Source organism: Aminobacter sp. P4_D5, from assembly GCF_056401815.1.
Map to the genome: position 1 here is coordinate 1 of NZ_JBFUIP010000026.1, position 45,463 is coordinate 45,463.

The 45,463-nt window shown below is 60.6% G+C and carries 46 protein-coding genes, 1 tRNA gene and 1 pseudogene; 33 read left to right on the forward strand and 15 right to left on the reverse strand.

The annotated features are described in order from the left end of the window. From AC1DWF_RS08360 to AC1DWF_RS08385, 6 genes and pseudogenes are all read left to right on the forward strand, one after another. A pseudogene (locus AC1DWF_RS08360) lies at positions 1–160 on the forward strand (tRNA (adenosine(37)-N6)-dimethylallyltransferase MiaA); the annotation flags it as partial. Positions 161–234: 74 nt separating this feature from the next. Further along, complete coding sequence (locus tag AC1DWF_RS08365; protein WP_476782019.1) at positions 235–1,026, forward strand: GGDEF domain-containing protein; 792 nt, start codon at positions 235–237, stop codon at positions 1,024–1,026. Positions 1,027–1,465: 439 nt separating this feature from the next. Beyond that, positions 1,466–2,173, forward strand: a complete 708-nt coding sequence (minC, locus tag AC1DWF_RS08370) for a septum site-determining protein MinC (protein ID WP_476788555.1) — start codon at positions 1,466–1,468, stop codon at positions 2,171–2,173. A gap of 19 nt (positions 2,174–2,192) precedes the next feature. Continuing rightward, entirely contained in the window at positions 2,193–3,008 is an 816-nt protein-coding gene (minD, locus tag AC1DWF_RS08375; protein WP_476788554.1) for a septum site-determining protein MinD, read from the forward strand. Further along, positions 3,005–3,268, forward strand: coding sequence for a cell division topological specificity factor MinE (gene minE, locus AC1DWF_RS08380; RefSeq protein WP_476785664.1), 264 nt, complete (start codon positions 3,005–3,007; stop codon positions 3,266–3,268). The genes minD and minE overlap by 4 nt, the downstream gene beginning before the upstream one ends. A 141-nt stretch (positions 3,269–3,409) precedes the next feature. Beyond that, a complete protein-coding gene (locus tag AC1DWF_RS08385) occupies positions 3,410–3,721 on the forward strand; it encodes a hypothetical protein (RefSeq protein WP_476785663.1) in 312 nt (103 codons plus the stop codon). Between the two features lie 64 nt (positions 3,722–3,785). Here AC1DWF_RS08385 and AC1DWF_RS08390 read toward each other — a convergent pair whose 3' ends face one another. Beyond that, the gene (locus AC1DWF_RS08390) at positions 3,786–5,612 is read right to left on the reverse strand and encodes an ATP-binding protein (RefSeq protein ID WP_476785662.1); all 1,827 of its coding nucleotides are present in this window, start codon (positions 5,610–5,612) and stop codon (positions 3,786–3,788) included. A gap of 365 nt (positions 5,613–5,977) precedes the next feature. Between AC1DWF_RS08390 and AC1DWF_RS08395 the strand changes: the two genes are divergently transcribed. Continuing rightward, positions 5,978–7,762, forward strand: a complete 1,785-nt coding sequence (locus AC1DWF_RS08395; RefSeq protein ID WP_476841594.1) for an acetolactate synthase 3 large subunit — start codon at positions 5,978–5,980, stop codon at positions 7,760–7,762. Between the two features lie 76 nt (positions 7,763–7,838). Then, complete coding sequence (ilvN, locus tag AC1DWF_RS08400) at positions 7,839–8,411, forward strand: acetolactate synthase small subunit (RefSeq protein ID WP_476788552.1); 573 nt, start codon at positions 7,839–7,841, stop codon at positions 8,409–8,411. A 43-nt stretch (positions 8,412–8,454) separates the two neighbouring features. Here ilvN and AC1DWF_RS08405 read toward each other — a convergent pair whose 3' ends face one another. Then, positions 8,455–9,213 carry a hypothetical protein gene (locus AC1DWF_RS08405; protein WP_476788551.1) on the reverse strand — a complete coding sequence of 253 codons (759 nt, stop codon included), beginning with the start codon at positions 9,211–9,213 and terminating at the stop codon, positions 8,455–8,457. Between the two features lie 190 nt (positions 9,214–9,403). Here AC1DWF_RS08405 and AC1DWF_RS08410 point away from each other — a divergent pair, with 190 nt between their 5' ends. Genes AC1DWF_RS08410 through AC1DWF_RS08430 form a run of 5 tightly spaced genes read left to right on the forward strand, consistent with a single transcriptional unit; the run spans position 9,404 to position 12,345 of the window. Beyond that, a complete protein-coding gene (locus AC1DWF_RS08410) occupies positions 9,404–10,000 on the forward strand; it encodes a LysE family translocator (protein WP_476841595.1) in 597 nt (198 codons plus the stop codon). Positions 10,001–10,047: 47 nt separating this feature from the next. Then, a complete protein-coding gene (nthA, locus tag AC1DWF_RS08415; protein WP_476786847.1) occupies positions 10,048–10,665 on the forward strand; it encodes a nitrile hydratase subunit alpha in 618 nt (205 codons plus the stop codon). Beyond that, positions 10,662–11,321, forward strand: a complete 660-nt coding sequence (gene nthB, locus AC1DWF_RS08420; RefSeq protein WP_476788550.1) for a nitrile hydratase subunit beta — start codon at positions 10,662–10,664, stop codon at positions 11,319–11,321. Before nthA ends, nthB begins: the two co-directional genes overlap by 4 nt. Beyond that, positions 11,290–11,655 (forward strand): nitrile hydratase accessory protein, encoded by a 366-nt coding sequence (locus AC1DWF_RS08425; protein ID WP_476783274.1) that lies wholly within the window; start codon positions 11,290–11,292, stop codon positions 11,653–11,655. Before nthB ends, AC1DWF_RS08425 begins: the two co-directional genes overlap by 32 nt. 51 nt (positions 11,656–11,706) lie before the next feature. Next, positions 11,707–12,345 (forward strand): glutathione S-transferase family protein, encoded by a 639-nt coding sequence (locus tag AC1DWF_RS08430; protein WP_476783273.1) that lies wholly within the window; start codon positions 11,707–11,709, stop codon positions 12,343–12,345. A gap of 40 nt (positions 12,346–12,385) precedes the next feature. Here the strand turns inward: AC1DWF_RS08430 and AC1DWF_RS08435 are convergent, their stop codons facing one another. Next, positions 12,386–12,901, reverse strand: a complete 516-nt coding sequence (locus AC1DWF_RS08435) for a GNAT family N-acetyltransferase (RefSeq protein ID WP_476841596.1) — start codon at positions 12,899–12,901, stop codon at positions 12,386–12,388. A 149-nt stretch (positions 12,902–13,050) separates the two neighbouring features. Between AC1DWF_RS08435 and AC1DWF_RS08440 the strand changes: the two genes are divergently transcribed. Next, positions 13,051–14,178 carry an ATP-dependent DNA helicase gene (locus AC1DWF_RS08440; RefSeq protein ID WP_476783271.1) on the forward strand — a complete coding sequence of 376 codons (1,128 nt, stop codon included), beginning with the start codon at positions 13,051–13,053 and terminating at the stop codon, positions 14,176–14,178. A gap of 142 nt (positions 14,179–14,320) precedes the next feature. Here AC1DWF_RS08440 and AC1DWF_RS08445 read toward each other — a convergent pair whose 3' ends face one another. Then, the gene (locus AC1DWF_RS08445; RefSeq protein ID WP_476783270.1) at positions 14,321–15,193 is read right to left on the reverse strand and encodes a hypothetical protein; all 873 of its coding nucleotides are present in this window, start codon (positions 15,191–15,193) and stop codon (positions 14,321–14,323) included. Between the two features lie 47 nt (positions 15,194–15,240). After that, positions 15,241–15,630 carry a SpoIIAA family protein gene (locus AC1DWF_RS08450; RefSeq protein ID WP_476783269.1) on the reverse strand — a complete coding sequence of 130 codons (390 nt, stop codon included), beginning with the start codon at positions 15,628–15,630 and terminating at the stop codon, positions 15,241–15,243. 131 nt (positions 15,631–15,761) lie between these two features. Here AC1DWF_RS08450 and AC1DWF_RS08455 point away from each other — a divergent pair, with 131 nt between their 5' ends. From AC1DWF_RS08455 to ilvC, 4 genes are all read left to right on the forward strand, one after another. Further along, on the forward strand, positions 15,762–16,502 hold the full coding sequence (locus AC1DWF_RS08455) for a pyridoxine 5'-phosphate synthase (RefSeq protein WP_476783268.1): 741 nt from the start codon (positions 15,762–15,764) through the stop codon (positions 16,500–16,502). 186 nt (positions 16,503–16,688) lie between these two features. Further along, positions 16,689–18,533, forward strand: coding sequence for a potassium transporter Kup (locus tag AC1DWF_RS08460; RefSeq protein WP_476783267.1), 1,845 nt, complete (start codon positions 16,689–16,691; stop codon positions 18,531–18,533). 292 nt (positions 18,534–18,825) lie between these two features. After that, complete coding sequence (locus AC1DWF_RS08465; protein WP_476783266.1) at positions 18,826–19,458, forward strand: TetR/AcrR family transcriptional regulator; 633 nt, start codon at positions 18,826–18,828, stop codon at positions 19,456–19,458. 23 nt (positions 19,459–19,481) lie between these two features. Continuing rightward, complete coding sequence (gene ilvC / locus AC1DWF_RS08470; protein WP_476841597.1) at positions 19,482–20,501, forward strand: ketol-acid reductoisomerase; 1,020 nt, start codon at positions 19,482–19,484, stop codon at positions 20,499–20,501. 139 nt (positions 20,502–20,640) lie between these two features. Here the strand turns inward: ilvC and AC1DWF_RS08475 are convergent, their stop codons facing one another. From AC1DWF_RS08475 to AC1DWF_RS08485, 3 genes are all read right to left on the reverse strand, one after another. Further along, the gene (locus AC1DWF_RS08475) at positions 20,641–20,934 is read right to left on the reverse strand and encodes a PilZ domain-containing protein (protein WP_476783264.1); all 294 of its coding nucleotides are present in this window, start codon (positions 20,932–20,934) and stop codon (positions 20,641–20,643) included. A 111-nt stretch (positions 20,935–21,045) separates the two neighbouring features. After that, complete coding sequence (locus AC1DWF_RS08480) at positions 21,046–21,681, reverse strand: BA14K family protein (protein WP_476783263.1); 636 nt, start codon at positions 21,679–21,681, stop codon at positions 21,046–21,048. A gap of 135 nt (positions 21,682–21,816) precedes the next feature. Then, positions 21,817–22,323: a BA14K family protein gene (locus AC1DWF_RS08485; protein ID WP_476783262.1), complete on the reverse strand. Its 507-nt coding sequence runs from the start codon at positions 22,321–22,323 to the stop codon at positions 21,817–21,819. A gap of 156 nt (positions 22,324–22,479) precedes the next feature. Between AC1DWF_RS08485 and AC1DWF_RS08490 the strand changes: the two genes are divergently transcribed. The 3 genes from AC1DWF_RS08490 to AC1DWF_RS08500 all read left to right on the forward strand — a co-directional run bounded on the left by AC1DWF_RS08490 (position 22,480) and on the right by AC1DWF_RS08500 (position 24,880). Continuing rightward, positions 22,480–23,592, forward strand: a complete 1,113-nt coding sequence (locus tag AC1DWF_RS08490; RefSeq protein WP_476841600.1) for an endonuclease/exonuclease/phosphatase family protein — start codon at positions 22,480–22,482, stop codon at positions 23,590–23,592. Positions 23,593–23,602: 10 nt separating this feature from the next. Further along, positions 23,603–24,316 carry a hypothetical protein gene (locus tag AC1DWF_RS08495; protein ID WP_476783261.1) on the forward strand — a complete coding sequence of 238 codons (714 nt, stop codon included), beginning with the start codon at positions 23,603–23,605 and terminating at the stop codon, positions 24,314–24,316. Between the two features lie 153 nt (positions 24,317–24,469). Then, complete coding sequence (locus AC1DWF_RS08500; RefSeq protein WP_476787297.1) at positions 24,470–24,880, forward strand: cupin domain-containing protein; 411 nt, start codon at positions 24,470–24,472, stop codon at positions 24,878–24,880. A gap of 9 nt (positions 24,881–24,889) precedes the next feature. Here the strand turns inward: AC1DWF_RS08500 and AC1DWF_RS08505 are convergent, their stop codons facing one another. The 3 genes from AC1DWF_RS08505 to AC1DWF_RS08515 are packed head-to-tail and all read right to left on the reverse strand — an operon-like array spanning position 24,890 to position 28,115. Further along, positions 24,890–26,101, reverse strand: coding sequence for an ABC transporter permease (locus AC1DWF_RS08505; RefSeq protein WP_476841598.1), 1,212 nt, complete (start codon positions 26,099–26,101; stop codon positions 24,890–24,892). A 2-nt stretch (positions 26,102–26,103) separates the two neighbouring features. Further along, positions 26,104–26,808 carry an ABC transporter ATP-binding protein gene (locus AC1DWF_RS08510; protein ID WP_476786647.1) on the reverse strand — a complete coding sequence of 235 codons (705 nt, stop codon included), beginning with the start codon at positions 26,806–26,808 and terminating at the stop codon, positions 26,104–26,106. Positions 26,809–26,816: 8 nt separating this feature from the next. Continuing rightward, positions 26,817–28,115 (reverse strand): efflux RND transporter periplasmic adaptor subunit, encoded by a 1,299-nt coding sequence (locus AC1DWF_RS08515; RefSeq protein WP_476786646.1) that lies wholly within the window; start codon positions 28,113–28,115, stop codon positions 26,817–26,819. A 186-nt stretch (positions 28,116–28,301) separates the two neighbouring features. Here AC1DWF_RS08515 and AC1DWF_RS08520 point away from each other — a divergent pair, with 186 nt between their 5' ends. Continuing rightward, positions 28,302–29,216, forward strand: a complete 915-nt coding sequence (locus AC1DWF_RS08520; RefSeq protein WP_476788547.1) for a PhzF family phenazine biosynthesis protein — start codon at positions 28,302–28,304, stop codon at positions 29,214–29,216. 101 nt (positions 29,217–29,317) lie between these two features. Then, positions 29,318–29,393, forward strand: a tRNA-Lys gene (locus tag AC1DWF_RS08525). 752 nt (positions 29,394–30,145) lie between these two features. Here the strand turns inward: AC1DWF_RS08525 and AC1DWF_RS08530 are convergent. The 4 genes from AC1DWF_RS08530 to AC1DWF_RS08545 all read right to left on the reverse strand — a co-directional run bounded on the left by AC1DWF_RS08530 (position 30,146) and on the right by AC1DWF_RS08545 (position 34,162). After that, the gene (locus tag AC1DWF_RS08530) at positions 30,146–31,261 is read right to left on the reverse strand and encodes a Fic family protein (RefSeq protein ID WP_476788546.1); all 1,116 of its coding nucleotides are present in this window, start codon (positions 31,259–31,261) and stop codon (positions 30,146–30,148) included. Positions 31,262–31,505: 244 nt separating this feature from the next. Beyond that, positions 31,506–31,838 (reverse strand): hypothetical protein, encoded by a 333-nt coding sequence (locus AC1DWF_RS08535; RefSeq protein WP_476786440.1) that lies wholly within the window; start codon positions 31,836–31,838, stop codon positions 31,506–31,508. A 564-nt stretch (positions 31,839–32,402) separates the two neighbouring features. After that, the gene (locus tag AC1DWF_RS08540) at positions 32,403–33,104 is read right to left on the reverse strand and encodes an LssY C-terminal domain-containing protein (RefSeq protein ID WP_476788544.1); all 702 of its coding nucleotides are present in this window, start codon (positions 33,102–33,104) and stop codon (positions 32,403–32,405) included. A 503-nt stretch (positions 33,105–33,607) separates the two neighbouring features. Then, complete coding sequence (locus AC1DWF_RS08545) at positions 33,608–34,162, reverse strand: hypothetical protein (protein WP_476788543.1); 555 nt, start codon at positions 34,160–34,162, stop codon at positions 33,608–33,610. Positions 34,163–34,610: 448 nt separating this feature from the next. Between AC1DWF_RS08545 and AC1DWF_RS08550 the strand changes: the two genes are divergently transcribed. The 10 genes from AC1DWF_RS08550 (at position 34,611) to AC1DWF_RS08595 (ending at position 45,044) form a co-directional block, all read left to right on the forward strand. Further along, on the forward strand, positions 34,611–34,811 hold the full coding sequence (locus AC1DWF_RS08550; protein WP_476783979.1) for a hypothetical protein: 201 nt from the start codon (positions 34,611–34,613) through the stop codon (positions 34,809–34,811). Between the two features lie 214 nt (positions 34,812–35,025). After that, complete coding sequence (locus AC1DWF_RS08555; protein ID WP_476783980.1) at positions 35,026–36,732, forward strand: hypothetical protein; 1,707 nt, start codon at positions 35,026–35,028, stop codon at positions 36,730–36,732. 137 nt (positions 36,733–36,869) lie between these two features. Beyond that, on the forward strand, positions 36,870–37,391 hold the full coding sequence (locus tag AC1DWF_RS08560) for a hypothetical protein (RefSeq protein ID WP_476783981.1): 522 nt from the start codon (positions 36,870–36,872) through the stop codon (positions 37,389–37,391). A gap of 56 nt (positions 37,392–37,447) precedes the next feature. Then, positions 37,448–38,881, forward strand: a complete 1,434-nt coding sequence (locus AC1DWF_RS08565) for a DUF1254 domain-containing protein (RefSeq protein ID WP_476783982.1) — start codon at positions 37,448–37,450, stop codon at positions 38,879–38,881. A gap of 189 nt (positions 38,882–39,070) precedes the next feature. Continuing rightward, positions 39,071–40,507 (forward strand): DUF1254 domain-containing protein, encoded by a 1,437-nt coding sequence (locus AC1DWF_RS08570; protein ID WP_476783983.1) that lies wholly within the window; start codon positions 39,071–39,073, stop codon positions 40,505–40,507. A gap of 26 nt (positions 40,508–40,533) precedes the next feature. Further along, positions 40,534–42,048 (forward strand): DUF1254 domain-containing protein, encoded by a 1,515-nt coding sequence (locus tag AC1DWF_RS08575; protein WP_476783984.1) that lies wholly within the window; start codon positions 40,534–40,536, stop codon positions 42,046–42,048. A 205-nt stretch (positions 42,049–42,253) separates the two neighbouring features. After that, complete coding sequence (locus AC1DWF_RS08580; RefSeq protein ID WP_476804471.1) at positions 42,254–43,027, forward strand: transporter; 774 nt, start codon at positions 42,254–42,256, stop codon at positions 43,025–43,027. A 64-nt stretch (positions 43,028–43,091) separates the two neighbouring features. Then, positions 43,092–43,901 carry a hypothetical protein gene (locus AC1DWF_RS08585; RefSeq protein ID WP_476786867.1) on the forward strand — a complete coding sequence of 270 codons (810 nt, stop codon included), beginning with the start codon at positions 43,092–43,094 and terminating at the stop codon, positions 43,899–43,901. After that, complete coding sequence (locus AC1DWF_RS08590; RefSeq protein ID WP_476841599.1) at positions 43,831–44,724, forward strand: DUF2092 domain-containing protein; 894 nt, start codon at positions 43,831–43,833, stop codon at positions 44,722–44,724. The genes AC1DWF_RS08585 and AC1DWF_RS08590 overlap by 71 nt, the downstream gene beginning before the upstream one ends. Before the next feature lie 47 nt (positions 44,725–44,771). Continuing rightward, positions 44,772–45,044, forward strand: a complete 273-nt coding sequence (locus AC1DWF_RS08595; RefSeq protein WP_476841601.1) for a hypothetical protein — start codon at positions 44,772–44,774, stop codon at positions 45,042–45,044. The last annotated feature ends 419 nt before the right edge of the window (positions 45,045–45,463 follow it).

Sequence of the window (45,463 nt, forward strand, 5' to 3'; positions counted from 1 at the left end):
GGCCGGCGAGATGAGCTTCGACGAGGCGATCGAGCGTGCAAAGATCGCGACGCGCCAATATTCCAAGCGGCAGTCGACGTGGTTCCGCAACCAGTTCGGGCCGGAATGGCGTCGCATCGGCGGCGAGGCTGGAGGAGCCTCCGGCGCGGCCGATGCATAGGAAGCGCTGGTAATGATTAACCCTCCGTAAGGCGCGGCATGGCATAAAGCTCACTGGGGTTCATCAGGGGTGCCATGCGCTTTCACCGGGCTGAAACCGCGTTCTTCGTGTTCATCGCGCTGATTTTGACCGCAGCGCTGGCGATTTTCTATGCCTGGACGTTGGTCGAAAGTCCGGCCGACGCGCTGTATATGCCGGGGCGCGTGGAGAGTATCGAAACCCTTCAGACACTGCTGCTGACAATCGCGCTGCTTTTGACCGGCACGATGTTGTACGGGCTGTTTTTCATCTTTCCGCAAATACGCACGCAGGTGAAGGAAGGCGGCGAGCTGCGCGAAATGACGGCCTCGCTGAGCGCGCGTTCGCGCAATCTCGAACAGGCAGCACTTACCGACGGGCTGACCGGCATGCAGAACCGGCGCTATTTCGACGACGCGCTGAAGGAATATCTGCACGAATTTCGCCGTATCGACAGGCCAGTCGGGCTGATGATCCTCGACCTCGACCATTTCAAGCTGGTCAACGACACCTATGGCCACGATGCCGGCGATGAGGTGCTGCGGTCTGTCGCCAAATGCCTGAAGAGCATGACCAGATATCACGACGTGGTGGCGCGGCTGGGTGGCGAAGAATTCGCTGTCGTCGCGCCCAACATGGATATCGAGCTGCTGCAGCGTGTTGCCGATAGGATGCGCAAGGCGATTGCCGCGCTGTCCATCGAGACGAGCGGTGTCCAGCTTAACGTAACCTCGAGCGTCGGCCTGGCCTTATGGGACAAGGAAGAGACCGCCGAAGAGTTCTATCGCCGCGCCGACAAGCAGCTCTACGAAGCCAAGCGACAGGGCCGCAACCGCGTCTGCGCCTGAATTCCCGTCGCTAAATTCGTGATGCCGGCCAACTGACGCGGCTTTCTGCGCTTCCGGTGCTCATGGACTTGGTGTCAGCTCCGCTCCGGTTTCGAAATCCACGCCATTCGGCTCGGCCTGACGAATTCCGCGACGGGAATACCTGGATTTGGCCGCAAGGGCCTCGGTGCAAAATCTACGCACCTGTTCGAAAAACGAGCTCTCGCTCGGCTCAGTCGCTGGACGTCCCATATCTTTTCCACAGCTAAAAGTCGTCCCGCGACCTGAGGCTCGCCCGGCGTGTGTCCGAGCCTTTGGGTGCTGAAACTTCGGCCGTTGCGGTCGGGCAACAAGGGATGAAAACCTGCCGAGGCGAGGCGCTGCGCGTGCACGAAATGCGATTTACGTTTCGTTCACCATGGCCTACACCCGCGATTCACCTCGCAAGGACCTTCCCCCCGTGAACAGCGACGCCGTCGACCAAAAGAAGTCCATACGCTTTCGCGCACGCTCATTCGTCGCCTTCGCGCTGGTGCCGGAGGCCCCTTTGGGGGAGTGGCTGCAAAGCCTGGATGGCTGGATCGAGAACTCTCCGGGGTTCTTCGCAGGCCGCCCCGTCGTGCTTGACCTGAACTTGCTCAAGCCGGAGCTGGGCGACATTGCAGATCTTGTGTCGCAACTCACCGAGCGCGGCATACGGATCTACGCAATCGAAAACAAAAGCATCGATGCCCTGGGTTCCGATCTGCCGCCATTGCTCATCGGTGCCAGGGAGGCGGTCATCGAGGAAACGCCTGCTGAGCCTGCCTTGCCCGCCAAGCCTGAAGAGCCGCCGGCATCCACCACGCTGATCGTCGAAGCGCCGATCCGCTCGGGCCAGTCGATCTTTCATCCTGATGGCGATGTGATCGTGCTTGGCTCGGCTGGCTCCGGTTCCGAAATCATGGCGGGCGGGTCAATTCACGTCTACGGCGCCTTGCGCGGTCGCGCCTTCGCCGGTGCTTGGGGAAACCGCAAGGCACGCATCTTCTGCCGGAAGAACGAGGCGGAGCTTTTGGCGGTGGATGGCTGGTACCGCACGGCGGAAGACATGGAAACATCCTCGCGCGGCATGCCGATACAGGCCTTCCTGGAAGACGGCGGCGTTGTGGTCGCGGCTCTCAACTGACAAAATTGGAGATCTAAACATGGCCAAGGTAGTGGTCGTCACATCCGGCAAGGGAGGCGTTGGGAAAACAACCTCGACTGCCGCCCTAGGAGCAGCTCTGGCCCAGACCGGCAAGAGGGTGGCCCTCATCGACTTTGACGTTGGCTTGCGCAATCTCGATCTGGTCATGGGCGCCGAACGGCGTGTTGTGTTCGATCTCGTCAATGTGACGCAAGGGGTGGCCAAGCTTTCGCAGGCTTTGATCCGCGATAAGCGCCTGGACACGCTTTTCTTGCTGCCCGCGTCGCAAACGCGCGACAAGGACGCCTTGACCGAGGAGGGCGTGGCCCAGGTGATCGGAAAGCTGCGTGAAAAATTCGACTACGTGCTGTGCGACAGCCCGGCCGGCATCGAGCGCGGCGCGCAACTTGCCATGCGCTTTGCCGATGAGGCGGTCATCGTCACCAATCCTGAGGTGAGTTCGGTCCGCGATGCCGATCGCATCATCGGCTTGCTCGACTCCAAGACATTGAAGGCCGAGCAGGGCGAGAGCGTCATCAAGCACATTCTCGTCACCCGCTTCGACGCGGCACGCGCCGCGCGCGGCGAAATGCTCAGCATCGATGACGTTCTGGAGATCTTGTCGACGCCGCTGCTGGGTATCATTCCGGAGAACCAGGGGGTTCTGCGCGCATCCAATGTCGGTTCGCCGGTGACGCTCAACGAGCCCACCAACGCAGCTGCGCGCGCCTATATCGACGCGGCAAGAAGACTGCAGGGCGAAGACTTGCCGGTGGTCCTGCCGGTCGAGAAAAGAGGCCTGCTCAATCGGCTTCTGGGAAGGAGGGTGGCATGAACCTGTTCGACTTTTTCAAACGTCGCGGCAGTGCACCCGTGGCGCGCGAGCGCTTGCAGCTTCTGCTGGCCTACGAGCGCAACAATCGCAATCAGCCCGATCTTGTGGCCGTGTTGCGCGAGGAGATCATGGCCGTGATCGCCAAGCACATTCAGATCAATCAGGATGACGTGCGCATCACCATGGATCGCGGCGCAACGACATCGACACTGGAGATCGACATCCACATTCCCAATGCAGGTGCCTCGGCCGGGTTGTGACGAGGCCGCAGCTGCGGCGCGCAAGACCAAAGTAAGCCTGTCGGCGAACTTGCCGCTGGACGTATTTCTCCAACGCAGCAACACTGGCGACGGGCGCCGCAATTTTGTGCGGCGGCCGGCTGACGTGCGGAGGAAGAAGCGATGGACGAGCCTGACCGGTGGCGCCAGATGGCGAGCGCACCAAAGGATGGCAGCAGGATCCTTGTGACGGTGCGCCCGTCCGAGCAGGGCCCGGCCGAAGTCGACGTGGCCTATTGGGCCAGGCACGACGCGTTCGGCATCGAAGGCTGGCGCGCTGCCGACTCCTATCCAGGTTGCGTGATTGGCTATGCCGACCCGGAACTGAAGTGCTGGATGCCGCTGCCAAAGGCCAATCTGAGCAAGAATTCAGCCTCGATGCCGACTCCTTGGGAAGGCGAGGACGAAGAACAGCTGGACGGTTCCGGCATCTGAGATGCAGGTGATGCCGGACTGAACTCAATCTCAAACCGCCATAACTGTACGGTTTTCGCAGGCCTCAGTCGATGGCTGACCTGCCGCCGAAGGTCGAGGGGCGCAGGCCGAAGCGTGTGTCGAAATCATCGTCGGGCAGCGGTTTGGCCGGCGGCTTGCGGTAGTCGGTGTCGCCTGCCTGGCGCTGGGCGTCGACCACCTCGGCAAAGCCAAGTGCCGCAGCCTGGGGCCTGGGCACATTGCGCAGCCGCTCGACCACCGCGACCAGATCGACGTCGTCGCCATTGCCCAGCGGCGCATCGGTGGCCCGCTTGCCCGTGCCGGGGATGAGTTCGCTCGATAGTTTCTCGAATTTCAGCCGCATGGTGGTAGCGACACCTTCGCCAAAGGCGATGGCCTCGCGCTGGCCCATCGACGACAGGAAAGACAAGGTCGAGGCGGAGGAGTCGGCGATGGCCGAGCGGATGATCGCCTGGTCCTGCTCGTTGGCAAGCCGCATGGCGAAAACCGTTGAGCATTGCGACAGGATGGTGGGGTCGAGTTCGCCCGGGCGCTGGGTGACTACGCCGAGATAGCAGCCATATTTGCGGCCTTCCTTGGCGATGCGCGACAGCGCATGCCGGGTCGGCGCGAAACCGAGCCGATGATCGGCGGGCATGTAGCGGTGCGCTTCCTCGCAAAGCAGAAGCAGCTTGAGACGACCTTCGCTCCACAAAGCGAGATCGAAGGCGAGACGGGCGAGCACCGAGCAGACCGAATTGACGACTTCCGAGGGCATGCCAGCCATCTCGAAGCAGGTGACCGGGCGACCATGGGTCGGCACGCGGAAGATGTTGCCGATGGTTTCGTGGATGGTGTCTTCGATGAGCCTGGAATGGAACATGAAGCGGTAGCGCGGGTCAGCAAGTGCGGATTCGATGCGGGTGCGCAGCGATTTCAGGATCGGTCGCTCGTTCTTGGATTCGAGCATGCCCATGCGGTCGTCGATCTGCTTGATGAGATCGGCCATACGGTAGGGCACCGGCGTGTCGGCGGTGAGCGCATCGACGCCACGGCGCAGGAAGGCGCCGCCTTGCGGGCTGCGGTAGAGGTTTTTGGCGACCGGGATGAGGTCGCGCAGCACATCGATCTCCTCGGCGTCGGTCTCGCGGCCGCGAAACAGCACTTCGGCGAATTCTTCGAGGCGGAACAGCCAGAACGGCAGGTCGAGCGAGTTGGAATCGACCTTGACGCAATATTCTGGCAGTGAGGCCGCGAACTCGTTGTGCGGATCCATGATCAGCACGCGCAGATCGGGCCGCGCAGCGATCGCCTTGCGCAGTAACAGCGAGACGGCCGTCGACTTGCCAACGCCGGTGGTGCCGACAACGGCGAAGTGGCGGGCCAGCGTCTCATCGATGGCGATGCAGGCGTCGATGCTATCGTCCTGTGACAATTGCCCGATAGTGACGGTGCGACGGCCGGCAAGGTCGTAGACCGCCTGAAGGTCGCGGGTGCGGATGCGGTGGGCGACCGCGCCAATATGGGGATAGACGGTGATGCCGCGGTCGAAGGTCGGGCGCTTGTCGCGGCCAGCGTCGCGGACCTCGCCGATCAACTCGACATTGACCTCGATCGGGTTGTCGCCCTGGCTGCTCCAGGAGCGGTCCGACTTGGCAATGGAATAGACAAGTCCGATGGTGCGCGTTTCGCCGAGATTGATGCAGATCATGCGCCCGACGGTCCACAGACCGTTGGTGTCTGGGCCGCCGACCTCGGCATAGGCGCTGATGACCGCGCGGGCGCCGTCGCACTGCACGACATTGCCAAGGATGCGGGCATCGTCCTGCTTGGGATCGCGCCGCTCCTGCGGGGTGGTCTCGCCACCAGCGGCCTGACGTTCCATGTACATCGGCTTCATCCCCCAATCCCCTTGGCTAAATCTAGCGCAGGGCGGTTAAAGTGGGGTGATGGCGGATGGTATAGGCGCGGTTAAGAGGATCCTTCCAATTTGATCTATCAACCAGCAGAGTGACGTTGCGGAAAATTTGTTCAGCTCCGGTTGACAGGGCGCCTTCTTGCGCATTAACGTCCGCGCCATGAATAAGATACTCATTCTCGTAGTAGGATTGCGCGTGGGCAAGGCGGTGTAACCGCCGGGCGAAATCCCCCCATGCGCAAATGTGAAGGCTCCCTCGGGGGCCTTTTTTATTGCCCGAAACAGGACTAAACGAGCAGCAACCGCCGAGAACGGCGAAGGAAAGACGGGACGGACCGATGAGCGGACATAGTGACAGCGGACGACGCGAAATGACCGGCGCCGAGATGGTGGTGCAGGCGCTGAAGGACAATGGCGTCAAGCACCTCTTCGGCTACCCCGGTGGCGCCGTCCTTCCGATCTATGACGAGCTGTTCCAGCAGGACGACGTCCAGCACATACTGGTGCGCCATGAGCAGGGCGCGGGCCATGCTGCCGAAGGTTATGCACGCTCGACCGGCAAGCCCGGCGTGATGCTGGTGACCTCTGGCCCCGGTGCCACCAATGCGGTGACGCCGCTGCAGGACGCGCTGATGGATTCGATCCCGCTGGTCTGCATCACCGGTCAGGTGCCGACGTCGCTGATCGGCTCGGACGCCTTCCAGGAATGTGACACCATCGGCATCACCCGGCCGTGCACCAAGCACAACTGGCTGGTGAAGGACGTCAACGATCTGGCTCGTATCCTGCATGAGGCGTTCCATGTCGCCACCACTGGCCGTCCCGGTCCCGTGGTTGTCGACATCCCCAAGGACGTGCAGTTCGCCAAGGGCATCTACACGCCGCCGCAGACCGCGCCGCGCACCTCCTACCAGCCCAAGGTCCAGGGCGATCTGGAGAAGATCAAGGAAGCGGTGGCGCTGATGGCGACCGCCAAGCGCCCGGTCATCTATTCCGGAGGTGGCGTGGTCAATTCGGGTCCCGAGGCAAGCCAGTTGCTGCGCGAACTCGTCGACCTGACCGGCTTTCCGATCACCTCGACGCTGATGGGACTGGGGGCCTATCCGAAATCGGGCAAGAACTGGCTCGGCATGCTGGGCATGCACGGCAGCTATGAAGCCAACATGGTGATGCATGACTGCGACGTCATGGTCTGCATCGGCGCGCGTTTCGACGACCGTATCACTGGCCGCCTGAACGCGTTCTCGCCGAATTCCAAGAAGATCCACATCGACATCGATCCGTCGTCGATCAACAAGAACGTGCGCGCCGACGTGCCGATCCTGGGCGATGTCGGCCGGGTGCTCGAAGACATGGTGCGGCTGTGGCGGGCGACCGCCAAAGCCGACAAGAAGGCGCTCTACCCGTGGTGGGAGCAGATCGCCAAGTGGCGGGCCCGCGATTCCTTTGCCTACAAGCACAATCACGATGTGATCATGCCGCAATACGCCATCCAGCGGCTCTATGAACTGACCAAGCATCTCGACACTTACATCACGACAGAGGTCGGCCAGCACCAGATGTGGGCGGCACAGCACTATGGCTTCGAAAAGCCCAACCGTTGGATGACCTCGGGYGGSCTCGGCACSATGGGCTATGGCCTGCCGGCGGCRMTGGGCGTGCAGATCGCGCACCCGGAATCGCTGGTTATCGACATTGCCGGCGACGCCTCGGTGCAGATGTGCATCCAGGAGATGAGCACGGCGATCCAGTATGGCGCGCCGATCAAGATCTTCATCCTGAACAACCAATACATGGGCATGGTGCGCCAGTGGCAGCAGCTGCTGCATGGCAACCGGCTGTCGCACTCCTACACCGAGGCGATGCCTGATTTCGTCAAGCTCGCCGAAGCCTATGGCGGTCACGGCATTCGCTGCGACAAGCCCGACGAACTCGATGACGCGATCAAGGAAATGATTTCGGTGAAGAAGCCGGTGATCTTCGATTGCCGCGTGGCAACGCTCGCCAATTGCTTCCCGATGATCCCTTCGGGCAAGGCGCATAACGAGATGCTGCTGCCAGACGAGGCGACCGACGAGGCGGTTGCCAACGCCATCGACGCCAAGGGCCGCGAATTGGTGTGACGGATCGCGTGCGGCCTTCATGGAAGGCCGCACAATCAACGAGTTAGCGCAACCGCCTAAGATCGAGATTCATCTTATGAACGCACAGCTACAACCCACCGGTTCGGCCTATTTCATCGCCAAGGAAACCGAGAATCCGGAAAACCACACGCTATCGGTGCTGGTCGACAACGAACCGGGCGTGCTCGCCCGCGTCATCGGCCTGTTTTCGGGCCGCGGCTACAACATCGAAAGCCTGACCGTCTCCGAAACCGAGCACGAGAAGCATTTGTCGCGCATCACCATCGTGACGCGCGGCACACCGCATGTGCTCGAGCAGATCAAGCACCAGCTCGAGCGCATCGTGCCGGTGCATCGTGTCGTCGACCTGACTGTCATGGCGCAGGAGCTTGGCACCGGTGGCGCGCTGGCGCGCGAACTGGCGCTGGTCAAGGTTGCCGGCACAGGCGAGGCTCGCGTCGAGGCGTTGCGCTTGGCCGAAGCCTTCCGCGCCAAGGTGATCGACGCAAACACCGAACATTTCATCTTCGAGCTGACCGGCAAGGTGTCGAAGATCGAGCAGTTCATCGCCATCATGAAGCCGCTTGGCCTGGTCGAAATCTGCCGCACCGGCGTTGCTGCGATGAACCGCGGCCCGCAGGGCATGTGACAAACAATGCCGCCCGCGGCCGAAAGGCGCGAGCGGTGTTTGTTCAGAAGCCGACGTTTTCGTTGATGTAGAAGGTGTTGAGCAACGAAACGCGCGGCTGTTCTATGGTCGTGTGGATTTTCGGGCGGCCATGCCAGCTCATCTTCATCAGCGAGTGATAGGCTTTCAGCACGACGAAGGCATAGCCGACATTGGGCAGGAACGGCAGCGTCTTGACCGGCTCCAGCCCATAGGAGCCGACGTTAAGCAGGCCCTTCAGCGAAGCTTGATACAGCGTGGTTCCAAGGTCGCGTTGGCTTTCGTCGGCGGGGCAGTAGAGCTGCATCGTCACGACCTTCTTGCGCGCATCGGGATGCGGCTTGATCTGGTAGCCGTCCTTGTCGCTGTAAAGGACCGGCTTGGCGACCAGCCTGAGATCGTCCACGCTCTTGACCTTGTCGCCGCGGGCACGGATTTCGAGGCCCTCATGAAGCTGATGGCGGATCGCGGCCTCGATTTCGGGCGATGTCAGCATCTGCGACACGGCAGCCCACATATCGCGAACGCCGGCATCGACCTTGCCGACATTGTCGCCATAAAGGCGCAGCGCCATGCGGGTTCCGGTGCCGGTGATCGGGTCGTAGCCCTCGGTCGGGATCGACTTGATCAGTTCGGCGTAGAAATCGCTGGGAAAGAAGTCGCGGAAGAAAATGTGCGGGAAGGGCAGGGAGAAGCGGTCGGACGCCTCGATGCTCGTCACCGCGTGATCGATGAGTTCCCGGGTGAGGCTGTTGCCAGCCTCGACTTTGGCAGTTGCTGACATGTTCTCCCCCGAGAGTCAGTTGCTGTTCAGTCCACAGCCTTGGAATAAGACCTGATCGGTTCGTCGAGCAAGCTTTTTCGACGCGCACGTCCACCGGTCCTGCGGCTGGCCTAGCCCCTGGCCCCTGTTTGTGCTCTTTACCGGAGCCCAATATGGTCAATAATGCTGACATAAAATAGGGCAGCAAACGATGTCATACGACGCATTCCTTGCACTGCTGGTCTATGCCTTCGTGACCTCGATCACGCCGGGACCGAACAACTTCATGTTGCTGGCGTCGGGCGTGAATTTCGGCTTCGTGCGCACCATTCCGCATATGCTGGGCATCGGCTTCGGCTTTCTTTCGCTGCTGCTTGGCGTTGGCTTTGGCTTGGGTGCCGTGCTGACGGCTTTCCCCTCGCTGCATACGGTGCTCAAGATCGCAGGCGGCGCATACCTGCTTTATCTCGCCTGGCGGATCGGCATGTCGCGTTCGCTCGGCAAGGACGGTGACACCAAGGCGCGTCCGATGACCTTTTTGGAGGCTGCCGCATTCCAGTGGATCAACCCCAAGGCCTGGGTGATGGCGGTAACGGCGATGGCGGTCTACACCAGCCCGCAAGCGCCGTTCCTGTCGGTGCTGCTGATCTCTGGCGCCTTCGCGCTGGTCAATCTGCCGAGTGTTTCGAGCTGGGCTGGGTTCGGCATGGCGTTGCGCGGCTTTCTCGCCGATCCGGTGCGGCTCAAATGGTTCAACATCGCCATGGGCCTGCTACTCGCAGCAACACTGTGGCCAAKGCTCAAGTGAGTATCGATTAGCTTGCGCAGCCGCGCGAGCGGGCATAGCTTTCGGCCATGTCGCACGATCATGACCACGACCACCATCACGACAATGAACTCGATCCGATGGCCGCACGCGTGCGGGCGCTGGAGACGATCCTCACCAAAAAGGGGCTGATCGATCCCGCGGCAATCGACGTCATTGTCGACACCTACGATACCAAGATCGGCCCGCGCAACGGCGCTGCCGTGGTGGCGAAAGCTTGGAGCGATCCAGATTATGCCGATTGGCTGAAGCGGGATGCGACGGCGGCCATCGCCTCGCTCGGCTTCACCGGCCGCCAGGGCGAGCACATGCAGGCGGTGTTCAACACTGACGAAACCCACAATCTCGTCGTCTGCACGCTGTGCTCCTGTTATCCGTGGTCGGTGCTCGGCCTGCCGCCGGTCTGGTACAAGGCGCCGCCATATCGCAGCAGGGCGGTGATCGACCCGCGCGGCGTGCTTGAAGAATTTGGCGTCGCGCTGCCGGCTGACCAGAAAATCCGCGTCTGGGATTCCACCGCCGAGTTGCGCTACCTCGTCGTGCCGCAGCGTCCCAAGGGCACGGAAGGCTGGAGCGAGGCGCAATTGGCCGATCTTGTGACACGTGATTCAATGATCGGCACTGGCCTTGCCAGGGAGGCCGCATGAACGGTCCCCACGATCTTGGCGGACAGATGGGCTTTGGGCCGATCGCGCCCGAGACGGACGAGCCCTACTTCCACGCCGAGTGGGAAAAGCGCGCGCTGGGCGTGACCCTGACAGCAGGTGCGATGGGCGCCTGGAACATCGACGAAAGCCGGCACAAACGCGAAAACCTGCGCCCCGCCGACTACTACAGCTCAAGCTACTATGAGATCTGGATCAAGGCGCTGGAAGGGCTGCTTGAGCGCCATGGCTTCGTTACCGCGCGCGATCTTGCCGAAGGCGATGCCGTCGATCTGGCGGCGACGCCCAAGCGGGTGCTGAGGGCGGAAAATGTGCCGGCGACGCTTGCCAAGGGTGGGCCTTGCGACCGGCCTGTTGCGGTGCCCGCGCGGTTTGCCACTGGTCAGCGCGTGCGGACGAAGAACTTTCACCCCACCGGACATACTCGGCTGCCGCGCTATGCGCGTGGCAAGCAAGGCGTGATCGACGCGGTGCGCGAAGGTTTTGTCTTTCCCGACGACAACGCCCATGGCCGGGGCGAAAACCCGCAATGGGTCTACACCGTGGTGTTTGCTGCGGGCGAATTGTGGGGCGAGGGCGCGGACCCGTTGCTCGAAGTCAGCATCGATGCCTGGGAGAGCTATCTTGAACCGGCATGAAGCGCCCCTTCCGGCTATCATCGACGAGCAGGTGTTTTCCGAGCCGTGGCAGGCCGAGGCGTTTGCCATGGTGGTGGCGCTGCATGAGCGCGGCCTGTTCACCTGGGCGGAATGGGCCGAGCGGCTTTCGGCCGAGGTGAAAAAGCCCGATGCTGCGAGCGACGGGAGCGACTATTACGAACGCTGGCTTGCCGCATTGGAGCGGCTGTTGGCTGAAAAGGGCTTTGCAGGCCGCGACGAGGTCGACACGGTTGCCGCTGCCTGGGAGCGCGCCGCGCACGCGACGCCACATGGCAAGCCGATTGTGTTGGAGAACGATCCGGAGTGGAATTAGGCGCCCGTAATAGGCTTTCCGCGCCGGTGCCGTAGACCCCTGAAGGTTTTAATGACGACAAGACCGCGTGTGTTCGGTGACGATTATAGCGTCTATGTCCGCGCCGTCCGGCTGGCGCTTGCGGAAAAAGGCATAGCCTACGACCTCGTGCCGGTCGATGTCTTCGCCAGTGAAGGTGTACCGCCTGCCTATCTGGAAAGGCAGCCATTCGGCCGTATACCCGCCTTCGAATATGATGGCTTCAGCCTTTACGAGACCAGCGCGATAACAAGATATATCGACGAGGCGTTTGATGGTCCCAGACTCCAGCCTTCTGATCCTCGCGAACGGGCGCGTGCCAACCAGATCATCAGCATTGCTGATAGCTATGCCTATCCCGCTCTGGTTTGGGGCATCTATGTGGAACGTGTGTCTAAGCCCTCAAAGGGCGGCAGCGCCGACGAAGCGGCCATTTCTGCAGCCCTTCCAAAAGCCGAAACATGCCTCAAGGCGATCTCCGATCTCATGGGAAGCGGTACCTGGCTTGTTGGCGATAATCTGTCGCTGGCCGACCTCCATGCCGCGCCGATGTTTAACTATTTTCTTTTGACACCAGAGGGGCGTGACATGATGCAGCGTCACGCCAATCTTGCGTCGTGGTGGGCGCGTATGGCGACCAGGCCAAGCATGCTGGCGACGAAGCCGAGTTAGCGCCCAGAGCAGGTTTCCCTTACGACCTTCCCAAGATTGCCTAGAGTTGCCGCCACATCCTGTGCAGGACGTGGGTTTTCTGGCCGAGTTTGAAATCGGCAAAGCTTTTGATCAAACGAAAGCCTTCGCGTTCCCAAAAGGCGCGAGCGCGTGGGTTTTCGTCCAACACCGCAATCAGAAGCCGACTGGCGTTCCCTGTCCGCGCGAGGCCTTTCAGGTGTTCCAGGAAAACGCGGCCCAAGCCCATTCCTCGGCAGTTCTTGTCAGTCAGCAGCAGTCCGATATAGGCGTCGTCAACCTCGGGATAGCCGAAAGCCAGATCGGCAATCGCAATGAGCCGATCATCGGGCAGGAACAGGCCCAGCTTCTGCGATATAGAGGCATCGGCGCCGGGCGGGCAATCCGCGAAGAACTCCGCAACGGTCGAGTCGTCCGGCACCGTCCCTGTTTCCAGTGCCACAAAGTCAGCCGCTCGATTGTACAGGTCGCGGACAGCCACGGTGTCGTCCCCCTGAACCAGCTGGCGGATCTGCGGAATCTCAACATCAGACGGCACACGACATTCCTTTGTCAGTCTTTATTGGCACGCAGACGATACGGCGGAGCCTGCACACTCAATCACGAAGTTGGGCAAGGTGGCAGTTGGAAAGCTTCTGTTAACCCAAATCCCTTGCCCTTCTAGGGCGAATCCTGTCAGTCAAACCCATGGAATTCTCACCTCAGCAGGACGATGCGCTGCAGGCCGTGGCGCGCTGGCTCAAATCCGGAAAGCCGCAGCTTTTCCGCCTGTTCGGCTATGCCGGCACCGGCAAGACGACCTTGGCGCGCTATTTCGCCGAGCATGTCGACGGGCAGGTGCAGTTCGCCGCCTTCACCGGCAAGGCAGCCCAGGTGCTTCGTTCGAAGGGCGCGACCAACGCGCGCACCATCCATTCGCTGATCTATCGGCCGAAGGGCGAAGAGGCGATAGCCGACGAGACGACCGGCAAGACATCGATGTCGCCGACGTTTTCGCTCAACCGCCAGAGCCCGATCTCCAAGGCCAAGCTCGTGGTCATTGATGAGTGCTCGATGGTCGATGAGCAGCTTGGCCGCGATCTTTTGACCTTCGGCACGCCGGTTTTGGTGCTGGGCGACCCGGCACAGCTGCCGCCGATTTCGGGCGGCGGGTTCTTCACTGAACACGAGCCCGACTTCCTGTTGACCGAAATCCATCGCCAGGCGCGCGACAACCCGATCCTGAGGCTTGCGCTCGACGTGCGCGAGGGCCGCGAGTTCATGCGCGGCGACTATGGCACTGCCCAGGTGATCGGCAAGGAAGACGTCAACCAGGATCTGGTGCTCGACGCTGACCAGGTGCTTGTCGGCACCAACCGGACGCGCAAGCGCTACAATCAGCGGCTGCGCGAGCTCAAGGGCTTTACGGCAGGCTATCCGCAGGCCGGCGACAAGCTGGTGTGCCTGCGCAACGATCCGGCCAAGGGCCTGCTCAACGGTTCGTTGTGGAAGGTGATGACCTCGTCTCGCGAGACAGTGAAACCGGGCATCAATCTTCTGGTCGCGCCGGAAGAGGACGATCCAGACCGCGGCGTCGCCAAGATCAAGCTGTTGAAGCAGGTGTTCGAGAGCCCGGACGAGGAAATCCCCTGGGGCACCAAGAAGCGCTACGACGATTTCGACTATGGCTACGCGCTGACGGTGCACAAGGCACAGGGCTCGCAGTGGAACAATGTCGTGTTGTTCGACGAAAGCTATGCCTTCAAGGAGACCCGTCAGCGCTGGCTCTATACGGCGATTACGCGTGCTGCTGAGCGCCTGACCATCGTGCGCTGAGAGTTTCAGGTGAGGCCGGCCTGCAAACGGTGGCTTCCTGCGCTTCCGATACTCGCGTACTCGAATGTACGCTCCGTTTCGGCTCTCGAAATCCGCCGTTTTCGGCTCGGCCTGACCTGAATCTGAGCTGGTATCCTCGCCGTCAGGCAACAATCTCGAACAAGACCGCTGTCGCGTCGTCTGAAACCTTGAAGCGGGGGAATTGTTCGCCATCGGGGTCTTCGACATGCTCGATGTGCCGCAGCTCCTGCAGCAGTGGCGCCAGACCGGTGTCGACCGCCGCGCGGACGAATTCAGCAATGCCATAGCGGCCATACTGGTCGACAAGGGCGGCAAAGCCGTCGGAGCACAGCAGGCCCCTGGCGGGCAGGGCGGCGGAAAGCTGCTCGGTGACGAGATGATCTGCGGCTTCAGGCTCGGTTCCCAGCGTCCAGACAGAACCGCCGGGGCGGTTATAGGCGGCGCGGCGCCTGCGCAGCTCTTCGCGTACGACAGGGGCGTCGGCGAGCGCCTGGTGCGTGGCGAAGCCGCCCGACAGTGCGATTGCCGTGCGGGCGCCGTCGCGCTCGTAAGCATGCGCACTTTTGATGGCGCTGGTTTCGAGCGCCGTGCCTTCGGCATCGACCAAAAACAGCCGGCAGTCGCCCAAGCCATGCGTCACCAGTGTTTCGCCTTCGATGCGAACCATCTGAAAGCTTGCGACCGGCATGTTCCACGGTTCGATCGGCAAGAAGTTGGCGGCCTCATGCACGACGTTGAAAGCGCGCTGGTTGAGTTCGCGCACGATATCGGCAACCGGGCGGCCGTTGCGGACGAGCTCTTCGAAGGTGCTTTGGGCAAAACGGGCGAGCCAGGCGGCGTCCGAACCGTGCAGGCCAACGATGCTGTTGCCGCCGAGGCCGGTGGCGCCGTCGATGACGAAGGCGCAAGTGGCGTTGCCACCGGCACTGTCCTCATTCGGGCGCGCAGCGGAACCGGGGGCGGTGATCGAATCGACGATGCGAATATTGGGCATGATTGCTGCTGTCTGGCGTGCGCCGGTGACCGGAGTGTGACCGCTGGCTATTCAACCGGGCTCGCCCCAAGCCATTCCCATGCCTTTGCCTCGTCGGCATCAGTGAAATGTCTGGTTTCGATCGAGGTCAGCGGCGCGATGAGGCCGATCGCCGGCCCCATCCAGACAGGTCCGCCCACCAGCGCATAGCGCTTGATATGATGCAGTGCCTTCATCTTGCCTTTGAAGGTCAAGGGATTGAACAGGGCCGACCAGTCGAAGCCGTCATAGCCGCTGGCGCGCAGCAGAACGTCGAACTTGTCGTGGCCTTCATAGGCGGCGTCGAGCAGGCCATAGGCATTTTCGATGTCGGCCTGGGTGAAATGCCCGACGATCTCGAAAGCAAAGACATCGCTGTTGTCGGTGTCGATGCGGCGGAAAGGCGGTGGTGTTTCCATGGATTTCATCCTGCGTCCTCGGCGATCTGGGGTGCGTTCGTCCGCATCCCCTCTGGAACACATAAAAGCGCTCTCTGTTCCCACCCAAGCCGTGATAGGTGCGTTGGTCTCGTTGTTACTGTGAGTTGCCTATGCCCGCCAAGCTTTCCGTGAACGTCAATGCCATAGCCATGCTGCGCAATCGGCGCGACCTGCCATGGCCGAGCGTGACCGGGTTGGGCCGCATAGCGCTCGCCGCCGGCGCGCATGGGCTGACGGTGCATCCGCGGCCCGACCAGCGCCACATCCGCTTTTCCGACCTGCCGGAGATCAGGGCGCTGATCGACGACGAATTTCCCAAGGCCGAATTCAACATCGAGGGTTATCCGAGCGAAGACTTTCTCCAACTGGTCGAAAAGCATCAGCCAGAGCAAGTGACGCTGGTGCCAGACGATCCGTCGCAGGCAACCTCCGACCATGGCTGGGATTTCGTTGCGCAGGCGAGCCTGCTCAAGCCTGTGGTGGCGCGGCTGAAGAAGGGCGGCTTCCGCGTTTCGCTGTTTGCCGATGCCGATCCGGCTGGCGTTAGTGCCGCGCGCGACACCGGCGCGGACAGAATCGAGCTGTTCACGGGGCCTTACGGCGCTTGCATCGATGATTCGTCAAAGGCTGCCAAGGAACTGGAATTGCTCGGGCAAACCGCAGAGGCAGCGCTTGCTGCTGGCCTTGCGGTCAATGCCGGACATGATCTTGTCGTCGACAATCTGCCCCAGCTGATTAGGCGTATTCCCGGTTTGGCTGAAGTTTCGATCGGCCATGGCCTTACGGCCGATGCATTGGAACATGGCATGGCCGGCACAATTAAGCGCTATCTCAAGGCGTGCGGGTGGTAATATCCTCGCAAACCATGCATCGCCTGCACGGGCAGAACATTAGCTGCCGCAAAACAGCTGTTGCTTTTGCGACACGGCAAGCGTAGAGCCCCGCGGCTTCACGGAGAGTCGTTTATGACCGGTGCCGGCGCTGACAAAGCGGGAAAAAGCGGGCAGGCGGTCCAGACGGACGGTCACTCGCAAGATATGAGACTGCTTGTGATCGGCGCGCTTGGCGTCGTCTTCGGCGATATCGGCACGAGCCCGATCTACGCGTTTCGCGAGGCGCTGGTGGCGTCGGCGGGCGGGCAGATCGCTTCGCGCGAGGATATCCTCGGTGTGCTGTCGCTCATCATCTGGGCGCTGACGATCATCGTCACCATCAAATATGTCATGTTTGTGCTCAGGGCCCATAACCGCGGCGAGGGCGGAACGCTTTCGCTGATGGCGCTGGCGCGGCGGACATTGCCCAAACGCTCGGGCATCATCCTCGCACTTGGCATGGTCGGCGCTTCGCTGTTTTATGGCGATGCGGTGATCACCCCGGCGATCTCGGTGCTATCGGCGGTCGAGGGCATGAATGTCGTCACGCCGGCTTTCCAGCCCTATGTCGTGCCGCTCACCTTGGTTATCCTGGCGATCCTGTTTTCGGTGCAGCGCTTCGGCACCGGCAGCGTGGCGATCGTGTTTGGTCCGGTCACGCTGATCTGGTTCATCGCCATTGGTTATTCCGGCGTTGTGCACATCATCGAGGATCCCGAAATCCTCTGGGCAGTGAACCCGATCTACATCGTGCGGTTCCTTGCCAACCAGCCGGAAGTGTCGTTCGTGACGATCGGCGCCATCTTCCTGGCCGTGACTGGCGCTGAGGCGCTTTACGCTGATCTCGGCCATTTCGGCCGCCGGCCGATCGTATTGGCCTGGCTCTGCATCGTCTTTCCGTGCCTGCTGCTCAATTATGTCGGCCAGGGCGCGTTCGTGCTCAGCCATGGTGGCAATGTCGGCCATCCCTTCTTCGAAATGAACGAAGGCTGGATGCTGGTGCCGATGGTGGTGCTGGCAACCGCAGCCACTGTCATTGCCAGCCAGGCGGTGATCACGGGTGCTTATTCGCTGACGCGCCAGGCGGTGCAGCTCAACATGCTGCCACGGTTGGTGATCCAGCATACGTCGGAAACCACGCTGGGCCAGATCTACATGCCACGCGTCAACATGCTGCTGGCGCTGGTGGTCATGCTCCTGGTCGTTGGTTTCGGTGAATCGAGCAAGCTGGCCTCGGCCTATGGCATCTCGGTCACCGGCAACATGCTGGTGACGACGCTGCTGCTTTCGGTGGTGATGCTGCGTGTCTGGCGCTGGCGGGTTGCCGCCGTTGTCGTGGCGATCACGGTTTTTGGCCTGATCGATCTCGGCTTCTTTGCTTCCAATATCGTCAAGGTGTTCGAGGGTGGCTGGGCGTCTCTGGCGGTTGCCTTTACCATCGTCACCATCATGTGGACCTGGGTGCGCGGCAGCCGTTATCTGTTCGACAAGACCCGCAAAAACGAGATTCCGCTTAACTTCCTGGCCGAGAGCCTGATGAAGAAAAAGCCGCATCTGGTACCCGGCACGGCAGTGTTCCTGACCAGCGATCCCGACAGTGCGCCGACCGCCTTGATGCACAGTCTCAAGCACTACAAGGTGCTGCATGAGCAGAACGTCATCCTGTCGGTGGTGACCGCACAGCAGCCGGTGGTGCCAGACAGCGAGCGCGTGAAGATGGAGCAGGTCAACGAGCTGTTCATGCGGGTGAAGCTGAAGTTTGGCTACATGGAGCAACCGAACATCCCCAAGGCGCTGGCCATCTGCCGCAAGCAGGGCTGGAAATTCGACATCATGACGACGTCGTTCTTCCTGTCGCGGCGCTCGCTGAAGGCATCGCCCAATTCTGGCATGCCGGTTTGGCAGGACAGGCTGTTCATCGGCCTGGCGCGCACGGCTGCGGATGCGACAGAGTATTTCCAGATCCCGACCGGACGGGTTGTCGAAGTCGGCACCCAGGTTTCGATCTGAAGGCTGCCTGCGACTACGTGAAGCATTGCCAACACGCCACCTATGTTCCCTGCCGGTCCATTCGCGCGGGCAGGTCTGAACGAGGCAGTCTGGATTGGTCGGGCGGAACCATGCCGCCAGGATCCCTACCTGATCAGGCAACTGCGTAGCCTCGTGCCAGAAATTTTCCCTGACGTCTTGCGGAGCGCCTTTGATTGCGGCATAAGCCGAACCGTAACGTACGGTACGGTATTTTTGGAGCGCACCGGCGTCACGCGGCAGGCTGGGAACGATGTTGCAGACAACCACCGAGATGATGGAAGGCGAGGGGCCGACGGCACGTCAGCAAGACGTGCTCGATGCGGTGCTGCGCCTACTCGTCGAGGAGGGCGACCGCCTGACAATGACGGCTGTCGCGCGGCGCGCCAGCTGCTCCAAGGAGACGCTGTACAAATGGTTCGGCGACCGTGACGGCTTGCTGACCGCGACCGTGCAGTGGCAGGCGTCGAAAGTTCGCGTGCCGCCCGTCGACCGCAAGGGGCTGGATCTCGTCTCGCTGACCGCAAGCCTGGAGCGCTTCGCCTCGGACTGGCTTAGGGTGATCTCGAGCGACACCTCGATCGCGCTCAACCGCGTTGCGGTCGTGCATGCTGGTTCGGACAAGCGCGATCTTGGCGCCATCGTACTCGAGCGTGGCCGATTCGCTCTGGGCCGGCGCCTGAAGCCGGTGCTGGAAGCTGGCAGCGAGGCTGGACTTCTTGAATTCGACGACGCCGAAACGGCGTTCCGAACCTTTTTCGGGCTGGTTGCCCGGGACGTGCAGATTCGTCTGCTGCTCGGTGACCGGCTGGAATTGACTGATGCGGAGATCGACGGCGACGCCGCGCGCGCAACGCAGCAGTTTCTTGCTCTTCATGGAGCGAAAACCGGGCCGAAGGCCCTTTGATTATAACCGGGAAGGAACCCCCAATGCGTGTCTATTACGATCGTGATGCCGATCTCAATCTGATCAAGGGCAAGAAAGTCGCCATCATCGGCTATGGTAGCCAGGGCCGCGCGCATGCGCTGAACCTCAAGGATTCGGGCGCCAAGGAACTCGTCGTTGGCCTCAAGGCTGGTTCGGCGACCGCCAAGAAGGTCGAGGCCGACGGCCTCAAGGTCATGACCGTGGCTGAAGCCGCCAAATGGGCCGACCTGATGATGATGGCAACGCCTGACGAGCTGCAGGCCGACATCTATCGCGACGAGATCGCTCCTCACATCCGCGATGGTGCCGCGATCGCGTTTGCCCATGGCCTCAACGTGCATTTCGGCCTGATCGAGCCGAAGAAGACCGTCGACGTGATCATGATCGCGCCGAAAGGCCCGGGCCACACCGTGCGCGGCGAATACCAGAAGGGCGGCGGCGTGCCGTGTCTGGTCGCCGTTMACCAGGACGCTTCGGGCAACGCGCTCGACCTCGGCCTTTCCTACGCCTGCGGCGTTGGCGGCGGCCGTTCGGGCATCATCGAGACCAACTTCAAGGAAGAGTGCGAAACCGATCTGTTCGGTGAGCAGGTCGTGCTTTGCGGCGGCCTGGTCGAGCTGATCCGCGCCGGTTTCGAAACGCTGGTCGAAGGCGGCTATGCCCCTGAGATGGCTTATTTCGAGTGCCTGCACGAAGTGAAGCTGATCGTCGACCTGATCTATGAAGGCGGCATCGCCAACATGAACTACTCGATCTCGAACACCGCCGAGTGGGGCGAATACGTCTCGGGTCCGCGCATCATTACCGCCGAGACCAAGGCCGAGATGAAGCGCGTGCTCAAGGACATCCAGACCGGCAAGTTCACCTCCGACTGGATGCAGGAATACCGTTCGGGCGCTGCCCGCTTCAAGGGCATCCGCCGCATGAACGACAGCCACCAGATCGAGGAAGTCGGCGCCAAGCTGCGCGCGATGATGCCTTGGATCGCCAAGAACCAGCTGGTTGACAAGGCCAAGAACTAAGATCCGTTCACAATTCGACCCTGCCGGCCATCGGGTTCGGCGGGGCGGATTGGCCTTGGGCTTCCAAGGGGCTCGACGGCGGATGAATCAAAAAAGCCGGCGGAGCGATCCGCCGGCTTTTTTCATTGAATTGGTCTCGTCAGCCGTAGTGCCAGGCCGGTTTGGGCTCGGTACCTTCGAATTGCACACCGATGCGGTCGCCTCGGCGCCAGCGGACAATCGAGCGGTAGCCTACGCCGTCGACCGGCACGTAGAGCAAGAAACGCTCAGGGATGCGTGCGTCGGCGCTGACGCGCAGCTCCGCGCCGCTCTGGTGCATGTTACGGATCGTGCAGGTGATTTCCGAATTGCTGACGCCCGTGATGATCGATGCGCCTTTGAGCACGCGATTGCGGTGCTCGCGCTGTTTGTTTGTACTCGTGTCGTCAGTCATGGAGCGGCCCACAGCTTGCCGGTGCTTCAGCAACGCCGCTGTAGCCATTATGCAGACAATGTAAACATCGAGTTGCCCGGCATCTCCTTTGGCGCCGCGCGAAACGGTGTCTCAGCCATATGGCGACCAGCATTGCCGGCGCGGACCATGGTTGGGCTGGAAGGTGTTGTTGTAGACCGAATACGAACGGTAGCGGTTGTAGCACCAGTGAATGTGGGCGCTCGATAGCCGGACCGCATAATGCGGCCGGACATAACGGGGCTGCACGTAGATTGGGTCATAGTTGTAGGGGCCGTAGTAGTCATAGGGACCATAGGCGTAGAGCGGGGCCGCTAGACCCAGCCCCAGACCCAAGGCGAAGGCGCCGCCACCCCAGCCGCCATAACAGCAACCGCCATGCCAGCCACCGCCATGCCAGCCGCCACCATGCCAACCACCGCCGTGCCAGCCGCCGCCACCATGCCAGCCACCACCACCATTCCAGCCGCCGCCGCGAGGCATGAACATAGCGCCGCCGCCGCCGTGCCAGCCACCATCGCGGACAAGTTGCACCATGCCGTCAAAACTGCCATCCGCAGGGAGCACAGCGTTTTGGGGCTGAAGTGCATCCGGCGTTCCGCCGGGTGCATTTGGAATGTTGAAATGTGGTGCCGAAATGGGACCGGCGAATGCCGGCAACGATGTGCCGGCCAGCGCGCCGAGGACAAATAGTCCCGAGCGCGCAACTGCTGAGAAGATATACGTCATTGCGATCTCCACGGGAAACGGCGTCCGTGCAGACCCGGAGCGGCTGCACCACGGCGCTCATGTAAACGCGTGGCGAGTGCAGACGTTCCAGCTGTTTCGCCCGCTGCCGCGGGCGATATCGCGCAAAGTCAGGGTTCAGCGATAGGGCGACCAGCACTGCTGGCGCGGGCCGTTGTAAGGCTGGAACGTATTGTCCCAGGCGCGGTACGAACGGTAGCGATTGTAGCACCACCGTGCATGTGGCGACGAGACGCCTGAGCGATAGACGCGGCGGGGTTCGTAATAGCGCGGCTGGTAGTATCGCGGTTCGTAGTAGCGGTAGGCCGGGACGCCAAAATTGAAATAGATGCCGCTGCCGCCGAAATAATTCGGGCGGTAGGGCCGGTAGTGTCGCCGCCAGTTGTCATCGCGCCCGCGCCATCCGTCGCCGCGCCAGCCCTCTCCGCGCCATCCGTCGCGGCGATCATAGCGCCGACAGTCGCCATTGCCGCAAAACTGGACGGGCGTCACTTCAGTGGATACTTGCGGAGCAGCCATCTGGCCGAAGCTCGCCGGTCCGGCGGAGGCTGCCAAGGGCATGCCCGCCACAAGGCCGAGGGCAAACAGCCCTACGCGCGCGAGCGATGAGAGTTCGCATTTCATTGTCGTCTCCTGATGTCCTATTCCCTAAGGCCCCAGCCCACAGTTTCGATGGAGGTGGTGCAGTTAAAGCCCTTCAGCCTGAACGTGTAATGAACGGACTGTGCCTGTTCCGGCAGGGCTTGTATTTGGCCTGACATGAAGGCAATGCTCGCGGCCATGTCGCTGCGCCTTGCCACCTTCAATGTCGAGAACCTGATGAACAGGTTCGATTATTCGGGCTACCGCAACCAGCTCAACGAGGACCGAACACTGGCCTTGTTTGAGATCAACAGCGAGGCGGAATATCGCCTGCTCGAGCAGGCGCGGGCTATCGCGCATGCCGACGACAACCGCCAGCTGACAGCCTTGGCGATCGCCGAAACCCGGGCCGACATCATCTGCCTGCAGGAAGTCGACAACATCGAGGCGCTGAAGGCTTTCGAATATGGCTATCTGTTCAAGATGGTGGGGCAGGGCTACCAGCACAAATACACAACCTCCGGCAACGACTCGCGCGGCATCGATGTCGCGGTGATGATGCGGACCGAGACCGCTGACGGCGAGTCGATCGAGTTCGTGCGCATGACCAGTCACGCGCATGTCACCTTCGAGGAATTCGGGCTGCATACGCCGGAGCTTGCCGAACTGGGGCAGGAGCCGTTCGAGCGCGTCTTCCGCCGCGACTGCCTGGAGATCGACGTCAAGATCGGCGGCAAGCCGCTGACCATCTATTCGGTGCACTTCAAATCGATGGGGTCGCCGCGAAACGGGCTGAATGGACGCGACGCCACGATGCCGATCCGCGTCGCCGAAGCCAAGGCCGTGCGGCGGATTATCGAGGACCGCTTCGGCAAGGATCATGCGGCCGAAAAGCGCTGGGTGATCGGCGGCGACATGAACGACTATCGTCAGCGCCTGGTGATCGGCGGCGACACCTATCAGGGCTATGATTTCACCATCGCCAACGAGAGCAGGTCAAGCCTGGACGTACTGCTTGGCGACGGCTTTGCCGAAAACATCGTCGAGCGGCGACCGGAAATGGAGCGCTGGACGCTCTATCATACGCGTGGACCGCAGGAGCGGCATCTGTGCCAGCTCGATTACATCCTGCTGTCGCCAGCATTGGCGCGCGCCAACGCCCAGGCCATGCCCGACATTATCCGTCGCGGCCAGYCCTGGCGAACGATCTTTCCGCCCGGGCAGGAGGTGGACCGATATCCGCGCGCCGGCTGGGACAGGCCAAAGGCCTCCGACCACTGCCCGGTGGCCATCACCCTCGATATCACCTGAGAGAGCTCGCTTGGCCTTCGACATTCCGCGCAACCAGATCCTGCCTGTCGACGTGGTCGACGTGCGTCTCGACCCCGAGCCGCATCCGTTCGAGCGCGACAATGCCGCTGCAATCGTAGCCAACTGGGCGGCCGAGAACGAGCTGAGACCGTCATTGTATGACGGCACGGTCGTGCTGTTGTCGGAGCTTGCCTATCGCGACAACCGGCTGACCGGACGCTGCCATGCGATCCGTTTCTCGACCTTCATGCTGTGGCGGAAGCTGAAGCCGGTTACCAGCGCCGAGCACGCTTTCGCGCATGCCATGCTGATTTCGAGCGACAACGCGCTGGTGGCAATCCGCATGGGCGCGCATACGGCCAATGCTGGCAAGGTCTATTTCGCCGCTGGCTCATTTGAGCCGGAGGATTTTTCCGACGGGCAGGTCGACCTCGACTACAACATGGCGCGCGAGGTGCGCGAGGAAACCGGCCTCGACCTTGGCCACGCCAGTCGCGAGGAACGCTGCTATGCGCTTTCTGCCGAAGGTGGAACGGTGATCGTGCGCTGCTATCGCATGGCCGAGACGGCCGACGAATTGGCTACTCGGATCTCCGAGTTTGTTGCCGCCGAGACCGATCCCGAGATTGAAGGACCAGTCATCATCCGCGGCATGCACGATCTGCCGGAAGGGCTGATGCCGCATATGAGCTCGCTGGCGGAATGGCATTTTTCAAAGAGCTGAAGACGCTGTCTTTGTGTGGCTGACAAGCCTGCATGGAGGCCCTTGCTGCCGGAATGCCGTGGCGTCACTATTTGACGCACTTCATTGCGGCACTTCGGGGGGGATTCGATGGCCAGGCTGATTGCTCGAACAAGTCTTTTTTCCAGCACCGTCATGCTGGCGGTTCTGTCATACAGCGGTGCTGCCGGAGCGCTCGATAGCAGCAGTGCCAACACCAAGGTGGTCGTGACACCGCTTGCCTCGACCACGGTGACCGCCAGCGGGCAGCCGATCGTGCTGCCGCAGAAGAACGTGCAGGTGTTGGTGTCTTCTTTCGAGATCCCGCCAGGAGCCACGTTGCCGGTACACAAGCACCCGTCCGCGCGCTACGCCTACGTGCTTGAGGGCCAATTGCAGGTGACCAATGTCGATACTGGCAAGAGCACCAGTTACAAGAAGGGCGACTTCATCGTCGAGATGATTGGTACCTGGCATCAGGGCTCAAATGTTGGGGCCGAACCTGTCAAGCTCTTGGTGATCGATCAGGTCGAGGAAGGCACCCCCAACACCGTGCTGAAGCAATAGGCGATTGTCCTACTCGTGCCTGAGCGCTTCGATCGGGTCGAGCCGGGCGCCGCGCAGGGCTGGGAAGAAGCCGAAGACCATGCCGATCAGCGCCGAAAAGCCGACGGCGAGCAGCACCACAGCCAGGCTCGGGGCGAACGGGATGGATAGCGCCAGCGACGCAGCCCAGGCCAGCGCCAGGCCGATGGCGATGCCGATCAGCCCGCCAAGCAGCGACAGCACCGTAGCCTCGACCAGAAACTGGACGAGGATATGCTTTTCATGAGCGCCGATGGCCAGCCTGATGCCGATCTCGCGCGTGCGCTCGGTGACCGATACCAGCATGATGTTCATGATGCCGATGCCGCCGACAAGCAGGCTGACGCCGGCGACAGCKCCCAGCATGCCGGTCATGGTGGCGGTGGCACTCGCCATGGCGTCGGCGATCTGGGTCATGTCGCGCACCGAAAAATCGTCCTCGCGGTCGGCGGTGACGCGGCGCGTGTCACGCATGATGTCTTCGATGCGCGCCTGGACCACCTGYGTGGGGGTGACGTCGTCGGCTGCGATATAGATCGTTTCGATGTCGCGGTTGCCGGCGATGCGCCSCTGGAAGGCGGAGAGCGGCATCAGAACGACATTGTCCTGGTCCTGGCCAAAACCGGAATAACCCTTGGGCTCGAGCAGGCCGATGACCTTGCAGCTCATGCGGCCGACTCGGATGGCCGCCCCGTCGGGATCGCCGGCACCGAAGAATTGCTGGCGCACTGTTTCGCCAATCAGGCAGACATTGATGCCGCCACGCACTTCGGATTCACTGAAGGGACGGCCAGACGTCACCTTCCAGTCGCGGGCGTCGAGATAGGCGTTGTCGGTGCCGGTGATGGAGGATGTCAGGCTCTCCGTGCCGAAGACGACGCGTACCTGCTTCTGCGACGCGGGAGAGACCGCGCGGACGCCTTCGAGATGCGCGGTCAGTGCCGCCACTTCCTTTTCGCCAAGCGCTCGGATGGTCTGCTGCGGGCCTGAGCCGGGGGCGGGAGGGCGGCCGGCGCGCACGATCAACAGATTGCTGCCGAGCTGCGAGATGTCTGCCTTGACCTTGGCCGTTGTGCCGCTGCCGATGGTCAGCATGGCGATGACGGCGGCAACGCCGATGACGATGCCAAGCAATGTAAGGAACGAGCGCAGCGCATTGCGGCGAACCGAACGAAGGGCCAGGCGGACGGTTTCCCAGATCATGCCTATGCCGCCTCGAGCTTTTGGGTGTCGGAGGCAATATGACCGTCGCGAAAGGCTATGGTGCGGCCGGCATAGGCGGCGATGTCGGCTTCGTGAGTGACCATGACGATGGTGAGCCCGTATTCCTCGTTGAGGCGGGTGAGCAGTTGCATGATCTCGTGGCTGCGGGCGGTGTCGAGATTGCCGGTAGGTTCGTCAGCGACAAGCAGAGTAGGGCGGGTGACGATGGCGCGCGCGATCGCCACGCGCTGCTGCTGGCCGCCTGAAAGCTCGGCTGGTGTGTGGTGTTCGCGGCCTTCGAGCCCGACTTCGGCAAGCGCCTTCATGGCCAGCGCACGCCGTTCATGGGCTGCCACGCCGCGATAGATCAGCGGCAGTTCGACGTTCTCCGCCGCCGTGGTGCGCGGCAGCAGATTGTAGCCCTGGAAGACGAAGCCGATATAGAGGTTTCGCAGCGCGGCGCGACGGTTGCGGTCGAGGCGGCCCGCATCGGTGCCCATGAAGCCGTAGCGGCCTGACGTCGGCGTATCGAGGCAACCGACAATGTTCATCGCTGTCGACTTGCCCGAACCGGACGGGCCCATGATGGCGACGAACTCGCCCTGGCCGATCTCAAGATCGATGCCGGCGAGCGCGCGGACCTCGGCCTCGCCCTGGCCGTAGGTTTTCCAGACCTTGTCGAAGACGATGAGCGGAGCCGGGCCCATGACCGTTCTCAATTGGCCTTGGCCGACGAGGATGCGGTGATGACCGCATCGCCCGCGGCGAGGCCGGAGACGATCTCAGTGCGGTCGCCGTCCGTTGAGCCAGTCTTGACCCGCACGGCAACCGGCGCGCCGTTTTTGAGCACATAGAGCGTGCGTGATCCGTCGGCCGGCGTCGAGGCCGGGCGACTGCGGTCGGTCGGACCGCGATTGGGCCGGCCCAGGAACAGGTTCTGCAGGCTGAAGCCCGAGTTGCGTGCCGTTGGTGTCGGCCGGTAGCGGAAGGCGGTCGCCGGCACGGTGAGCACGCCCTTGGCCTCACGCGTGACGATCGCGACCGTGGCGGTCATGCCTGGGCGCAGCAGCAACTCGTCGTTTTCGACATCGAGCCAGGCATTGTAGGTGACCACCCCGTCGGTGGTGACCGATGCATAGGCGATATCGCGGATGGTGGCGTCGAAGCTGCGGTCGGGAAATGCATCGACGGTGAAGCGTGCGTTCTGGCCTTTTGCCACCGAGCCGATGTCGGCCTCGTCGACGGCGGCCTTGAGTTCCATCTGGGAAAGATCGGCAGCGAGCACGAACAGCACGGGCGCCTGCATGGAAGACGCCACAGTCTGGCCCGGATTGACCGAGCGCGTCAGCACCACCCCATCGATAGGCGCGTAGATCGTGCTTTTGGCGAGGTCGGCCTGCTGCAGCTTGAGATCCGCTTCGGCGATGGCGAGATTGGCCTCGGCCATGTCGAGCGCGCTTTGGGCGCGGTCGCGCTCGGCGGTGGCTGCCTCGAGCGCTTGCGTCGTGGCCATGCCGCGTTTCGTCAGTTCCTCGGCCCGGGTGAGCGTGCGGGCGGTCTCGGACAGCGTAGTGCGCGTATCCTCGACCTTGGCTGCAGCTGCCTTGGCGGACGCCTCGGCGCGTTCGATCTGTGCCGAGAGCCTAGACGTGTCGAGGGCGGCGAGCATGTCGCCCTTCTTGACGTGCTGGTTTTCGACGACCGCGACCGAACGTACGACGCCCGACAGTTCGCTCGATATGTCGACCTGGGTGAGGGGCTGGAGATTGCCGGTGGCGGAAACCTGGACGGTGAGATCGCCGATTTCGGCAGCCTGGGTGGTGTAGACCATCTTTTCGGAAGGTGCTGCGAACCACGGATAGGCGGCATATGCGCAAGCTGCAGCAACCAGCGCCACAAGCAGCCAGAACCAATTCTTGCGCCGGCGCGTGGAGCGTCCTTTGCCGTCCAGGCCGAGTGCCGCCTCGATGGAGGGCGGGCTCGCCTGTTCCGTGCGATCTACAAGCTGGTCCAACCCAGATCCCTTCGATGGTTCCAGAAATGAGGTTTAGAGCCTGCTCTAATCCATTTGATCTCGCATGACTCTGTCGGAAAAACGGTCCCACTTTTGAAGAGCATGCATTAGAATCACAGATCGGCTGTATGGACCCGGAATTCAAATTAAATTTCGCTCATGTTGCCGGCTGCGGAAGGAGCAAACATGACGATCGAACGCAAGTATTTTATCTATGACGTCTTCACCGAAGACAGGCTGGCCGGCAATCCGCTTGCAGTGGTGGTCGATTCCAAGGGGCTGAGCTTGGCCGCAATGCAGGCCATCGCCAGGGAATTCAACCTGTCGGAAACGGCCTTCGTGCTGCCGCCGGAAAACCCCAAGCACAAGGCGCGGGTGCGGATATTCACGCCGGATTACGAGATGCCTTTCGCCGGACATCCGACGGTTGGCACAGCAGTCGCACTGACGGAGATGGGGCAGGGAGGCGATCTCGCCGGCATCTTTGTGCTGGAAGAGAATATCGGCCTGGTGCGCTGCGCCGTGAACAAGGTCGGCAATGGCCTGTTTGCCGAATTCGATCTGCCCAAGCTGCCCGAGGCGATGCCGCTTGCCGCCAGCGCTGACGCGGTTGCTGCAGCGCTCGGCCTTGCGCCTCACGAGATCGGCTTCGAGAATCATCGCGTATCGCTGTGGTCGGCGGGTGTTCCCTACATCACCGTACCTGTGGCCGACATGAAAGCCGCCAGCCGCATCCGCTTCGACAACGAGGCCTGGTTCACATTTTCACCGCGCAAGAGCGACTCCGCGGTCGCGAGCGCTTACATCTATTGCCGCGAGACCGTGGGCCACGACAACGCCTTCCACGCCCGCATGATCGTTCCCGGCAGCCCGTCCTATGAAGATCCGGCCACCGGCTCGGCGGCTGCGGCCTTTGCCGGCGCCATCATGCATTTCGACAAACCGACCGATGGCGTGTCGCGATTCTGGGTCGAACAGGGAATCGAAATGGGCCGGCCGTCACGAATCAGGCTCGAACTGGACGTCTCAGGTGGAAATCTTGTCGCCGCACGCATCGGCGGGCACGCCGTGAAGACCGCTGAGGGCACTATTTACGTCTGATTTGCAGGAATTTTTGCCGACGTGAAGAAAAAGCGCCGGAGGGGGTGGACAGGGAAAAATGGTATGGCTATATGCCGCCACGGTCGTTGAAACGACTGTGTGGGTGCGTAGCTCAGTTGGTAGAGCAGCTGACTCTTAATCAGCGGGTCACAGGTTCGATCCCTGTCGCACCCACCACTAACTTCCTGAAATCATTAAATTTTCGCTGATTGGCCGAGATGTGAGATTGGAAACGGTTTCCAATCTTGACGCTTGGTTTCCAATTCGCGTTCTGTTCTTGTTCTAACTCGGGCTGTCGAACCTCGTGTAGCGCGCAACTTCGGTTGGCATGTTTGCGCAACTTGAGTTGGCACCAATTCGCGCGCCGACGAATAGGCGTTGAACGTCAGTTGAAGCCGTTAGCCGCAACAGCCGGTACCGTGGCCCGGCCAGGTCCGGGCAAAACCCTCGCCAACGAGTGCACCCCCAACGTCGACGCCATCAACTTTGTCATCGCCAAGGTGCGGCCGTATCGGTCAAGGCCGCGCCGCTCGATCGCGTAAGCACCAGCGCTCAATAGCTCAGTAAGGCGCTTGGTTGCGCGTGCAGCACGCTCGCGCTCGGCTCTACATTTGCCACCGGCGCTGTTCTTTCAAGCGTCGCCTGGGCCAGTGATGCGGACTACGATGTGCGCCCGGTTCACGACTGCTACTGCTTTGAACCAAATCAGGATGCGCATGAAGCTCTGTGTCGTTCCGGGTTCGGCGGACGCGTACAGGTCGTGTGAAGCGAAATGCGGATTGGTCMTGAGCCTGGAAACCGGTCCAGGCGTCGCGCAACTCGCTGCTGTCACGTTGCAGCGACCACATAGAGGAAAGGATGCTGCGCCGACGGTGATTTTGGGAACCCGCGGGGCGCATTTATATAATCGACTGGCAACGGTAGAAGACCTATCCGTCAGAATCTGACACTTGGAGTGTGTAGCGCGTGTGCCTGCGCTCACCCGCTTTTGTTAGGGCACGTTTGGCAACCAAGTCCTGCAAGTCTCTTGTCGCTGTGGCGCGGGATGCCTGTGTGATGGCGATATAGTTCTCGGCGCTGAGCCCCCCTTTGAAGCCGTCAATGCCCTCGCGGAACATCCGGGCGATGGCCTTTTCCTGGCGCTCGTTGAACTGACCTCGGTAGCGTTCGTAAAACTTGGCCTTGGCGACGGAGAATTCGACACGCGCGAGCGTTACGCGCTGCGCTTCAAGGATCGTGTTGGCGAAATAGAGCAGCCATTCCGTAATCGCATTGCTCTTATTGCTGGACTCCAAGTTGTCGTAATAGGCCTTGCGGTGCCGTTCGATCGTGTAGGCCAACGCGATGAGGCTGGGCTCACCCAGGTTTTGCGCCAGAGCTTTTTCGCACAGAGCACGTCCTATGCGGCCATTACCGTCCTCGAACGGGTGAATGCTCTCGAAGTAAAGGTGCGTGATACCGGCACGTGTCAACGCAGGAAGCGGCAGCTTGCCTTTGGGCGAAGTATCGTTGAACCACGTAGCGAAGGCGTCCATTTCGGTTTTCACACGCACCGAAGGGGGAGCTTCGAAATGAACTTTTGGCTTATCCAGCCGATTGGAAACGATCTGCATGGCATCGGCATGCTGGCGATAGTTGCCAATGGCCTCGACACGCCGCTCACCCGACATCACCATCTTATGCCAAGCACAGAGCGTGCGATGCGAGAGCGGATCGGCAAAATGCAAATACACGTCGGCCATCATTTCAGCGATGCCGCGCTCGGCAGGCGGAATGCGCCTGGTAGTGCTGTACAAACCAAGTTGTTGGCGCAGGGATGATTGCAGGCTTTCGCGATTTAGATACTCCCCCTCAATCGCCGACGTCTTCAAGGCCTCTTCGCTGATGAGATCGATGCGGATCTGGTCGCGTTCGTGAGAACCGACATGGCGAAAGACTCCCAGGAACTCGCCCGATCGCAACAGGAAGTCGTTTTCTAGCGGCTCCAGTACCTTCTTGTCGTAGGTAAAATTAGGCCAGTCGGCCTGCTGCCAATTCCACACCATGAGTTATAGGGCTCCTTTCTATAGCTCACGATATGTTTAAGCATGAGCTATAGCAATCTTCTCTATGCCTCAGAAGTCGCGGCTTTGCGGCGCGGCACAAAGGTTGGGCCAAGTGACAACAAACGCTGCCGTTCTTCCTCCCAGAGCGATCACATCCTCGATGGTTTGGTGAACTGATACCGAGTGGCCGTTCCCATCCGAGTTCGTCGCTGTCGTGCGAATGAACGTATTGCCGTCGTCTTACCTAAGGTTGGACGCCAGTCTTGAGCGGAGAGGCGGGTGCCCAACACATCAAATGCCCGACCCAGTCGAGAGCGACTTCTTTGGTCTTGGCGCGCCATGTCTGGAATGGCTGGCCGCCTTGCGCCTTGCTTACACGGGCCCCCCATTCCTGCATCGCCCAGATCAGCACCACCTCTGAGTCGTTGCACATGGCGGTGCGAAATGCGCCGACGAGCTCGAGCCCAAGTTCCTTCGCCTGCCCGAGCCAATGCTCCGACACCAGTTGCAGATAGTCTGTGCAAAGCCAGCCTGGTTTGATGCTGACGATCTCATGCAGGAACACCTTGGCACCCACGACGGTGCCTTCGGCACAAAGCTGTCCGATATGGGGCGAGCAGGGGGCTGCAATCAACACGCGGTCGAAGCCGCTCGATGCCGGCCAGCCTGATTTTTTCGCCGGAGATCCAGACGGTGTCGCCGTCGACGACGCAAATTGTCCGTTGCGGCCCGTTGCAATGGGCCATCGGCTCGGCCGTGGCCGGCGCTGCCGCGTTGACGGCAACGAGCAGCAATGCTGCCCGGCTGGCACGCCGAACGAGATACCGACGAACCGTCTTCCTGACATGGCGCGCAACATAGCGATGCCGTAGTGGGCAATTCACGGGCATAAGGACGAATGTCAACTTTGGGGTGGTGGAAACCTGTCCGTCCGCTTTCCGTGGACAAGTGATACTTGACGTTTGGTCAGCCGAAGCGACCGACAGCTTTGCGCCTAGTAGCGGCCATTGAAGTGACCGTTGCTAACGCCTGAAAGCGGACATTGCTGGCGACCATTGGAGTTCGCGGTTGTGCCATTTTCCGACATTTTCGCGGACAAGAATGCCACGCATTCCAGCCGGGCATCCGGCACAGCGGGACACTACTTCAGTTTGCCGATGAGAGCCTTGCCATCCGTATAGTACGGATCGCCGCCACCGTTTCTGCCGTCTTTGGTGTTGCCAACCCCGGGAATTTCGTAGCTGGACGAAATCTCCCCGGCTTTTGTGAGATCGCCGATTACCAAGTCTCGTTCGGCATCCACATCGGGTCCTATGTGATGGGTAATCTGGCCCGTGTCATGACTGAGTCCGACCCCGCGATCGAAACTGGCTGAACCGAGCCAAATCGGACGCCCTTCGCTGTCCGATTTCTTCGTCTGCCAGAAACGCACATGATGGCGCTGGTCAGCACTGTCCCCAACAGGCATTTCAAAAGCCAGATCTTGTTTCCTACCCTCGAAAATAAGTGGACTGACGGGTGCATCCAAATCGGGTCGATGTAGAACGACGCTGAGGCCGATATCAACTGAGGAGCGTAGCGTGATCTTATCTGCAGGATCCCAATGCGCGGCCGCGAATGCGCGGATCACTTGCTCCTTTGAGCCGACGAGGCCGACATTTATTGGATCGCCAGGAATGTCCTGATCCGTATGCGTCACCATGCTGTCGAAATCAGCCACTCGTGATGCATCCCGAAAGAGCCAGATGTCAGGCACAATGAAGTATGCGACAAGCAGATATGCAACGACCAATCCAAGTACAATGGTTGCCGCGGTTCTTCTTCGAGTACGATGTTGAGTCATGGGAATGTACCGAAACCGTTCCGATCGTGGTCGAGCCGCCCGTCAGCTTGCAGGCGAGCATGTTTGTTTCTGTACGTAGCAGGCCTCCCGTAAATTGAACTTTGGAGAAGGTTCCGAAAACATCCGATTTCGGTCCGTAAGATCTGTCCCGGAAAGTCAACCAAACGTACCAGGTACGGACGCAATTCCAAGTTCAACGCTGCTCACGCGGTCGCCTTTGTGCGCACTCAGTGGATCTTATTCCAAGGCTGGTCGATCAATTCGCTTAATTTCGTCCGGCAATCAACACCTCAAATAGGAATGCAATGAGAGGTCATATTAGGGCGATTATGGTTTCGCCAATAACAAGAAGAGGTTCTCTTGGGGAGTTCGATATCAGCTATAACGCTGCTGCGGAACGGGTACTAGGCTTTTCGAATTCGCCCGCCAGCAATCCGGCGGGAGAATCCTTGGCAACTAACTGCACCCATAGTGCGGTCTGGTCGACATGTGCATGTATCCCTCTATTGAGCTTCTTGGCATGCTCGAAGAGCCTTGAGGGCAGCGTCGGTTCCGGTGAGACTCAGGACAATGGGATCACGCCCTGTCGGGGTAATAGTCAGCGTCTTTTTCTTGGCAAGATCGTAGATGAATTCGGGATTATTGACCCAAACGTAGGCTCCTTTGTACCCGTCCATCATCTGCCGGCCGGTCGCCTCTCCGCTGAATTGCTGCCCGTCAACGTCGAAAAGCACGGAAATCTCTTCGCCCGTACCGACCCCTGCACCTGCCTTGGTGTAAAGTGCCAGGTAGCCGCGTGCCTGCGCGTCCGGCACGATGCCCATCTGGAACTGCGTCTCGGCGGTCAGGTTCTTGGCAATCAGGCAGCCGCGATCCTGACCGTCGGTGACATAGATGTCCCACTCGGCTTCCGATCCGTATTTCTTGTACGTATCGGCGGCCGCGGCTGTTGCAGTTAGGACTGCAAGGACCAACGCGGTGCCGATTCCCATGTGAGTGTACATAGTTCTCTCCTGTGCTTCTGGGTTGGTAACGTTCAGCGTCTCTTCGAGGCGCATCGCCTCCTAGTTCGTCACATCGCGGCTATGGCGATGGTGTTCCGAGGCAATGTGGACAAGCAGGGCCGCACGAACGGCGACGTTCCCATCCTGTCTTGTTGGACCGCGGGGGACTCGCCCACTAATTGCTCCGGTTAAGGTTCAGAGATCGATCGCCGTGCCGGAGTAAGCTCAGAACGCGCCTGCCGCGAGCGTTTGCGTGTAAATTACGTGGGCGGCGTGAACCTGATGCGCGGGGCGCTCGGAGGCTCTCGCCTGTCCTCGAGACCAGAACCGGCGTAGGCGCTGCAGTCGCCTGAGGTCGGTGTCTGGCGTGCACATGGGGATCTCTCGAGATGCGCACTTTGTGCGCGAGAGCTGGATGTCGGGAGAGGTGACGGGGGGCGGATACCGGCCGGAAGCGCCAGAGTTCTGGCGATAGAACTCACCGCCGAGTATCGACGCGTGATTGGGCAACGGCCTGCTTCTCCCGAAGCGCGGCTTCAACCTCGCGCGCCAACCGCTCGACAAGGTCTTGCCATTCGGCCCTCCTTGCCGCACGTATTGGCGGCGGAAGCTGATCGACGCTCGACAGCGCCGCCTCGGCTTCCGCAAGTCCGTCGCACATATCGGAAAAATTCTGATCCGCCTGGATCATTCGACGGATTGATAGCTCAAGCTCAGGAAATCGGCGGAGTGCTGCCGATAAAGCTGCACGCGTTCTTGTCGCTCTTTGCTCCATCTCGCTACCCACAGGAGGAAAAAAGCTAGTCACCAAGCCATTGCTGGAGCAAGCACCGGAATGTTAATTACATGAGCGATTATGTAACGGAAGAATAAAAAGAAGCCGCGCAAGTCGCGGAAGCGGCAAAAAGGGGGCGGTTGTGATCCACGAGGAGGTCCCCGCAAAAGGGGAGGCCGATCTTCCGGTCGAGGACTGTCGCGCCCAGTTAGCGCGCATCCTGAGCAGCGCCGACTTCGGCGCAACTGACCGCAAACACAGGTTCCTCCGCTATGTCGTGGATGAGGCTTTGGCAGGGCGCGGCAGCCGCATCAAGGCCTATTCGATCGCGGTCGAGGTGTTTGGCCGCGATGCTTCTTTCGATCCTCAGGCGGATCCGATCGTCCGCGTCGAAGCGGGCCATCTCCGCCGCACGCTCGAACGGTACTATCTGACCGCGGGCCAGGCCGACCCCATACTTATCAGCATCCCGAAGGGTGGCTACGTTCCCACCTTCTCGCTGCATCATGCGCCCAGACCTGCTCCCGAAGAGCGCACAGGCGCTGCTCCCCCCGCGCCCCCGCGGCCACGCTTGCGAAGCAAGCCTCGGTTCATAGCAGCAGCCGCGATATCGGTTGCAGTTGCGATGATGCTTGTCTGGTGGGGGTACTCATTCCGACTTCCGCCAAGCAAGCCGGAAATCCCGCGCTTGCTGGTCGAGTGGTTTGACGACCTGGCGGGAACGGACGAATCTGCGGCTCTTGCCCGCGGGCTCACGCAGGAAGTCATCGGTCAGCTCTCCAAGTTCAAGGACGTCATTGTCGTTCAGTCGCCCGCCGCGGCGACACATTCGCAGGTTCGGTACGCAGTTGCAGGAAGCGTAGATCTGTCGGCCGGCACCTTCCGGTTTCGGGTCCGTATGTTCAATCGCGCTGACGGATCGGTGCTCTGGGCGCACAGTTACGATGGCACGACGACGGTTCCTGATCTTCTGAAGGCTCAGGCCGATGTTGCCAGCAAGGTAGCGACAAGCCTGGCACAGGCGTACGGGATCATCTTTGAGGCGGACGCTAGGCTCGCTATCCCCAACCCTCCTGACGACTGGGCCGCGTATTCCTGCACGCTCTCCTATTATTCGTACCAAGTCAGCTTCGATCCAGAAACCCGTTCATCGGTGCGCTTCTGTCTCGAGAAGGCGGTGGAGCGCTTTCCCGCTTACGCAACCGCCTGGGCGCTTCTATCATTGATCTACATTGACGAGGCACGGTTCCGTTATCCGTTCGATTCCGTGTGGCAAGCGCCTATGATCGATCGCGCCGTTGCCGCCGCCGATCGGGCGGTGGGGCTGGAGCCACTCAACGTCCGGGGTCTGCAGGCCCAGATGTTTGCTCTTTATTTCAGGCGAGAAATCGACGCGGCCTTGAGAGTGGGCAGCCGCGCAATGACCATCAACCCCAACGACACCGTATTTATGGGCGAATATGGGTTTCGGTTGGCGTTATCCGGAAATTGGCAGGAGGGGTGTGCACTGCTTGCAGAGGCGCGTGAACGCAATCCGGAGCCTCTAGCCTACTATGAGGTCGGACTTGCCCTTTGCTCCTATTTTAGCGGCGACCATCGGCAGGCAGCCATGTGGATCAGGAAAGCAAATATTCTAGCCAATGCAGTGTATCGTGTGATTGCTGCCGCGATCTTTGCCGAGGGAGGTTACAAGGCGGACGCCGAACGCGAGCGCACTTGGCTCCTGGAACATGAACCCGCCTTGGTGAGAAACGTTCGGCAAGAGGCGTTGTTGCGGTTTGGCCGTCTGGAAGATGCCGAATTGTTCCTCGGCTCGCTTCGGAAGGCGGGCTTGGAATTCCCCGATTGAAGCAGGCAAAGCCATGTCGATCCGCTCTGCTTCCTGTTGGCTACAGTAATTTACCTCCCGTATGGTGAAACAATGCGCCAAGCCTTGGGCAGGGTGACGGATTCGAATGTCCTGCCGCCATCAAGGAGAGTTGCACTATGACAACCAGACGGAACCTGCTGCTGGCCGCCACAGCTGTCGCAGCGACCGCAGCGCTTAGACCACGCGAGGCGCAGGCAGACGACAACGTGGCCGACTTCCTGTTCGTCCAGACCGCAAGCGCGATGACATTCGACAAGGCGACGAGCAAGCTGACGCTCGAAGGCATTGGCGCCACGACGTTGTTTTTCTCCGACCGTCCCGAGCGCATTGCCGGGAACATGGATACGACGGCTTTCGTGCCGTTCTGGAGCAAGGGCAAGGACAGCTTCCTGATCGATCCGCCGAACGCCGACCTGTCGATCCTGGAAGGGAACAAGCTCCAGCAGGTCGTCGTCGTCCTGGAGAATCCGGAACTGAGCGACAATAATTTGACCTACTCCGTGAAGGTGGTTGGCGGCGAGATGCCGGAGAAGGGCTCCGAGGTTTCCGTTTTCATCGACATCATCGGCATGCCCTTGACGCCGCTCTCTTATGCGGGCGTGGCAAGACGCGGCTTCCGACGGGCTGTTATTTACTAGCGCTGCCCGAAACGCGGTACCGGACTTCGAGACGACCTTAAGAGGAGTACAAAAAAATGTTGACGAAGCGAGATCTACTTCGCTCCGCTGCGGCGATCGCCGCCGGAGCCGCGATTGCGAGGCCAAGCCTGCTGATGGCGCAGGGCCATCCCGGCATCATCGAGGCCAAGGACATCGCCGAGGAAGGCTTCGTCTATGGCCTGCCGCTCGTGATGTATTATGCGGTCATGCAAGAGTTCGCCGTGGACAAGAACTCGGGGCAGTTCAAGGCGCCGTTCAACGAAATCAACAACCAGCATCACGTCGCCACCCCCGAGGATACGGCGGTCATCACGCCGAACAGCGACACCCCTTATTCGTTCATCTGGCTGGATTTGCGCGCTGAGCCGATGGTTATCTCGGTGCCTATGATCGAAAAGGACCGCTACTACTCGGTCCAGCTGATCGACGGCAACACCTACAATTTTGGCTATATCGGCACGCGCGCCACGGGGGCCGAGCCGGGCGACTATCTGGTGGTCGGCCCAGACTGGAAAGGCGAGAAGCCCAACGGCATCAAGCAGGTCTTTCAATCGACGACGCCGTTCCCGCTCGCGCTTATCCGCACCCAACTCTTCAACCCCGACGACATATCGAACGTCGAGAAAATCCAGGCCGGCTACAAGGCGCAGCCGCTTTCTGCCTTCGCAAAACAACCCACACCGCCTGCCGCGCCGAAGATCGATTTCCTTCCTGCCACCACTGCCGGGATCAAGGACAACTTCTTCCAATATCTCGACGCAGCCCTGCAATTCGTCCCCGAGACGCCAAGGGACCAGGCTGTTCGCGCGAAACTTGCGAAGATTGGCATCGGTCCCGGCAAGACCTTCGCGTTCAAGGATCTGTCGCTCGAACACAAAGCCGAAATCCTGGTGGCCATGAAGCAGGGTGACGACAAGGTCAACAAATGGCTGGCCAGCGGAAACAAAGATATCAACGGCTGGAACGTTGGCTCGTTCTTTGGCGACGAGGCCTTCTACAACGGCGATTGGGTGATGCGGGCTGGCGCTGCCAAGGGCGGTCTCTTGGGCAACGATGCCGTGGAAGCGATGTACCCGTATACACGAACGGACGCGACCGGTGAGCCGCTCGACGGCAGCAAGCACAACTACACACTCACCTTTCCCGCCGGGCAGCTCCCGCCGGTGAATGCGTTTTGGTCGGTTACGATGTACGACGGCAAGAGCCAGTTCCTGGTCAAGAACCCGATCAATCGCTACCTCATCAACTCTCCGATGTTGTCGGCAATGAAGAAGGACGCCGACGGCTCGCTGACGCTGTATCTCCAAAAGGACAGCCCCGGTGCGGACAAGGAATCAAATTGGCTTCCAGCACCCGATGACAAGATCTACCTCGTGATGCGCCTATATTGGCCGAAGCCCACGCCGCCTTCGATCCTGCCTGCGGGACAGGGCACTTGGCAGCCACCCGGTATCAAAGTGGCGAACTAAGGGCACGCCGGCGGCCAGCCATCAGGGCTCGTCGCCGCTCGCCGCTTGAAGTCCAGCTGATCGGGGCTAAGCCGCCGACGAAGGATCTGCTGCGCCCCGGAACAGACCGGCAGTTTATTGCCGGTCTCAGCCCAGCAACCGTCAGTCATTATCCAGGTCATTGGACCCGAGAAAATCTTGGAGGAAGTCATGAACATTACACGTCGTACCGTATCGATCGCCGGCCTTCTTGCCGCAACGTCGATCACGTCGATAGCTCGCGCCGACGACGGCATCATCTCGGACCTCATGGAAGGTTCTGACGAATTCGCTCTCGCAGTCGAGGCCTATACGTTCGGCTATCCGCTGGTCACGATGGAAATGACCCGTCGCGTCATCACCAACGTCGCCGAGCCAAAGGGAACAAGGGCCCCGATGGGGCATCTCATCAAGCTGCGCGAATACCCGAACTCTTCGTTCCGGGATGTGACGGCTCCGAATGCCGACACATTGTACACCTCAGCGTTTTTCGATGTCGGCCAGGAACCCTGGGTCGTCAGCATTCCGGACCTGAACGACCGCTACGCCCTTTTCCCGATGCTCGACGGTTGGACGAAGGTGTTCGACGTTCCGGGGAAACGCACCACCGGAACCGGTGCGCAGACCTTTGCCGTGACCGGTCCCGGCTGGGAAGGTACGCTGCCGGAGGGCGTCACGCAGTACAAGTCACCGACCAGCATCGTCTGGCTGATCGGGCGAATCTATTGCACCGGCACGCCCGAGGATTATGCCGCGGTTCACAAGATCCAGGACGAGGTGAAGCTTTATCCGCTTAGCGCCTACGGCAAGGATTGGACGCCGCCGGCAGGCAACGTCGACCCGTCGATCGACATGAAGACGGCAGTGCGCGATCAGGTCAACAAGATGGACGCGGTCGAGTATTTCACCCTGCTCGCCGGACTTCTGAAAACCAACTCGCCGACCGAAGCAGACGCGCCGATGGTCGAGAAACTGGCCCAGATCGGCATCGTGCCGGGGCAGGATTTCGACAAGTCGAAGTTCGATCCGGCCTTCGCCAAGCGTGTTCCGCAGTTCGCCTTCGCCCGCATCATGCTGCATTTCAAGTTCAGCGACGGCGACGTCAAGGACATTAACGGCTGGGGCTTCACGACCAAGACCGGCATCTACGGTACGGACTACGTCCAGCGTGCGCTCTTGACGGCCATCGGCCTTGGCGCCAATCGCCCGCAGGATGCGATCTATCCGACGTCCATGAAGTCGGACAGCGGTCTGATCAAAAGAGCCTACAATGGCTCGGAAAAATACGTCCTGACCTTCAAGAAGGACCTGACACCGCCGGTTTCCGGCTTCTGGTCGCTGACCATGTACGACGCGGACTACTTCTTCGTCGAAAATCCGCTCAACCGCTACTCCATCAGTGCCCGCCAGCCGCTCAAGGCCAATGCTGACGGCTCGATCGACCTGTTGATCCAGAACGAATCCCCTGGACCCGACAAGGAATCGAACTGGCTTCCTGCGCCCAAGGGCAAGTTCATTCTGATGATGCGGCTCTATTGGCCCAACGAGAGCGACCCCTCGATCATCAACGGTTCGTGGACGATTCCGCCGGTCAGGAAGGTGAGTTGAGTTCGGTTGTCGATGAGGAGAGAGCAATGATACGCATGACGAGACTGTTTTGCGCCACCGCCACGGTGCTGATGATGGGCCTCGGCGCCGCTTCCGCCGATACGGCGCCGAAGATGAAGATGACGACGCCTTTCGCACCGGGCGTCGCCGTGCCGGACGAGATCGAGTCCTCGATCGGGACGCTGAATCTCAACTACGGCTACCCGTCGGCCGATACCGTCGACAAAATCTACGACAATTTGGACCGTTCGCGCGCGCTGCAGGCTTATCTGCTGGCCATTCCGATCGTAAATCAGGCCGGCATGCGCGACTCGATACGCAAGTTTGGCCCTGATAACCAGACCGACGTGATCTGGGAAAATCTGGTCGATCCGAGGAGCGTAGAGCTGACGGCCAACGATAATACGATCTACAACTACGTTTGGGTCGACACGAGCAAGGGACCGTTGGTGGCCGAGATTCCGCCCAAGGTTCTGGGGATGGTCGACGACTTTTGGTACAAGTGGGTGGCCGACATCGGCATCACGGGGGCCGACAAAGGCGAAGGCGGCAAGTACCTCCTGTTGCCGCCTGACTTCAAGGGCGACATACCCGCCGGGTTCCACGTCGTGCGGCCGAGCACCTTCGGCAGCTACCTCGTGTTTCGCGCCTTCGTTGTGGACGGTTCCACCCAACCTGGGGTCGACTCGGTCAAGAAGAACCTTCGGATCTATCGCCTGGACGAGGCCGCCAACCCACCGCCGATGAAATTCGCCAATGCCTCGGGAATTCCATCGAACTTCGTCGCACCTGGTGACTACTCGTTCTGGAGCCTGTTGAACCAGGTCATCCAGGAAGAGCCAGCTGACGGTTCCGATCCAACCACCTTGGGCCTGTTCGCCTCGATCGGCATCGTCAAGGGCCAGCCCTTCAATCCCGATGAGCGGATGAAGAAGATCCTCACCGACGCCGCCAATATCGGCGCCGTGACGGCGCGGACAATTGCCTTCAAGGTTCGCGCGAAGGATGCGTATTTCTATCCGGACAGCACTTGGCGCCTGCCGTTTTTCGGCGGCTACAAGTTCGAGTCCGCGCCCGGTGTCAGCAACCTGGATGGTGCTGTTTTCTACTATTACTTTGCCATCGGCGTCACGCCGGCGATGGAGGAAAAGATGGTGGGCGAGGGCTCGCAATATCCTTGGTCGGTTCAGGATTCGGAGGGCAATCCCTTTGATGGCGGCAAGACTTACAAGCTGCGCCTGCCGCCAAATATCCCGGTCAAAGATTTCTGGTCGGTCATCGTTTACGACAACCAGACCCGCTCCATGGTGCAGACCGACCAGCAAGCCCCGAGCGTCAGTAGCCAGGGCAAGGGCGTTAAGACCAATGCGGATGGTTCGGTAGATGTCTACTTCGGACCCAAGGCACCGGCGGGAATGGAGAACAACTGGGTGCAGACGATTCCGGACAAGGGCTGGTTCATGATCCTTCGCCTCTACGGTCCGCTGGAACCCTGGTTCAACAAGACCTGGAAGCCGAGCGAGATCGAACTTGTGAAGTGATGCGGCACTTGTCCACGTCAGTTTGATCTCAAGTCGAGATTTGAGGAGGCCGACGCCTCCTCAAGGCTGGCTGCAGCGAGTCTTTCAAGACTGATCCCTGAAAGAATGCCGGGCGCTGCAGCAACACTAGTAACGCGCGCATGGTCGAGAAGAGGAAGCGAAGGAAGTGAAACGAATCTGCCTACTGGGCTTGCCGGTGAGCGTCATGGGCGTGCTCTCGGCAGCTTGCGCCGCTCAGGCGCAGGAAGACGCCGACGAACTGGCCAAGCAACTCTCCAACCCGATTGCCAGTCTGATAAGCGTGCCGCTGCAGAGTAACTTCGAATCGGGCGCAGGTGTCGACGGCGACGGCTTCGCCTACACCCTGAACATCCAGCCCGTCATCCCGATCTCGATCAGCGACGATTGGAACCTGATATCGAGAACCATCCTGCCGATCGCTTTTCGGGACTACCTGCCACCGCCGGACGGCAACACATTTGGGCTGGGGGATATCACCCAGAGCCTGTTCTTGTCGCCGAAGGCGCCCGGGCCGGGCGGACTGATCTGGGGTGTCGGGCCTGTGTTCCTTATACCGACGGCCACCGAAGACTATCTCGGCACCGACCAGTTCGGAGTTGGGCCGACTGGGGTCGCCCTTAAGCAAACCGGGCCATGGACGATCGGTGTGCTCGCCAACCACATCTGGTCGGTCGCCGGAGAAGGCGAACACGAGGACGTCAATCAGACGTATCTGCAGCCCTTCGTTTCCTACGGTCTCGGCCATGGCAGGACAATCTCACTGAACACTGAATCAAGTTACGATTGGGCCGCCGACCAATGGACCGTGCCAATCAACCTTGCCGTATCGCAGGTGTTCAAGATCGGTGACCAGGTGATGAGCTTCCAGGTCGGAGGCAAATACTACGCGCAAGCCCCAGAGGGAGGTCCAGATTGGGGCATTCGCACGACACTTACGTTGCTCTTTCCCAAGAAGTGACTGTGGCCAACTGACTGCATAGCGGCGGGAAGACGCGGCATGTACGGGCAGCCCGGCATGCGACTTGATTGAGGGGACCAAACGTATGAATCTAAAAATGCCTTGCGCCGCCGGCGCACTTCTCGTGGGCTCAATGAACCTCGCTGCTGCCGCGGATCAAATACATCCCGGCGCCGAAACGTTGGCGTACCAGACCCCTTCGGGTTGGACATTTACAGTCTCCGCCTATGGCTGGTTGGCCGGCATCGAGGGCACCGTGGGCGCCGGTGGCCGTGTCGCCAATGTCGACGCCAGCATCGGCGATATATTGTCCAACTTCGACATTGCGGTGATGGGCCTGGCCGAGGCTCGTTACGAGCGATTCGGCGTCTTCACCGATTTCAACTATGTGCAGTTGTCGGCATCGCAGGACACACCGCTCGGCCTGCTGGCAAGCAGTGCCGATGTCACCGTGGAAAACCTGATGTGGACTCTCGCGGCCGAGTACCGGCTGCTTGAGCAGCCCAATGCCAGTATCGACGCGTTCGCCGGCTTCCGGCTGTTTTCGGTCCGTAGCGAACTCGATTTCAATCCACCTGGACTGATCGGCGGCACTGAATTGTCTGAGACCGAAACATGGGCTGATCCCATATTCGGTTTCAAGGGGCGCATCTCGGTTACCCCCCAACTCTCCCTGACGGGCTGGGGATTGGTAGGCGGCGGCGCCTCCTCGGAAATTGTGTGGGACCTGATGGGCGGCGCTGACTACCAGTTCACAGAATCCTTTTCCGCAGTTGTCGGCTATCGCGCGGCGGGCGTCGATTATGAAAATGAGGGCTTTGTCTACGATGTGGTTCAGCACGGGCCAATCCTGGGCGCAGTGCTTCGCTTTTGACGCAGACAAGGAGAATTCAGAGATGGTAGTTGCAGCATTAAATTCTAACTCCGCGCGTCGTTCGACGACCATTGCCGCGTGCATACTCGCCTTAGGTCTAATCGCGTCGCCAGCCAGCGCCCAGCAGATCGACGCCGAAGCTGACAAGGTCCTTCATTCCATGGCAAGCTACGTCGCCGGGTTGAAGGCTTTCACAGTCAACTATGATGCAGACAGCGAGGTCATCGATCTCGACGGCCAGAAACTGCAGTACAGCGCCTCGGGGTCTGTCGCGATCGAACGTCCTGGCAAGCTCAAGGTCTCCCGCAAAGGTGCCTTCGTCGAAACGGTGCTGACGTTCGATGGCAAGACCATCTCGACCTACGGCAAGAAGGCCAATGCCTACGGTCAGTTCGAAAGCCCCGGACCAACCATCGACGATGCGGTCGAAGAGGTCAGGGCAGCGAGCGGTTTCGACGCCCCAGGAGCCGACCTCTTCGCAGCAGCCCCTTATGCCTTGCTCACCGAAGATGTAACGAAGGGCGTTTATGTGGGCACTTGCCTCATTGACGGCGTGGAATGCGACCACCTCGCCTTCCGCAATCCCAGAGTCGACTGGCAGATCTGGGTTCAGAAGGGCGAGCAGCCGCTGCCCCTCAAATACGTCATTACGAGCAAATGGGTTGCTGGCGCGCCGCAATACTCGGTACGTTTCAGCGACTGGAACGTGACGCCGCAGATCGACGCGGCACAGTTCACATTCGAAGCGCCTGAAGGTGCCAAGAAGCTCGAACAGATCTTCGCCGACCAGATCGGCGAGCTTTCCGTGGAGGAAGTGCAGTGACCAGACGCCATTCCAAATTAGCCGCGATTGTCGCCGCTTTGATCGCCATGGTCCTTGCCGACAGCATCGACTCGATCACGCCGTTCRCGGGCTTTGTCGGCGAGGCGCATGCGGTCGTCGGCCGACCGGCGACGCCGGGAAGCGTCGCTGGCGTTGCAAGACGCACGACGCGACGGGTGATCCGACGGTCGACCATCTATGTCAACACGCTTCCCACGGCCTGCGCACGCGTAACCGTCAACAGCGCCACGGTGTGGAGCTGTGGAGGGACATACTACCAGCCCTATGGCGGACGATACGTGGTAGTCTACATCGATTGAAACTACAGCGGCCAGAAAGGTCCAAGCAATTTCTGTCCGCAGCAGCTGGATCCACAGCCGCAGCCCAACCGGAGCCGCATTTGGTCACGTTCAGGACGTTCTAAGGTTGTACCGTAGGTCCGATCCGGGTCAACTTCAGAATTTACGTCCGCTCTCCCCTCTTGAACGCCAGAACCTGCCAGTCTTCTGTGGATGGCTCCCGCATTGCAAGAGATAATTCGACGTTCTGGCGCGTTGGTCGGGTGCAGTCTTCTGTCCGGCCTGTTGATGCAGCCATAGGAGACTGCTGGCCCTGATGGGGTCGGCAAAACAAGGTCCCAATCTGCTTAGCAGGCTATGACGCCTCGGACTGTCCGCGGGTTGTCCCTGTTTCCGGCCTGACCGGTTTCGCCATCACATCGCTTCGCTCTCACAACCTC

Bases quoted from the DNA above. Each gene is read 5' to 3' on its own strand.
- AC1DWF_RS08565 (WP_476783982.1), top strand. From the start codon at position 37,448: ATGTTGACGAAGCGAGATCTACTTCGCTCCGCTGCGGCGATCGCCGCC.
- AC1DWF_RS08430 (WP_476783273.1), top strand. From the start codon at position 11,707: ATGACGACAAGACCGCGTGTGTTCGGTGACGATTATAGCGTCTATGTC.
- AC1DWF_RS08560 (WP_476783981.1), top strand. From the start codon at position 36,870: ATGACAACCAGACGGAACCTGCTGCTGGCCGCCACAGCTGTCGCAGCG.
- AC1DWF_RS08500 (WP_476787297.1), top strand. From the start codon at position 24,470: ATGCTGGCGGTTCTGTCATACAGCGGTGCTGCCGGAGCGCTCGATAGC.
- AC1DWF_RS08485 (WP_476783262.1), bottom strand. From the start codon at position 22,323: ATGAAATGCGAACTCTCATCGCTCGCGCGCGTAGGGCTGTTTGCCCTC.
- AC1DWF_RS08465 (WP_476783266.1), top strand. From the start codon at position 18,826: ATGATGGAAGGCGAGGGGCCGACGGCACGTCAGCAAGACGTGCTCGAT.
- AC1DWF_RS08475 (WP_476783264.1), bottom strand. From the start codon at position 20,934: ATGACTGACGACACGAGTACAAACAAACAGCGCGAGCACCGCAATCGC.
- minE (WP_476785664.1), top strand. From the start codon at position 3,005: ATGAACCTGTTCGACTTTTTCAAACGTCGCGGCAGTGCACCCGTGGCG.
- minD (WP_476788554.1), top strand. From the start codon at position 2,193: ATGGCCAAGGTAGTGGTCGTCACATCCGGCAAGGGAGGCGTTGGGAAA.
- ilvN (WP_476788552.1), top strand. From the start codon at position 7,839: ATGAACGCACAGCTACAACCCACCGGTTCGGCCTATTTCATCGCCAAG.
- AC1DWF_RS08440 (WP_476783271.1), top strand. From the start codon at position 13,051: ATGGAATTCTCACCTCAGCAGGACGATGCGCTGCAGGCCGTGGCGCGC.
- AC1DWF_RS08390 (WP_476785662.1), bottom strand. From the start codon at position 5,612: ATGTACATGGAACGTCAGGCCGCTGGTGGCGAGACCACCCCGCAGGAG.
- AC1DWF_RS08445 (WP_476783270.1), bottom strand. From the start codon at position 15,193: ATGCCCAATATTCGCATCGTCGATTCGATCACCGCCCCCGGTTCCGCT.
- AC1DWF_RS08510 (WP_476786647.1), bottom strand. From the start codon at position 26,808: ATGGGCCCGGCTCCGCTCATCGTCTTCGACAAGGTCTGGAAAACCTAC.
- AC1DWF_RS08590 (WP_476841599.1), top strand. From the start codon at position 43,831: ATGAAAATGAGGGCTTTGTCTACGATGTGGTTCAGCACGGGCCAATCC.
- AC1DWF_RS08545 (WP_476788543.1), bottom strand. From the start codon at position 34,162: ATGCGCCTCGAAGAGACGCTGAACGTTACCAACCCAGAAGCACAGGAG.
- AC1DWF_RS08455 (WP_476783268.1), top strand. From the start codon at position 15,762: ATGCCCGCCAAGCTTTCCGTGAACGTCAATGCCATAGCCATGCTGCGC.
- nthA (WP_476786847.1), top strand. From the start codon at position 10,048: ATGTCGCACGATCATGACCACGACCACCATCACGACAATGAACTCGAT.
- AC1DWF_RS08520 (WP_476788547.1), top strand. From the start codon at position 28,302: ATGACGATCGAACGCAAGTATTTTATCTATGACGTCTTCACCGAAGAC.
- AC1DWF_RS08405 (WP_476788551.1), bottom strand. From the start codon at position 9,213: ATGTCAGCAACTGCCAAAGTCGAGGCTGGCAACAGCCTCACCCGGGAA.
- AC1DWF_RS08530 (WP_476788546.1), bottom strand. From the start codon at position 31,261: ATGGTGTGGAATTGGCAGCAGGCCGACTGGCCTAATTTTACCTACGAC.
- AC1DWF_RS08480 (WP_476783263.1), bottom strand. From the start codon at position 21,681: ATGACGTATATCTTCTCAGCAGTTGCGCGCTCGGGACTATTTGTCCTC.
- nthB (WP_476788550.1), top strand. From the start codon at position 10,662: ATGAACGGTCCCCACGATCTTGGCGGACAGATGGGCTTTGGGCCGATC.
- AC1DWF_RS08570 (WP_476783983.1), top strand. From the start codon at position 39,071: ATGAACATTACACGTCGTACCGTATCGATCGCCGGCCTTCTTGCCGCA.
- AC1DWF_RS08575 (WP_476783984.1), top strand. From the start codon at position 40,534: ATGATACGCATGACGAGACTGTTTTGCGCCACCGCCACGGTGCTGATG.
- AC1DWF_RS08385 (WP_476785663.1), top strand. From the start codon at position 3,410: ATGGACGAGCCTGACCGGTGGCGCCAGATGGCGAGCGCACCAAAGGAT.
- AC1DWF_RS08450 (WP_476783269.1), bottom strand. From the start codon at position 15,630: ATGGAAACACCACCGCCTTTCCGCCGCATCGACACCGACAACAGCGAT.
- AC1DWF_RS08365 (WP_476782019.1), top strand. From the start codon at position 235: ATGCGCTTTCACCGGGCTGAAACCGCGTTCTTCGTGTTCATCGCGCTG.
- AC1DWF_RS08540 (WP_476788544.1), bottom strand. From the start codon at position 33,104: ATGACTCAACATCGTACTCGAAGAAGAACCGCGGCAACCATTGTACTT.
- AC1DWF_RS08460 (WP_476783267.1), top strand. From the start codon at position 16,689: ATGAGACTGCTTGTGATCGGCGCGCTTGGCGTCGTCTTCGGCGATATC.
- AC1DWF_RS08425 (WP_476783274.1), top strand. From the start codon at position 11,290: ATGCCTGGGAGAGCTATCTTGAACCGGCATGAAGCGCCCCTTCCGGCT.
- AC1DWF_RS08580 (WP_476804471.1), top strand. From the start codon at position 42,254: ATGGGCGTGCTCTCGGCAGCTTGCGCCGCTCAGGCGCAGGAAGACGCC.